We start from the raw sequence: 57671 nt of genomic DNA, 5'->3' as shown, positions 1-57671 counted from the left end.
GGGCGCAGGCCGTTTCCGCGGGCCCCCGCTCGGGTCCGCGCGCCCCGCCGACCACTCGACGATCGAGCATCCGTCCGAATTGCCCTAAATGTTTCTCACCAAATCGTGATCATTCTCTAAAGGCCGAAGGGTTTGGTGCCGAAGAGGTTTGTGACCCTAACTGCACGGTTCGCCCCGGCTTCATCCCCGAGCCGGCTTCGTCCCGCACCTTTCCAGGAGGCCTGGTGTCCGTTCTTCTTGAGCAGCCCGCAAGCCTGGTCGCCTACCGCCCGAACAAGCCGACGGCCATGGTCGTCGTTGCCGACCCCCGAGTCCGCTCCACCGTCACCCGGCACCTGTGGGCGCTCGGAGTACGTGACGTCATCGAGGCGTCGTCCATCGCGGAGGCCCGTCCCCGCGTCGGCAACCCGCGCGACATCTGCGTTGCCGACGTCCACCTGCCCGACGGTTCCGGGCTGACCCTGCTGTCCGAGACCCGAGCCGCCGGCTGGCCCAACGGCCTGGCCCTGTCCGCGGCGGACGACATCGGCGCCGTGCGCAACGCCCTCGCGGGCGGTGTGAAGGGCTACGTCGTCACCGGTACCCGTACCAACGTCGGGCACCCCGGCCGCCCCGGCGCCGCCCCCATCGGCGCCGCGGCCGCCCGGATGCACCGCCGCCCCCCGGGTGCCCCGAGCCACCCGGGCGGCTACCGCGAGCTCTCCGGCCGCGAGGTCGAGGTGCTCCGGCTGGTTGCGGAGGGCCAGTCGAACAAGGCGATCGGCGTCTCCATGGGCCTGTCCGCTCTGACCGTCAAGTCCCACCTCGCCCGGATCGCACGCAAGCTCGGCACGGGTGACCGCGCCGGCATGGTGGCCGTCGCGCTGCGTACCGGAATCATCCACTGACTGGTTTACGACCCTCGCTCGCCCGTCGACGGAACGTTCCGTCGACGGGCGACGTGCATACACAGATACCCTTGACAGGTGACCGACGCCCATAAGACCGCAGCAGAGACAGCACTGCGAACCACCGGGGGCGCTCCCCCGGACGACGTCGACAAGGCGCCGATTCCCTTGCTGGAGCCCCGAGAGGGCATTCCGCCTGTCGTTGCCACCGATGAAGCACTGGCCGAAGTGGTCGCCGCGTTCGCGGCCGGCACCGGCCCCGTGGCCGTGGACGCCGAGCGCGCGTCCGGCTACCGCTACGGGCAGCGCGCCTACCTCGTGCAGCTCCGCCGGGAGGGCGCGGGCAGCGCGCTCATCGACCCCGTCGGCTGTCCGGATCTCTCCGCCCTCGGGGAGGTGCTTTCGGACACCGAGTGGATCCTGCACGCCGCCACCCAGGATCTGCCGTGCCTGCGCGAAATAGGCATGATTCCCTCCCGGATCTTCGACACCGAGCTCGCCGGGCGGCTCGCGGGCTTCCCGCGCGTGGGGCTCGGCGCGATGGTCGAGAGCGTGCTCGGGTACGCCCTGGAGAAGGGCCACTCGGCGGTCGACTGGTCGACCCGGCCGCTCCCCGAGCCCTGGCTGCGCTACGCCGCCCTCGACGTGGAGCTCCTGGTGGATCTGCGCGACGCGTTGGAGAAGGAGCTCGACCGGCAGGGCAAGCTGGAGTGGGCCCGCGAGGAGTTCGACGCGATCGCCTCCGCGCCGCCCGCGCCGCCCCGCAAGGACCCCTGGCGCCGCACCTCCGGCATGCACAAGGTGCGCAGGCGCCGGCAGATGGCCGCCGTACGCGAGCTGTGGACCGCCCGGGACAAGGTGGCTCAGCGCCGTGACGTCTCGCCGGGCAAGGTGCTGAGCGACTCCGCGATCATCGAGGCCTCGCTCGCGCTGCCCGCGCACGTGAACGCGCTGACCGCGCTGCCCGGCTTCGGGCACCGGATGGGCCGGCGTCAGCTGGAGCAGTGGCAGGCCGCCGTCGACCGGGCGAAGGCTTTGGCGGAGGCGGAACTGCCGCAGCCCGGCCAGCCGTTGCAGGGTCCGCCGCCGCCGCGTTCCTGGGCGGACAAGGACCCGGCCGCGGCCGCCCGGCTCTCGGCGGCCCGCGCGGCCGTCTCGGAGCTCGCCGAGCGGCTGAACATGCCGCAGGAGAACCTGATCACCCCGGACACCGTGCGCCGGGTCTGCTGGGAGCCGCCGGGCGACCGCTCCGAGGCCGCCGTCGCCGAGGCGCTCGCGTCCTACGGTGCCAGGCGCTGGCAGATCGAGCAGGTCACGCCGCTGCTCTCGGCGGCGCTCACGGACACCCCGGCCAAGTCCTGACCCACTGAGCGAGTCGGGCCCGCGGCACCTCCATGCCACCGCGGGCCCAAAATTCCCCAAGACCGGACCGTATCCAACAGGCTCGAACAGCTTTAGGCTGTGCGCCGCATCAGATTCTTTCAGTGCACCGCACCACGGGAAGGAATGACATGCGCACGCCATTACGTGCGGCGGCTCTCGCGGTCACCACCGTGCTCGCCCTGGGCGCCGCCGGCCTCACCGCCACCGCGCCCGCCGCACAGGCCCGCCCCAAGGCGCCGACCGCCGCCCACACCGTCGGCCACGACGACCACGCCTTCACCATCGACGGCAAGCCGCTCTCCATCTGGTCCGGCGAGTTCCACTACTGGCGGCTGCCCAGCCCCGACGCGTGGCGCGACGTCCTGCAGAAGATGAAGGCGGGCGGCTTCAACGCCGCCTCCATCTACTTCGACTGGGACTTCCACTCCCCAAAGCCCGGCGTGTACGACTTCACGGGCGTCCGGGACGTCGACAAGCTGCTCGACATCGCGCGGGAGGTGGGGATCTACGTCATCGCCCGCCCCGGCCCGTACATCAACGCCGAGACCGACGGCGGCGGCTTCCCCGGCTGGCTCGTCACCCAGAAGGGCAAGGCCCGCACCACGGCGCCCGACTATCTGGCGGCCGCCGACGAATGGCTCTCCAGGATCGACCCGATCCTGGCCCGCCACCAGCTGACCAACGGCACCGGCACGGTGATCGCCTACCAGGTCGAGAACGAGTACTACAAGGACACCACCGACGGCCACGCCTACATCAAGCACCTCGTCGACAAGGCGCACGCGGACGGCATCACGGTGCCGCTGACGGGCAACCACAACGGCGTGTTCGCCAAGGAACTCGACATCGACGGGCACGACTCCTACCCGCAGGGCTTCAACTGCTCAAGCCCCGACACCTGGCGCTCCCTGCCCGATCTGTCCGGTGCGAAGAAGAGTGACGAACCACTGTTTCTGGCCGAATTCCAGGGCGGCTCCTTCGACCCGTGGGGCGGCCCCGGCTTCGACAAGTGCCGACAGCTCACGGGCGGCGACTTCGAGAAGGCCGCGTACGAGAACAACATCGCCTCGGGCGCCACGATGCAGAACTTCTACATGGCCTACGGCGGCACCTCCTGGGGCTGGCTGCCCTCGCCCGGCGCGGTCTACAGCTCCTACGACTACGGCGCGCCGATCCGCGAGGACCGCCAGCTCAGCGAGAAGTACCTGGTCGACAAGCGGCTCGGATACCTGGTGCAGTCCGTGGCGCCGCTGACGAGGACGGAGAGCGCGACGGCGGGCGCGCCCGACAACGCCGCCGTGCTGCGCCGCGACCGGCGCAACCCCGACGACGGCACCACGATCACCGTCGTACGGCACAAGGACGTCAACAACAAGGCGAAGGACACCACGCACCTCGCGCTCGGCGGGTTCGCGTCGGTGCCGCAGGAGCCCGGCACGGCGCTGACGGTCGAGGGCCGCGACTCGAAGCTGCTGGTGTCCGGCTATGCGATGGACCACCAGAAGTTGAGGTACTCGACGTCCGAGCTCATGACGCACGGGACGTTCGGCGCGCGGGACGTGGCGCTGCTCTACGGGCGGCACGGGCAGGACGGCGAGAGCGTGCTGCGGTACGCCGCGCGGCCCGGCGTGAAGGTGCTCAGCGGGCAGGTGAAGCAGACGTGGGACGCGGCGAGCGGCGACCTGCGCCTGAACTACACGCACGACGGCCTCACGCAGGTCCTCATCACTCCGCCCGACGGCTCAACTCCCCTGCTTCTCCTGCTTGCTGACGATGCGACAGCTGATACGTACTGGCGGCTCGACACCCCGCAGGGGCCGGTCCTGGCGAGCGGTCCGGAGCTGCTGAGGACCGCCTCGTACGACAAGGGCGTACTGAAGCTCACCGGGGACACCGACAAGGCGGCCTCGCTGCACGTGCTGACCGGCACGCCCGCGACGTCGGTCACGTGGAACGGGCGGCCCGCGCCGGGCGCGCTCGACACGACGGGGAGCGCACTGGACGGCCCGAAGCCCGTCTCCCTTCCCACGCTGGGGAGTTGGAAGTTCCAGCGCGAGACTCCTGAGGCCGCGCCCGGGTTCGACGACGCGGCATGGCGGGCCGCCGACCAGCCGGCGCTCTCGGCGGACGACTACGGCTTCCACGCAGGGTCCATCTGGTACCGGGGCCACTTCACGGCCGCCGGGTCGGAGTCGGCGATCCAGGTCAACGCCAGCACCGGCAAGGGCGGTTCGTACTTGGTGTGGCTGAACGGCACCTATCTGGGCAGCTCCGCCGACGGGGCCCATCGGTTCGCGGTGCCGGGCGGGGTCCTGAAGGCGGGCAAGGACAACGTCCTCGCGGTGCTCGCCGCCGACATGGCGCACGAGCAGGACTGGTCGGCCGACGACAGCCACAAACAGCCGCGCGGCCTGACCTCGGTACGGCTCGTGGGCTCGGCGAAGCAGATCGGATGGCGGCTGCAGGGCGCGCTCGGCGGGGAGAACCTCGTCGACCCGGTGCGCGGGCCGCTCAACACCGGTGGCCTGTATGGCGAACGCCACGGCATGCACCTGCCCGGCTACCCGGACGGCGGCTGGCCTTCCGCCTCTCTGCCCGACACCCGGGCGGGCGCTGCCGGGGTCTCCTGGTACCGCACCGGCTTCGACCTCGACCTGCCGCAGGGCCAGGACGTACCGATCGGCCTGACGATCTCGGACGACAAGGCGAAGCACTACCGGGCGCTCGTGTACGTGAACGGCTGGATGGCCGGCCTGTACGTGAACAACCTCGGGCCGCAGAAGTCGTTCCCGGTGCAGCCCGGCATGCTGCGCACCCACGGCCACAACACGGTCGCCATCGCGGTCATCGGCGAGGACGCGGCCGGGGACGGGCTCGGGAAGGTGACCCTGGACGCGTACGGGAACCACACGACGCCGCTGCGGTACGGCGACATCGCCTCGCCTGGCTGGTCGGCGACGACCAATCGCGATCCTCAGGCGAGCGCGGATGTACGGATCGCGGCGCCGGACGCGATCGCGCGGGGCGCGGCGGGCGAGCTGACGGCGTCCTTCGCGCCGCGCCGGACGGCGGCGCGGGATGCCTCCCTGTCGGTGCGGCTTCCGGACGGGTGGACGGCCTCCACGCCGCTCACCCAGCAGCTGGGGGACGTACCCGCCGGGCGCACGGTGACGCACACCTGGAAGGTGACGGCGGCGAACGGTTCCGGGCCCTGGTCGTCGGTGCTCTCGGCGGCGGCCCGCTACCGGGGCGGCACGGCGTCCGCCGCCGTGGGCGTGGCTTCCCCTCCCCCGGTGCCCGGGGCCGGGGCGCACGCCGTCTCCGACCTCGACTTCACCGCGACGAACGGGTGGGGTCCGGTGGAGCGCAACACCTCCAACGGCGAGGACGCGGCCGGTGACGGACATGCGATGTCCATCGCGGGCGTGCCGTACGCGAAGGGCCTCGGGGTGCATGCCGATGGCGACGTGACGGTCTTCCTCGGCGGGGCGTGCTCGCGGTTCACCGCGTCGGTGGGGGTGGACGACGAGACGGGTGACGCCGGGTCGGTCACCTTCTCCGTCCTGGCGGACGGGCGTCCCGTGGCTACGACTCCGGTGCTGCGGGGGCGGCAGGCGGCGATGCCGCTGGCTGCGGATGTGTCCGGGGCGCAGGTGGTCGACCTCGTCGTGACCGACGGGGGTGACGGGAACGGGCTGGACCATGGGGACTGGGCGACCCCCATGCTGACCTGCGGCTAGCCCGGCCGCCACGCCCTGGGGCTCCGCCCCAGACCCCGTTAGGGCCCCCACCCCGCCCCTCCCCTGAACCCTTCGGCGGCTGGCACCGAGGGGTGGTGGGTCGGGTGCGGATCATGCGTGGCCGGGCGCGCAGTTCCCCGCGCCCCTCACAGCACCGGGTACAGGCATACCCGGCCCGTCCGGCGATTGAGGACGAGCGCCCTTCAGGCGCGAACGGGGGTCCGGGGGCAGCGCCCCCGGGGGCGGTCGGCAGATGCATCCCACCCCCGGAGGGTCTAGGGGAGGGGCGGGGTGGGGACCAATCCGGGGTGTGACGTTCGCCGCTCCCGCCCCCGGGACTGGGCAGTCGGGTTACTCGTAAGTAGCATGGGCGGGGTGAGCGCGCGCTCAGTCGCGTGCGCAGCAGTGCAGTGCCACCCCGCACCCTGGAGGAGAGCCATCGTGCCTCGTACCGTCAGGGACGTCGTCTTCGTCGACGGCGTCCGCACCCCGTTCGGCAAGGCGGGCCCGAAGGGCATCTACCACGAGACCCGGGCCGACGATCTGGTCGTCAAGGCGATCCGGGAGCTGCTGCGCCGCAACCCGGCCCTCGACCCCGCGAAGATCGACGAGGTCGCCATCGCGGCCACCACGCAGATCGGTGACCAGGGTCTGACCCTGGGCCGTACCGCCGGCATCCTCGCGGGCCTCCCGCAGTCCGTGCCCGGCTACTCCATCGACCGCATGTGCGCGGGCGCCCTGACCGCCGTGACCTCGGTCGCCGGCTCGATCGCGTTCGGCGCGTACGACGCCGTGATCGCCGGTGGCGTCGAGCACATGGGCCGCCACCCCATGGGTGAGGGCGTCGACCCGAACCCGCGGTTCGTCAGCGAGAAGCTGGTCGACGAGTCCGCCCTCTTCATGGGCATGACCGCCGAGAACCTGCACGACCGCTACCCCCAGATCACCAAGCTGCGCGCCGACGAGTACGCGGTGCGCTCGCAGGAGAAGGCCGCCAAGGCGTACGCCGACGGCAAGATCCAGCAGGATCTCGTGCCGATCTCCGTGCGCAACACCAACGCCGAGGTCGGTGAGACCGGTTGGGGTCTCGTCACCGCCGACGAGCCGATGCGTCCGGGCACCACCCTGGAGAGCCTCGCGGGCCTCAAGACGCCGTTCCGTGTGCACGGCAACGTCACCGCGGGCAACGCGGCCGGCCTCAACGACGGCGCCACCGCGTCGATCATCGCGTCCGAGGAGTTCGCGCGGGAGAACAACCTCCCCGTGAAGATGCGCCTCGTCTCCTACGCCTTCGCCGGCGTCGAGCCCGAGGTCATGGGCTACGGCCCGATCCCGGCCACCGAGAAGGCGCTCGCCAAGGCGGGCCTCTCCATCGAGGACATCAACCTCTTCGAGATCAACGAGGCGTTCGCCGTCCAGGTCCTCGCGTTCCTGGACCACTACGGCATCGCCGACGACGACGCGCGCGTCAACCAGTACGGCGGCGCCATCGCCTACGGTCACCCGCTCGCCTCCTCCGGCGTACGCCTGATGACGCAGCTGGCCCGGCAGTTCGAGGAGCAGCCGGAGGTCCGCTACGGCCTCACCACCATGTGCGTCGGCTTCGGCATGGGCGCCACGGTCATCTGGGAGAACCCGCACCACAAGGACGCCGGAGGCAGCAAGTGAGCACCACCACCGCTGAGCTTCTCAAGGGCGCGGCCGAGCTGTTCCCGGACGAGGTCGTGACGTCCGCGCACGTACGCCACCTCGAACTGCCTTATGGCGCCGGGCGCTTCGCGCTCATCACGCTCGACAACGGCTTCGACCACACCAAGCCGACCACCTTCGGACCGGGCTCGCTGGCGAACCTCAACGCCGCGATCGACCAGGTCGAGAAGGAGGCAGCCGAGGGCACCATCGTCGGCGCCGGTGTCACCGGCAAGCCGTTCATCTTCGCGGTCGGCGCCGACCTCAAGGGCGTCGAGATCCTGAAGCGCCACGAGGACGCGCTCGCCATCGGCAAGAGCGGCCACGAGGTCTTCAAGCGCCTCTCCGCGCTGGCCGTGCCGACCTTCGCGTACTACAACGGTGCCGCGATGGGCGGCGGTGTCGAGGTCGGTCTGCACTGCACCTACCGCACCGTCTCCAAGGCGCTGCCCGCGTTCTCGCTGCCCGAGGTCTTCCTCGGCCTCGTCCCGGGCTGGGGCGGCTGCACGCTGCTCCCCAACCTGATCGGCGCCGACAAGGCCGTCTCGGTCATCATCGAGAACTCGCTGAACCAGAACCGCCAGCTCAAGGGCAAGCAGGTCTTCGAACTCGGCATCGCCGACGCGATCTTCGAGGGTGCCGACTTCCTGGAGCAGTCCCTCATCTGGACCGCGAACGTCCTCAAGGGCGACGTCACCGTCGAGCGCCCCGAGGTCGACCGCGGCGAGGCCTGGGACCAGGCCGTCGCCAAGGGCCGCTTCATCGCCGACTCGAAGGTGCACGGCGCCGCCCCGGCCGCCTACCGCGCCCTCGACATCATCGCGGCGTCCAAGGACGGCGACCTCCAGGCCGGCTTCGACGCCGAGGACACCGCGCTCGCCGACCTGATCATGGGTGGCGAACTGCGGTCCGGCATCTACGCGTTCAACCTGGTCCAGAAGCGCGCCAAGCGCCCGGCCGGCGCCCCGGACAAGAACCTGGCGCGCCCGGTGACGAAGGTGGGTGTCGTCGGCGCCGGTCTCATGGCCTCGCAGCTGGCGCTCCTCTTCCTCCGTCGCCTCGAAGTGCCGGTCGTCCTGACCGACATCGACCAGGAGCGCGTCGACAAGGGTGTGGGCTACGTCCACGCCGAGATCGACAAGCTGCTCTCGAAGTCCCGGATCAACCAGGACAAGGCCAACCGTCTTAAGGGCCTGGTCTCCGGTGTCCTCGACAAGGCCGAGGGCTTCTCGGACGCCGACTTCATCATCGAGGCCGTCTTCGAGGAGATCGGCGTCAAGCAGCAGGTGTTCGCGGAGGTCGAGGCGGTCGCCCCGGCGCACGCGATCCTCGCCACCAACACCTCCTCGCTGTCGGTCACCGAGATGGCGTCGAAGCTGAAGCACCCCGAGCGGGTCGTCGGCTTCCACTTCTTCAACCCGGTCGCGATCCTGCCGCTCCTGGAGATCGTCCGCGGCGAGCGGACCGACGACGTCTCGCTGGCCACGGCCTTCGGCGTCGCGCGCAAGCTGAAGAAGACCGCGGTCCTGGTCAAGGACGCCCCGGCGTTCGTCGTGAACCGCATCCTGACCCGCTTCATGGGCGAGATCCAGAACGTCATCGACGAGGGCACCCCGGTCGCCGTCGCCGAGAAGGCCGTCGAGCCGCTCGGTCTGCCGATGTCGCCGCTGGTCCTCCTGGAGCTGGTCGGCCCGGCCATCGGCCTGCACGTGTCCGAGACCCTCAACCGCGCCTTCCCGGACCGCTTCACGGTCTCGGAGAACCTGGCCGCGGTCGTGAAGGCCGGCAAGCGCGGCTTCTACGTGTACGACTCCGGGAAGCCGGAGCTGGACCCCGAGGTCGCCGCTCTCCTCAAGCAGGGCGACGTCGTCCTGACCGAGGAGCAGACCCGGGACCGCGTCCTGGACGCGGTGGCGCAGGAGATCGGGCTCATGCTGGAGGAGGGTGTCGTCGCCGAGGCGCAGGACATCGACCTCTGCCTGATCACCGGTGCCGGCTGGCCCTTCCACCTGGGCGGCATCACGCCGTACCTGGACCGCGAAGGCGTCTCGGAGCGCGTGAACGGAAAGAAGTTCCTGGCGCCGGGCGTCGCGAGCGTCCCCGCGTAGCACGGCCCCGAAGAACAGAGGCCCCGCACTTCGGTGCGGGGCCTCTGTCGTGCCCAAGTCCCGCCCTGGACAAGACTGTTGACGGTATGTCACCCATACGTGAGAGGCCCGGGACCGATGATCCGGCCCCGGGCCTCCTTGTGCGGCGCGGTGCGCTTCAGACCTGCTGCCAGGCCTCCAGGGCCAGGCCCGGCTCGTCCGTGCGCTGGCGGGTGATGCGCAGGGCGCCCTCGGGGGTGAACACGCCGAGGACGATCCTGCCATCGGCGTCCAGCGCCAACGCCGGGGCGCCCGCGCAGACTTCGCCGGTCGGCGTCCAGGTGACCCCGGCGTCCTCCTGCTCGGTGGGGTAGGCGGCTATCGCGGGGCGGCCGTCGCGGTCGCGCTGGGCGAGCACCGTGCAGTCGACGCCGTCGATCTCCTTGCGCAGCAGCGCGACCGGGCCCGAACCGCGGCCGCCGAGCGACTCGGTGGGGCCGTCGCCGCGCCAGGCGTGCAGCTCGCCGGACTTGGCGTCGCGCAGGAAGAAGGTGATCCGGCCGCCCTCACCGGTGACCAGGCCGGTGATGGTGCCGGTCTCCGGGTCGTCGGCCAGTTTGTCGATCTCCTTGAAGGGGGCGTCCGCGGCGGCCCGTTCGAAGCGCATGATGCCGGTGTTGGACGGGGCGTGGATGACCATCCGGCCGGCCTCGCCCGCCACGACCGATATCGAGCGGTCGGCGCCGTTGCCGTTGAGGTCGGCCCAGCCGGCCCACTTGCCGGACGGCTGCTGGCCGCGCGCGGAGACCCCGCCGAAGGCGTTGCGCACCACGATCTGGGCGTTGCCCGCCGAGTCCACGCCCACCGAGGGGTGACCCATCTTCAGGCCCTTCTCCCAGTCGTGGCGCGGGTAGGGGGAGCCGACCACGGCCCAGTTCTTGACGGGGCGGCCCGTCTGGTACTGGATGGCGTGGACGAGTTCGGTCCAGGTGCCGCCGTCCTCCATGGGGGTGTGCCGCAGCGCCGTCATGTGCACATAGCCGTCGGGGCCCTGTGCGATCGAGAGGTGCGACTGGAGCCCCTTGCCGGGGGCGACCAGCTCGGGGCCGCTCCAGGCGCCGCCCGGCCGCGACTCGGTCCAGCGGGCCACGCCGCCGGTGGCGGGCGCGTACGCGGAGAGCCTGCCGTCCTTGCCGAGCCGGAGCCAGCCGGTGACGGTGGGGCGGCCGTCCTCGGTCGCCACGACCGGGGTGGCGCGGGTCGGTGCGGTGACGATGCCGCCGGACTTGGCGGGCTCCCCGCCCGCTGTCTGTCGAGACCTCAGTGCCATGGTCCACGACCACCTTTCCCCACCGGATCCGCGCGACGCGTCCGGGTCCAGCAAACAAGCGACTTTCTGCCGACCATAACACTGGTAAGGGCCCCTGTTTCCCCCGGGATTTCCGCCCCGACGTGCGGCTTTTCGTCACCCGTCGCAAAGGTGGCGGGCGGGGTTCCGCTCATCGCCGTACACCCGGTCGGGTGAAATTCGGTCGGCGCGTACGGCTCGGTCGGCGCATACGGAGAAGAGGGCCCCGTACGCCCCGATCGGGCGGGGCGTACGGGGCCGCCGGAATCGGGCTCCGGTTACGGGGAGTTGTGTCCGACGCGGGGCACGATCCGGCTGTGCCTGCGGCCGTAGCCGAAGTAGATGACGACGCCGATCGCCATCCAGACGCCGAACCGGATCCAGGTCTCGGCGGGCAGGTTGAGCATCAGCCACAGCGAGGCGGCCACCGCGGCCGCGGGCACCCAGGGCACCAGCGGGGTGCGGAAGGAGCGGGGCAGGTCGGGGCGGGTGTGGCGCAGGATGACGACGCCGATCGCGACGACGACGAAGGCGAACAGGGTGCCGATGTTGACCAGTTCGGCCAGCTCGCTGAGGCTGGTGAAGCCCGCGACGATCGCGATGATCACGCCGAGCAGGATGGTCGGCCGGTGCGGGGTGCGGAAGCGCGGGTGGACGTGCGAGAAGAACCGGGGCAGCAGCCCGTCCCGGCTCATCGCGAAGAACACCCGGGTCTGGCCGAGCAGCAGGATCATGCACACCGTGGTCAGACCCACGGCGGCGCCGAAGCTGATGACACCGGCGAACCAGGGGTGGCCGGTGGCCTTGAAGGCGTCGGCGAGCGGCGCGTCCACCGAGAGGTCGGTGTAGTGCTGCATGCCGGTGACGACGATGGAGACGGCCACGTAGAGGATCGTGCAGATGAGGAGGGAGCCGAGGATGCCGCGTGGCATGTCCCGCTGCGGGTTCCTGGTCTCCTCGGCGGCGGTCGCCACGACGTCGAAGCCGATGAAGGCGAAGAAGACGACCGAGGCGGCGGTGAAGATGCCCATCACGCCGAAGTTGGTGGGGGCGTAGCCGGTCATCAGCTCGATGAGCGGGGCCTTGAGGTTGCCGCCGGCGGTCTGCGGCTGCGCCTTGGGGATGAACGGCGAGTAGTTGGCGGACTTGATGAAGAACGCGCCCGCGATGATCACGATGAGGACGACGGTCACCTTGATGGCGACGACGACCGAGGTGACCCGGGCCGAGAGTTTCATGCCGAGCACGAGGATGCCGGTCAGGACCAGGACGAGGGCGGCCGCCAGGATGTCGAAGCCGAACCCGTGGGCGCCGTCGCGGCCGCTGAGCGCCTCGGGCAGGTGCCAGCCCGCGTTGTCGAGCAGGGAGCGGACGTAGCCGGACCAGCCGACCGCCACCACCGCCGTCCCGAGGGCGAATTCGAGCACCAGGTCCCAGCCGATGGTCCACGCGGGCAGCTCGCCGAGCGAGGCGTAGGAGAAGGTGTACGCGGATCCGGCCACCGGCACCGTCGAGGCGAACTCGGCGTAGCACAGGGCGGCGAGGGCGCAGACGATGCCCGCGACGACGAACGCGAGGGACACCGCGGGCCCGGCGTTCTCCTTGGCGACCTTGCCCGTGAGGACGAAGATGCCGGTGCCGATGATGACTCCGACCCCGAATACGGTGAGGTCGAGAGCGGACAGGGACTTCTTGAGTGCGTGTTCTGGCTCCTCTGTGTCCTGGATTGACTGCTCGATCGTTTTGGTCCGGAACAGACCGGTACTGGCCACCCGTGCACCTCCGCTAGCTCAACGTCCTCGCCATGATCGGGAGGAGTGGCGGTACGGGTACCGGGCTGAGCCCTTTATTCACGCGAACGGGCCGGACCGATCACCCGTACAGGGAGATCGGCCCGGCCCGTTGACCGGCGGTCACATGATCAGTCGCGGGCGGGCTCCACGGCGGCCCGGCTCTCCTCGAACCGGCCGTCCAGCTTCGAGACGAGCCCGGTGACCTGACGTGCGATGTCCGGCGCGGTCAGGCCGATCTCCGCCATGACCTCGCCGCGCGAGGCGTGGTCGAGGAAGCGCGGCGGGATGCCGAAGTCGCGCAGCGGGACGTCCACGCCCGCGTCGCGCAGGGCCTGGCTGATGGCCGAACCGACGCCGCCCACGCGGCTGTTGTCCTCGACGGTGACGACGACGCGGTGCTGCTCGGCGAGCGGCGCCATGGCCTCGTCGACCGGCTTGACCCAGCGCGGGTCGACCACGGTCGTCGAGATGCCCTGGGCGTCGAGCAGGTCGGCGATCTCCAGGCACATCGGCGCGAGCGCGCCGACGGAGACCAGGAGCACGTCCGGGCGGACCGTGTCCGAGGTGGGCCGGCGCAGCACGTCCATGCCGCCGATGCGGCCGACGGCCTTGACGGCGGGGCCGACCGCGCCCTTGGAGAAGCGCACCACGGTCGGGGCGTCCTCGACCTCGACGGCCTCGCGCAGCTGGGCCCGTACCTGGTCGGCGTCGCGCGGGGCCGCGATCTGGAGGCCGGGCACGACCTGGAGGATCGACATGTCCCACATGCCGTTGTGCGAGGCGCCGTCGGTGCCGGTGACACCGGCCCGGTCGAGCACGAAGGTCACACCGCACTTGTGCAGGGCGACGTCCATGAGGACCTGGTCGAAGGCGCGGTTGAGGAACGTGGCGTACACCGCGAAGACGGGGTGCACACCGCCGGTGGCCAGGCCCGCGGCGGAGACCGCGGCGTGCTGCTCGGCGATGCCGACGTCGTAGACGCGCTCCGGGAAGGCCTTGGCGAACTTGTCGAGGCCGACCGGCTGGAGCATGGCCGCGGTGATCGCGACGATGTCCTCGCGCTCCTTGCCGAGCTTGACCATCTCCTCGCCGAACACGGAGGTCCAGTCGAGGCCGGAGGTCGACACGGGAAGGCCGGTGTCCGGGTGGATCTTGCCGACGGCGTGGAAGCGGTCGGCCTCGTCGGCGAGCGCCGGCTGGTAGCCGCGGCCCTTCTCGGTGAGGCAGTGCACGATGACCGGGCCGCCGAAGCGCTTGGCGCGCTGCAGGGCCGACTCCAGGGCGTCGATGTCGTGCCCGTCGATGGGGCCGACGTACTTCAGGCCCAGGTCCTCGAACATGCCCTGCGGGGCGATGAAGTCCTTGAGGCCCTTCTTGGCGCCGTGCAGGGTCTCGTACAGCGGCTTGCCGACGACCGGGGTGCGCTCCAGGAGGTCCTTGCCCTTGGCCAGGAACCGCTCGTAGCCGTCGGTGGTGCGCAGGGTGGCCAGGTGGTTGGCGAGGCCGCCGATGGTCGGCGCGTACGAGCGCTCGTTGTCGTTCACCACGATCACCAGGGGACGGTCCTTGGCGGCGGCGATGTTGTTCAGCGCCTCCCAGGCCATGCCGCCGGTGAGGGCGCCGTCGCCGATGACGGCCACCACGTGGTCGTCCTTCTTGAGCACCTCGTTCGCCTTGGCGAGGCCGTCGGCCCAGCCGAGGACCGTGGAGGCGTGGCTGTTCTCGATGAAGTCGTGCTCCGACTCGGCGCGCGCCGGGTAGCCGGACAGGCCGCCCTTCATCTTCAGCTTGGAGAAGTCCTGCCGCCCCGTGAGCAGCTTGTGGACGTAACTCTGGTGTCCGGTGTCCCAGAGGACCTTGTCCTTGGGGGATTCGAAAACGCGGTGCAGTGCGATGGTCAGTTCCACCACACCGAGGTTCGGACCGAGGTGTCCGCCGGTCTTGGAGACCGCGTCCACCAGGAAGGTCCGGATCTCTGCCGCCAGCTGGTCGAGCTGCTCCGGGCTGAGCCGGTCAAGATCGCGCGGTCCCCTGATACGGGTAAGCAGCGGCACCCGTGCCTCCTTGCATCCGTGCTGGTCGAGCATGCCGATCCGTTGAGTCTAATGTTCCGACCGCGGCCGCGGTCGCGGGGCGGTGCGTTCCGCGTCACCCGTGTGGCTGACAGGCCCTGCCGCACATGGACGTGCCCGGCGCCTCTCAGGCACCGGGCACGTCGGTAAGCGGGCAGGTCAGGCGCGGCCCGCGGACTTCTGGGTCTTGCGGGTGACGGCGTCGATGATCACGGTGATCAACAGCACGCCACCGGTGATCATCTGCTGAATCGCGGCGGCGACGCCTTCGAGGGCGAGGCCGTACTGGATCGAGGTGATGACCAGCACACCGAGGAGCGCGTTCCAGGTGCGGCCGCGGCCGCCGAAGAGGCTGGTGCCGCCGATGACGGCCGCGGCGATGGCGTTCATCAGGAGGTCGCCGCTGCCGGCGCTCTGGTTGGCCGCGCTGATCTTGGACGCGATGAACAGACCGCCGACGGCCGCGAAGGTGCCCGAGATCGCGTAGACCGAGGTGCGGACCAGCACGATGTTGATGCCGGCCCGGCGCGAGGCCTCGACGCTGCCGCCGAGCGCGAAGATCATGCGGCCGTACGAGGTGCGGCGGAGCACGAAGTCGGTGAGGATCAGCGCCGCCAGGAAGATCACTACGGCGAGCGGCAGGCCCTTGTTCTGGTTGAACATGTAGGCCGCCGCGAAGGACACCACGGCCAGCAGCGCGGTGCGCAGCACGATCTCGTTCAGCGGACGCGAGGGGACGCCCGCGGCCTCACGCCGACGGCTGTCGAAGAACGCCGACAGGAAGTACACGGCGACGGCCACCGCCGCGGCGCCGTAGGCCACCGCGATGTCGCTGAAGAAGTAGTTCGAGAGGTTGTAGAAGACGCCCGAACCCTTGGTGTTGATCGTGCCGTTCTCGCCCAGGATCTTCAGCATGAAGCCGTTCCAGAACAGCAGACCGGCCAGCGTGACGGCGAAGGCGGGGACACCGATCCTCGCGAAGATGAAGCCGTGAATGGCGCCCGCGACCGCACCCGTGAGGATGGCCAGGACCAGCGCCAGCCACTCGGGGGTGCCGTGCAGGATGCTGAGCACCGCGAAGGACGCGCCCGCCACACCGCTGACCGAGCCGACCGACAGGTCGATCTCGCCGAGCAGCAGCACGAAGACGATGCCCACCGCGATCATGCCCGTGCCGACCATGGCGACGGAGATGTTCGAGAGGTTGCCCGCGGTGAGGAAGTTCGAGTTCAGGCTCTGGAAGACGATGCAGATGATGATCAAACCGACGATGACGGGCAGCGCGCCCAGCTCACCGGCACGCACCTTGCGCTTCAGCTCGCCGACGTAGCCGCCGAAGCCCTGCTCGCGCACGAGGAGGCGGGGGTCGACGGCGGTGACGGCGGCGTCCGCCGCGGGCGGTGCGTCCACGGGAGCCCCGTGCGGCTTGCCGAGGTCGGTCGGGGAGGTCTTGTCGGTGTTCACTTCTGAGCCTCCGCGTTGCGCGCCGCACGGCGGGTCACGGCGTTGTCCGTGGCCCCGGTGATGGCGGAGATGATCTCTTCCTGCGAGGTGGTCTTCACGTCGAAGACACCGTTGTTCCGGCCGAGCCGGAGCACCGCGACCTTGTCGGCGACGGCCTTCACATCGGCCATGTTGTGGCTGATGAGGACGACCGCGTGGCCGCGCTCGCGCAGCCGCTCGACCAGGTCGAGGACCTGCGCGGTCTGCTCGACGCCGAGGGCCGCGGTGGGCTCGTCGAGGATGACGAGCTTGGGGTCGCCGAGCATCGAGCGGGCGATGGCCACGGTCTGGCGCTGGCCGCCGGAGAGCGAGGCGATCGGGATGCGCACGCTCGGGATGCGGATCGACAGCGTGGTGAGCAGCTCGCGCGAGCGGCGCTCCATCTCGACCTCGTCGAGGACGCCGCGCTTCTTCAGCTCGCGCCCGAGGTAGAGGTTGCCGACGACGTCGATGTTGTCGCACAGCGCGAGGTCCTGGTAGACGGTCGCGATGCCGAGGTTCTGGGCGTCGTGCGGCTTGCCGATCTGGACGGCCTTGCCCTCCCACTCGATGACGCCGTCATCGATGGGGTGCACGCCGGCGATCGTCTTGACCAGCGTGGACTTTCCGGCGCCGTTGTCGCCCACCAGGGCGACCACTTCACCGGCGTGGACCTCAAGCTCTACGTCGGTGAGCGCCTGAACGGCACCGAACCGCTTGGAGACCCCGCGCAACGCCAACACGGGCGTAGCGGACACGTGAACCATCTCCTTCGCCGCCTGACCGGCGGGGATGCCGCGCCCGATGGGGTGGGGGCGCGGAGGTCGAGCAGAAGAGAACAGAGAAACAGCGAGAAGGGGAAACGTTCCGTCCGGCGCCCTGGCGGGGGCCGAAAAGGCGGGCGCGGGGGCGCCGGAGGAGCGTTCGGATCGCTCAAGTCCCTTGTCCTGAAAGGGACTTGGCGGGGGAACTACTTGAGGCCGAGCGTGTCGCAGGCGGCCTTGTAGCTACCGGTGCAGATGTCGGCGATCGTGTAGATCTTGTCCTTGATAACAGTGTCCTTGATGTTGTCCTTGGTCAGCGAGACGACCGGGACGATCGTGGACGGGACGCCCTTGGTGGTCGGCGAGTCGACCTTCTTGGCGCCGAGCGAGCCGAGGTCCTGGCCCTTGGCGAGCTTGACCGCCATCTCGGCGGCGATGGCGTCTTCCTGCGGGTAGGACTTGTAGACGCTCATGTACTGCTCACCGGTGATGATCCGCTGCACACCCGCGAGCTCGGCGTCCTGGCCGGTGACCGGCGGGAGCTTGGAGAGGCCGGCCGCCTTGAGGGCGGTGATGATGCCGCCCGCCATGCCGTCGTTGGCGGAGTAGACGCCGATGACCTTGTCCTTGCCCAGGGCGGAGAGCGCGCCCTCCATGTTGGCGTTGGCGTTCTCGGGCTTCCACTCCTTGGTGTCGTACTCCTTCCCGATGTTCACCTTGCCGTCGAGCTCGGCGTGGGCGCCCTTCTTGAAGAGGGCGGCGTTCGGGTCGGTGACGGCGCCGTTCATCATCACGATGTCGCCGGACTTGGCCTTGTCGCCCAGGGCCTGGAGGAGGGCCTTGCCCTGCACGTGGCCGACTTCCTCGTTGTCGAAGGACACGTAGGAGTCGATGGGCCCCTGGGCGAGGCGGTCGAAGGCGACGACGGGGATGCCGGCGTCCTTGGCCTTCTTGACCGAGCTCGCGATGGCGGCCGAGTCGACCGAGTCCACGATGAGCGCGTCCACCTTGTTGGTGATCATCGTGTCGGCCTGCTGGTTCTGGGTCGTCGCGTCCTGCTTGGCGTTCGCGTAGACGATCTGGCCCTTGCCGTTGGTCAGCTCCTTGACCTTGGCCTCGATCAGCGGCTTGTCGAACTTCTCGTAGCGCGCGGTCTGGTTCTCGGGGAGCAGCAGGCCGATCTTGAGGTCGTCGCCCTTCTTGGCGCTGCTGGTGCCGGACGACTTGGTGCCGCCGCCGGACTCCTTGGCACTGCCACAGGCGGCGAGCGAGACGGCCATCGCGGTGGCGGCAACGGCTACAGCGGCACGACGCATGTTCGTGTTCACTTCAGAAACCTCCCTGACGAGGCCGCGACGTTGCGGCCGAGGTGGCTGGAAGTCAACTCGGCGTTAAGCCCACCGTCAAGGAGTAAATCCTTAACGAGATGACAACGGTGCCATCCGTTATCTAAGTGAAGGCAGGCGCCGAGGCGGGGAGAGCACTGTCCAACAGGGTCGAATCCCCCATTTCACTCAGTACGAGAGCGAGCGCGCCGAGCACCTCCGCGCGGCCGCCGAGCGCCCCCGGAAGAACCGTCAACTGCCGTGCGGCGCTGGGGATCGCGTACCGCGACACGGAGTCCCTGATGGGCCCGAGAACGAGCTCTCCGGCCTCCGCGAGGTCGCCGCCGAGGACGACCCGGCTGGGGTTCAGGAGGTTGCAGAGGTTGGCGACGCCGCTGCCGATGTGGCGTCCGACGTCGGCGACGACCCGGCGGCAGCCCGGGTCGCCCTCACGGGCCAACTGGACTACTCGCTCCATGGTCAGGTCGGCTCCGTGGCTGGATTGCAGCAGTGGGAGCACATAGCGGGCCGCGGTGAAGGTCTCCAGGCAGCCGCGGTTGCCGCAGCGGCAGACCGGGCCCGACTCGTCCAGGGTGATGTGCCCGATCTCGCCCGCGGTGCCGCCGGGGCCCCGGTAGATCTGCCCCTCTATGACCAGACCGGCGCCGACACCGCTCGCGACCTTGATGTACGCCAGGTCCCTGACCCCGCGCCCGCTGCCCCAGACCAGCTCGCCGAGCGCGCCCAGGTTGGCGTCGTTGTCGACGTACACCGGCACGCCCAGGCGCCCGGCGAGCTCCTCGCTGGGGTTGATGCCGGTCCAGCCCGGCAGGATCGAGGTGGAGCCGAGCGTGCCGGACTCGACGTCGATGGGGCCGGGCACGCCGAGACCCACCCCGATGACCTTGTCCTGGCCGATGCCGGTGGCCGCGATCAGCCGCTTGACCAGCTCTTCCGCCCGGCCGAAGCCCTGCGCCGAGGAGGCGTCGACATCCAGCGGCTCGGACTCCTCGGCCAGTACCTGGTGGGCCAGGTTGCCGACCGCCACCCTCAGGTGCGTATGGCCGAAATCGACGCCGATGACGATGCCGGCCGAGCCGCTGAGCGAGACGCTGCGGGCCCGGCGGCCGCCCGCCGAGGTGGGGGTGACCTCGACGGTCCCGCCGTCCTTCAGCTCGCGGACGATGTTGGAGACCGTGGCCGCGGACAGGCCGGTCGTCCTGGCGATCTCGGCCTGGGTGAGCGAGCCCGCCATGCGCACGGCACGTACGACCCGCTCAAGGTTGGCCCGGTGCAATGACGTCTGTGACCCCGGAGTCTCCATCGACTCATCCACTCCCGCCGTAGGCGGACGGCACGACGGCCGCCCCCGCACGGAGCCGCAGCAATGAGGCCCCGTCTTTTCTCCAACATGTGAACTCTAAGCTCAGCCTTCTGGGTGGTCTCCCGTCAAGACCTGAGCGGATGCGGAGCGGATCGGGAAAACACGCGACCGCCCGCGGGCACGGGGCCCGCGGGCGGTCAGGTGCAGGGGAAAGGCCTGCGGTTCGCCTATTTCAGCGCTCCTGCCGTCAGGCCCGCCTGGACCTGCTTCTGGAAGACGATGTAGACGGCGAGCACGGGCAGCATCGCGATCGAGAGCCCCGCGAAGAGCGCCCCCCAGTCGCCCTGGTAGCCCTGCTGCACGGCGAGGTCCGCCAGTCCCTGGGTGAGCACCCAGTTCTTGGTGTCGCCCTGGTTGAGCACCAGGGGCAGCAGGTACTGGTTCCACTGGCCGAGCACGTTGAAGATGCCGATGCTGATGATGCCGGGCTTGGCCATCGGCAGCATGATCTGGAAGAACGTGCGGGTGTGCGAGGCCCCGTCGATCAGCGCGGCCTCGGCGACCGTGGTCGGCAGCGTCCGGAAGAACGCCGTCATGAAGAACACCGTGAACGGCAGCGAGTACGCGATGTAGATCAGGACGAGCCCGGGCAGCGTGTTCAGGATGCCCAGGTTCTTGGTGACGAAGAAGAGCGGTACGAGCACCATCACCACGGGGAAGGCCATGCCGCCGACGAACAGGAAGTAGATGAACCTGTTGCCGGGGAACTCGAACCGGGCGAGGACGTAGGCCGCCATGGAGCCGAGCAGCATCGTCCCGAAGGTCGAAAGGCCCACCACGAACGCGGTGTTGAGGAAGTACTGCCCGATGTTCGCCTTGCTCCAGGCCCGCGACCAGTTGTCGAACTGGAACTCGGTAGGCAGTGACCAGGGGTGGGTCAGGATGTCGCCGGAGGTCTTGAGCGAGCTCCACAGTGCCCACAGCAGGGGCACGCCCACCATGAGCGCCCAGACCAGGAGGAACACGTGGGAGAAGGCGTTGAGCACGCCTCCCTCGCTGCTGCGCCACTTCCAGCGGGCGGCGCTGGCCGCGGGTGCGGACGACTGCTCGCCGTCCACCTTCATGGTTTCGGTCGTCATCGCGCCATCCCTAGAATTCGATGCGCTCGCGGCGCGAAAGACGCATGCTGAGAACGGCGAACACCAGGGTCACGATGAGCATCGCCACACCCATCGCCGCGGCCATTCCGTACTGGCTGTTGTCCCGGAACGCCGTCTTGTAGAGGAGCAGCGGGACCACGTCGGTGGATTCGTCGGGACCGCCGACGTTCACTGACATCAGCTGTACGTAGATGAAGGCGTCCATGGCGATGATGCCCATGTAGACCCAGGCGGTGGCCACGGTGTCCCGCAGCAGCGGCAGGGTGATCCGGAAGAACGTCTTGACCCGGGAGGCGCCGTCCAGGAGGGCGGCTTCGTAGATCTCGCCCGGAATGGAGGCCATTCCGGCGGAGAACAGGACGACGTAGAAGCCGACGTTCGCCCAGACCATCACGACCATGATGCAGATCAGCGCGATATTGGAATCGCCGAGCCAGGACTGCTGGAGCGAGCTCAGTCCGATGTCCGCCAAAAGGGAGTTGAGCATCCCGTTCTTGGGGTCGGGGTTGTAGATCTGCTGCCACAGGATCGCGATGATCGTGATCGAGAGGACCTGCGGGAAGAAGAAGATCACCTTGTAGAGGCCGGAGCCCCGCACGCCGGCGACCCCCGCGGAACCTCCGCGGCGGCCGCCGACATTCAGCATGAAGGCGAAGAAGAGACCGAAAGCCAGCGTGACCACCGGCACGCACAGGAGCAGAAGGACGTTGTGCCACAACGCCTTCCAGAACAGGTCGTTGTGGATCAGCTTCTGGTAGTTGTCCAGACCGATGAACTTCTTGTCGGGGGTCAGTCCGCTCCAGCTCGTCATCGAAATCTGGAAGTCCTGGATGAACGGCGAGATCACGAGGACCCCGTACAGCGCCAGGGGAATTGCCAGGAATCCGATGATGAACCGGTACTTGCCGTGTCGCATGTCGCCGGTCGCTCTCGTCTCAGCCAGTAGTGGTAAGCGGCCTCGTCAGAGGTGCTTGAACTTCGGGACGGAGGAGTCCTTCTTGGTGTCGTCCGACGCCTTCTGGGCCTTGTCGATCCATTCGGCCGCCTTGATCTTGCCGCTGAGCAGGTCGAGCGTCAGGTTGCCGATGGTCTCGTTGTTGAGCTTCTTGTACCAGTCCTGAAGACGGGAGTTGAGCACGTTCGGCCCGGCGGCCTTGAGCGCGGCGTTCGCCGAGGTGAGACCCGGGGTCAGGGTCAGCCCGTCGGCGGCGCCCTGGACGCAGGTCAGCGACTTGATGGCGTTGGTGAAGTTGGTGGTCTGCTTCTTGCTGAGCATGATGCGCAGCAGTTCCATGCCACCGGTCGGGTTCTTGCCGTCCTTGGCGACGATGAAGGGCTCGCCGGCCGCCGCGTACAGGGTGCCGAAGGGCAGCTTGTCGCTCGGGCCCGAGCCGATGAGGGAGCCGACCGCGAGGTCGAAGTCCTTCGGCATGGTGGGCGCCGCCTCGTTCTCGACCCAGGAGCCGTCGGCCACCATCGCGGCGCGGCCCTGCGTCCAGGCGGTCTGCATCTGGATGTGCGTCATGCCCTCGGAGCCCTGCAGGAAGTAGCCCTGCCCGGCCAGCTCCTCGTAGTACGTGATGACTTCCTTGACCGCGTCGGTCTTGAAGGCGCCGTCGTCGAGGTTGTCGATCGCGTTGAGGGCTTCCTTGCCGCCGATCTTGCCGATCTGGTGCAGCAGATCGAAGTGCACGTAGTACGGGTACTTGCCCGGGTACGTGAACGGTGCGATGCCCGCGGCCTTGATCTTCTTGCAGAGCGCCAGCATGTCCGAGAAGGTCTGCGGGTACGTCCAGCCCTTCTCCTTGAACAGCTTGTTGGAGTAGAAGGTGCCGTAGACGGTGAACGCGTAGTTGAACGCGTACACCTCCTTGGTGCCGAACTGGCCCTGCTCGACGGTGCCGGCGATCAGGACGTCGCGGACCTTCTTCGAGGGGTCGTCGATGGTCGGCGCGTCCAGGAGCGGGGTGAGGTCCTGGAGCTTGCCGGTCTTGGCGAGGGCGGCGGTGTCGAGACTGTCGGCACCGGAGTTGTCCATGAAGTCCGGCGGGGTGCTGCTCGCGAAACGCGGCTGGAGCTTGGGGCCGATCGCCTGCGTGCCGGTGTGCTTGATGGTGATGCCGTACTTGGCGTTGTAGTCGGCCTCGGCGGACTTGATGTAGTCGTCACCGAAGCCGCCCTTGAAGACGAACGCCTCAAGGGCGGTGCCCTTGTTGACGCCGAGCGGATTGTCCGCCGACTTGGTGCCCTGGGAGCTCGGCTTCTTGGTGCTGTCACCGCCGTCGGAACTGGCACACGCGCTCAGCAGTGACGTCGCCGGCACTGCCAGCACGCCGATTGCCATGGCCCGCTTGAGTGCGTCACGGCGGTTGATCTCGGATCCCATGCTCAAGTCCTCGCCTTCTCCAGGACTCATGCGGTGCAGCGGAATCCGCCGACGCCCGCGAACAGTTGAAGCGTGAGTGATGCCGTACATCCATCGCGGAGGCTGCCCGGCCCCCGGCCGACCGGCCCGTACGCGGTTCCCCCGCCCGCGTTCAGCGGGTTGCCCGGACGCCGACAGGTATAGTCCACTTCCCGTCAACTGAGCAAGATCGAAAGCATGGTTGGCCGACAGTCTTTCCCGAGTTGAGACCTCGCGGATATATCCCTTGGTACGTACCAATGTGGATGAGGCTGCTCCTTTTCACGCGCATTACACACCTTGACGTCCGCAATGCCCTTACCGATTCAGGCCATCCATTCCTTCCCAACACTCTTGACACCAACCTGCACTTGCCGCGCTACTGGATCCTGCGTTTCCACTCTGACAACGTTGTCCACCTCGCACATGCCGAGTACGACCGGCTTGCGCCGAAGGAAAGGGTCCGCATGCTGTCCAGATCCCGGTATCGACGAGGACCGGCGGCCGCCCTGGTGGCGGCCTCGTTCCTGCTCGTAGTGACGGCGCAGTCCGCCGTCGGGGCGCCGTCCGCGACGGCCCAACCACCGCAGAACGGCGGCCGGTTCAGCACCTCGTTCGAATCGGGGCAGCCCCAGCCGGACTGGACGAATACCGTCGATACGGACCGCGCGGGGAACAAGCGGGCCTCGGGCGTCGACGGCGGCTTCACCAGCGGCATACCGGGCAATGTGACGGACAAGGTCACCGACGTCCGGGCCAGCGCCGAGAACACCGACGGCGGCGAGGTGAAGGAGAATCTCGTCGACGGGCAGCCCAGCACGAAATGGCTCGCCTTCCAGCCGACGGCTTGGCTCGAATTCGATCTGTCCGAACCGGTGAAGACGGTCACCTACGCGTTGACGTCGGCCAACGACGCCCCCGAGCGCGACCCCAGGAACTGGACCCTGAAGGGCTCGGCGGACGGCAAGGACTGGAAGACCCTGGACGGCCGTACGGGCGAGAGTTTCAAGGACCGCTTCCAGACCAAGACGTACGACTTCGCGAACACCACGGCGTACGCCCACTACCGCCTGGAGATCACCGCCAACGGCGGCGCCCCCCTCACCCAGCTCGCCGACGTCCAGTTCTCCGACGGCGACACCAGCACCCCGATCCCGCCGGACATGCGCACCGCGGCGGACCGGGGCCCCGGCGGCTCCCCCACCGCCAAGGCGAACGCGGGCTTCACCGGGAAGCGGGCGCTGCGGTACGCGGGCACCCACAAGGCGGACGGCCGGGCCTACTCGTACAACAAGGTCTTCGACGTCAACCTCCCCATCGGGCGGGACACCGAGCTCGACTACAAGATCTTCCCGTCGATGACGGAGACCGACCTCAACTACCCGGCCACGAACGTGTCCGTGGACCTCGCCTTCACCGACGGCACCTATCTGAGTGATCTGAAGGCACTCGACTCGCACGGCGGGCTGCTCGGCCCGCAGGGTCAGGGCGCCGCCAAGACGCTCTACGTCAACCAGTGGAACCAGGTGTCCTCGGTGATCGGCACGGTCGCCGCCGGCAGGACGGCGGACCGGATCCTGGTGGCGTACGACTCCCCCAAGGGGCCCGCCAAGTTCCAGGGCTGGATCGACGACCTCTCGATCGCGCCGAAGCAGCCCGACAAGCCGCTCGCGCACCTGGCGGACTACGCGCTCACCACCCGCGGCACTAATTCCAGCGGCTCGTTCTCGCGCGGCAACAACTTCCCCGCGACCGCGGTCCCGAACGGCTTCAACTTCTGGACCCCGGTGACCAACGCCGGTTCGCAGGACTGGCTGTACGACTACGCGCGGCGCAACAACGCCGACAACCTGCCCACCCTGCAGGCGTTCAGCGCCAGCCATGAGCCGAGCCCGTGGATGGGAGACCGGCAGACCTTCCAGGTGATGCCGTCGGCGGCGGCCGGCACCCCCGACGCCTCCCGGACCGCCCGCGCGCTGCCCTTCAGGCACGAGAACGAGACGGCGAGGCCGTACTACTACGGCGTCACCTTCGAGAACGGCCTCAGGACGGAGATCACGCCGACCGACCACGCCGCGATGATGCGGTTCACCTATCCCGGTGACGACGCGAGCCTCATCCTCGACAACGTCACCAACCAGGGCGGGCTCACCCTCGACCCGGCGACGCGTTCCTTCACCGGCTACTCGGACGTGAAGAGCGGCCTGTCCACGGGCGCCGGACGGCTCTTCGTGTACGGCGTCTTCGATGCGCCCGTGACCGCGAGCGGCAAGCTGCCGGGCGGCGGGGGCGCCGACGTCACCGGCTACGCGCGCTTCACACCCGGCAAGAACCACACGGTGACCCTGCGCCTGGCGACCTCACTCATCAGTGTGGACCAGGCGAAGGCGAACCTCGCCGCCGAGATCCCCGCGTCGGCCGGCTTCGACCGGATCAAGGACCGGGCGCGGCATGCCTGGGACGGCATCCTGGGCCGCATCGAGGTCGAGGGCGCCTCGCACGACCAGCTGACCACCCTGTACTCCTCGCTCTACCGCCTTTACCTGTACCCCAACTCCGGCTTCGAGAAGGTCGGTTCGAAGAACCAGTACGCCAGCCCCTTCTCGCCCAAGGCCGGCGAGGACACCCCCACGCACACCGGGTCGAAGGTCGTCGACGGCACGGTCTACGTCAACAACGGCTTCTGGGACACCTACCGCACCACCTGGCCCGCCTACTCCCTCCTCACCCCGAAGAAGGCCGGCGAGTTGGTCGACGGGTTCGTGCAGCAGTACAAGGACGGCGGCTGGATCTCGCGCTGGTCCTCGCCCGGCTACGCGGATCTGATGACCGGCACCAGCTCGGACGTGGCCTTCGCGGACGCCTATGTGAAGGGCGTGAAGTTCGACGCCGAGGCGGCGTACGAGGCCGCCCTGAAGAACGCCACGGTCGCCCCGCCCTCCTCGGGCGTGGGCCGCAAGGGCATGGACACCTCCCCCTTCCTCGGCTACGCCCCGACCTCCACGCCCGAGGGCCTGTCCTGGTCGATGGAGGGCTACGTGAACGACTACGGCCTCGCGAAGATGGGCCAGGCGTTGTACGAGAAGACGAAGAAGCCCCGCTACAAGGAGGAGTCGGCGTACTTCATGGGCCGCGCCCAGAACTATGTGAAGCTCTTCGACGCCAAGGCGGGCTTCTTCCAGGGCAAGGACGCGAACGGCCGGTGGCGCGTGGACAGCGCCACGTTCGACCCGCGCGTGTGGGGCTACGACTACACCGAGACCAACGGCTGGGGCTACGCCTTCACCGCCCCGCAGGACTCGCGCGGCCTCGCCAACCTGTACGGCGGCCGGGCCGGCCTCGACAAGAAGCTGGACGCCTACTTCTCGACGCCCGAAACCGCATCACCCGAGTTCGCCGGTTCGTACGGCAGCGTCATCCACGAGATGACCGAGGCGCGTGACGTACGGATGGGCCAGTACGGCCACTCCAACCAGGTCGCCCACCACGTGACGTACATGTACGACGCGGCGGGCCGGCCCGACAAGGCGCAGGAGAAGATCCGCGAGGTGCTGCGGCGGCTGTACAACGGCAGCGAGATCGGGCAGGGCTATCACGGCGACGAGGACAACGGCGAGCAGTCGGCCTGGTACGTGTTCTCGGCGCTCGGCTTCTACCCGCTGGTGATGGGCAGCGGCGAGTACGCGATCGGCTCGCCCCTGTTCACCAAGGCGACCGTGCACCTGGAGAACGGCCGTGATCTGGTGGTGAAGGCGCCGAAGAACAGCGAGCGGAACATCTACGTGCAGTCCCTGAAGGTGAACGGGAAGGCGTGGAACTCGACGGCGCTCCCGCACGACCTGCTCGCGCGCGGCGGCACACTCGACTTCACCATGGGCGCGAAGCCCTCGTCGTGGGGCACGGGCAAGAACGCGGCGCCGGTCTCCATCACCAAGGGCGACGAGGTGCCCGCCCCCGCGAGCGACGCGCTCACCGGTTCCGGCCCGCTGTTCGACAACTCCTCGGCGACTTCGGCCGAGTTCGGTCCGACGGACCTTCCCGTGAGCAAGGCCACGAAGGCCACCCAGTACACGCTGACCTCGGCGGAAGCCGGAAAGGCGCCGTCCGCTTGGGTCCTGGAAGGATCACAAGACGGAACAAAGTGGACCGAGTTGGACAGGCGGACCGGCGAGTCCTTCGCATGGGATCGCCAGACTCGCGCCTTCTCCATCCATTCACCCGGTTCCTACGCTCATTACCGACTCGTCCCCACAACACGGGCCACACTGGCCGAAATGGAGCTACTCACCCCCTCCGCAAACTAGTTGACATGCGAAGATCCCGTGGAAGGATCCAGAAGATCTCGCGTTGCGCCTCGATCAGGCGCAGCGCGTCTCTTCCTCGACATGGAGAAATACGTGGCCATACTTTCCGGCCGTAAGGGCGGTCGCGCCCTGTCCCGCATCGCCGTCGCGGCGATCGCAGCAGCCCTCGTCGGCACGACCGCGGGTGCGGCTTCCGCCGACAGCGCGCCGTCCGCCGACGTGGTGAAGGTTGCGCAGAAGTTCGCCCAGGCTCAGGCCAAGGTCAACGTCAAGGCCAAGGAGTCCGGCTCGGCCTCCCAGCGCGCCTTCGCTGCGGGCAATGAGACTCCGGCTGCCGAAACGTTCCCGCTGCTCGCGGCGGAGGGCTCGGGTCAGGCCTACATGTACCCGCCGAACGGTTCGGGCGGTTTCGGTGACCGCGCGGACATGGGCAAGGGCTGGCAGGTGTGGAGCCAGGCCACCCAGGTGGACAACAACAAGGACGGCGTCTCCGACGCCTTCTACCTGCTGGGCACCAACTCCCACCTGTACTACACGCCCATCGAGGAGAACCCGGCCGTCAAGGACCTGGGCGCGGGCTGGGACACCTACAACCTCGTCTTCTCTCCGGGCAACCTCGCCGGGGCTCCGGCGGACGACCTGATCGCCCGTGACAAGTCCGGCGTGCTGTGGCTCTACACGGCCAAGGGCGACGGCTCGTTCACCCCGCCGGTCAAGCTCGGCGGCGGCTGGGACGTCATGACCAAGATCGCCGGTCGTGGCGACCTGAACGGTGACGGCAAGGCCGACATCATCGCCGTCGACAACGCGGGCACCGGCTGGCTCTACCCGGGCACCGGCAACTGGGCGGCCCCGTTCGGCAACCGCGTCAAGCTCGGCGCGGGCTGGAACACGTACAACAAGCTCGTCGGCCTCGGCGACCTGGACTTCGACGGCAAGGCCGACCTCGTCGGCCGCGACGCCTCCGGCGGTCTGTGGTTCTACGCGGGCACCGGCACGACCAACGGCGCGCCCTTCAAGGACCGTGTCAAGGTCGGCACCGGCTGGAACGGCATGCGCCTGATGTTCTGATCCGGCACACCGGAACACAAGTGAGGCCCGCACCCCCAACCGGGGTGCGGGCCTTGCTCGTTGTGGTGCTTAGTTGCGGATCAGGTTCCGCAGCACGTACTGCATGATGCCGCCGTTGCGGTAGTAGTCCGCCTCACCGGGGGTGTCGATGCGGACGACCGCGTCGAACTCGACACCGGTGTCGGTGGTGACCTTGACCGTGCGCGGGGTGCTGCCGTCGTTCAGGACGGTCACGCCGGTGAAGGAGAAGGTCTCCTCGCCGGTCAGGCCGAGCGAGGCGGCGGTCGCGCCCTCCGGGAACTGGAGCGGCAGGACGCCCATGCCGATGAGGTTCGAGCGGTGGATGCGCTCGTACGACTCGGCGATGACGGCCTTGACGCCGAGCAGCGCGGTGCCCTTGGCGGCCCAGTCGCGGGACGAGCCCGAGCCGTACTCCTTGCCCGCCAGGATGACCAGCGGGATGCCGGCGGCCTGGTAGTTCTGCGAGGCGTCGTAGATGAAGGAGACCGGGGCGCCCTCGACGGTGAAGTCGCGGGTGAAGCCGCCCTCGGTGCCCGGCGCGATCTGGTTGCGCAGGCGGATGTTGGCGAAGGTGCCGCGGATCATGACCTCGTGGTTGCCACGGCGCGAGCCGTAGGAGTTGAAGTCGCGGCGCTCGACGCCGTGCTCCGTGAGGTACTTGCCGGCCGGGGTGTCGGCCTTGATCGCACCGGCCGGGGAGATGTGGTCGGTGGTGACCGAGTCGCCCAGCTTCGCGAGGACGCGGGCGCCGGCGATGTCGGAGACCGGGGTGGTCTCCATCGTCATGCCCTCGAAGTAGGGAGGCTTGCGCACGTAGGTCGACTCGGCGTCCCACTCGAAGGTGTTGCCGGTCGGGATCGGCAGCGACTGCCACTGCGCGTCACCCGCGAAGACGTCCTGGTAGGACTTGTTGAACATGTCCTCGCCGATGGCGTTGGCCACGACGTCGTTGACCTCGGCCTCGGTGGGCCAGATGTCCTTGAGGAAGACCGGGTTGCCGTCGGTGTCGGTGCCGATCGCCTCGGTGGTGATGTCGACCTTCATCGAACCGGCGATGGCGTACGCGACGACCAGCGGCGGGGACGCCAGGTAGTTCATCTTGACGTCGGGGTTGATCCGGCCCTCGAAGTTGCGGTTGCCGGAGAGCACCGAGGTGACCGCGAGGTCGTGCTCGTTGATCGCCTTCGAGATCTCCTCGTCCAGCGGACCGGAGTTGCCGATGCAGGTGGTGCAGCCGTACCCGACGAGGTTGAAGCCCATCTTGTCCAGGTACGGGGTGAGGCCGGCCTTGTCGAAGTAGTCGGTGACGACCTTCGAGCCCGGGGCGAGGGTGGTCTTGACCCACGGCTTGCGGGTCAGGCCCTTGTCGACGGCCTTCTTCGCGACGAGGGCCGCGGCGACCATGACGTACGGGTTCGAGGTGTTGGTGCACGAGGTGATCGCGGCGACGGTGACGGCGCCGTGGTCGATCTCGAACGAGGAGCCGTCGGCCAGGGTGACCAGCGTCGGGCGGCTCGGCACGCCGTTGGCGGAGGCCGGGGCGTCGGAGGCCGGGAAGGACTCCTTGCCCGCCTCGTCGTCGTCCTCGACGTAGTTGCGCACGTCCAGGGCGAACTGCTCGGCGGCGTTCGCGAGGACGATGCGGTCCTGCGGACGCTTCGGGCCGGCGATGGAGGGGACGACCGTCGAGAGGTCGAGCTCCAGCTTCTCGGAGAAGTCCGGCTCGGCGGCCGGGTCCAGCCAGAGGCCCTGCTCCTTGGCGTACGCCTCGACGAGGGCGACCTGCTGGGCGTCGCGGCCGGTCAGGCGCAGGTACTTCAGCGTCTCGTCGTCGATCGGGAAGATCGCGGCGGTGGAGCCGAACTCCGGCGACATGTTGCCGATGGTGGCGCGGTTGGCGAGGCTCGTGGCCGCGACGCCCTCGCCGTAGAACTCGACGAACTTGCCGACGACGCCGTGCTTGCGCAGCATCTCGGTGATCGTGAGGACCAGGTCGGTGGCGGTGGTGCCCGGGTTCAGCTCGCCGGTCAGCTTGAAGCCGACGACGCGCGGGATGAGCATGGAGACCGGCTGGCCCAGCATCGCGGCCTCGGCCTCGATGCCGCCGACGCCCCAGCCGAGCACGCCGAGGCCGTTGACCATGGTGGTGTGCGAGTCGGTGCCGACCAGGGTGTCCGGGTAGGCCTGGCCGTTGCGGACCATCACCGTGCGGGCGAGGTGCTCGATGTTGACCTGGTGGACGATGCCGGTGCCCGGGGGGACGACCTTGAAGTCGTCGAAGGCGGTCTGGCCCCAGCGCAGGAACTGGTAGCGCTCCTTGTTGCGGCCGTACTCCAGCTCCACGTTCTGCGCGAACGCGTCCTTGGTGCCGAACTTGTCGGCGATGACGGAGTGGTCGATGACCAGCTCGGCCGGGGAGAGCGGGTTGACCTTCGCCGGGTCGCCGCCGAGCTCCTTGACGGCCTCACGCATGGTGGCGAGGTCCACGACACAGGGCACACCGGTGAAGTCCTGCATGATCACGCGGGCCGGCGTGAACTGGATCTCCTCGCTGGGCTGGGCCTGGGAGTCCCAGTTGCCGAGCGACCGGATGTGGTCGGCGGTGATGTTCGCGCCGTCCTCGGTGCGGAGCAGGTTCTCCAGGAGAACCTTCAGGCTGTAAGGGAGGCGCGCGGAGCCCTCGACCTTGTCCAGCTTGAAGATCTCGTACGACTCGTCGCCCACGCGCAGCGTGCTGCGGGCGTCGAAGCTGTTCGCCGACACGACAGTCTCCTTCATATATGTGCGCGTTCCACCACAATCCTGCCGCCACGACGTGTTGTCGATCCGCTAAGGTAAGGCTAAGTTAGGTAACCCTTACCGAGCGTCGGCTGCGGTGCGCCTCGGTAGATATCTCGATGTCGAGATAACTCTAGTACATGGCCGCCGGTAGGTCATGCGCGGGCGACGCCATTCAGGGCACAGGTGTCGGCACCGGATCACACCACCCCCTCGACCTCGGCCCGGGCGGTCACACGACTCCGGGTTCCACACTCACGGCGTACGACGCATCCGGCGGCCGCATACACGCACATTCCCGGATTGACCCCTTCCGCTTGCCGCCCCCACGCGGAGCCCGCACTATCGGAATTGACGGTTCCTCACCCCGTCGGCTCACCCCAGCGCGAGCGTAATCTCATATCTGAGATAACCTGCCCCTATGGCAGACGACTACCTCGTACGCATCGGCAAGCTCATCCGCGACGCCCGGCAACACCGGGGCTGGACGCAGACGCAGTTGGCCGAGGCTCTGGGCACCAGCCAGAGCGCCGTGAACCGCATCGAGCGCGGGAACCAGAACATCAGCCTTGAGATGATCGCGCGCATCGGCGAAGCGCTCGACAGTGAAATCGTCTCGCTCGGGTACGCGGGCCCCATGCATCTCCGCGTCGTCGGCGGCCGCCGCCTCTCGGGCTCGATCGACGTCAAGACGAGCAAGAACGCCTGTGTCGCGCTGCTCTGCGGCTCGCTGCTCAACAAGGGGCGCACCGTGCTGCGCCGGGTGGCCCGGATCGAAGAGGTCTACCGGCTCCTCGAAGTCCTCAACTCCATTGGTGTGCGCACCCGTTGGATCAACGACGGGACCGACCTGGAGATCGTGCCGCCGGCCCGGCTCGACCTCGACGCGATGGACGCGGACGCCGCACGCCGGACCCGCTCCATCATCATGTTCCTCGGCCCGCTGCTGCACCGCATGGACCACTTCCGCCTTCCGTACGCCGGCGGCTGCGACCTGGGCACCCGCACCATCGAGCCCCACATGATCGCGCTGCGCCGGTTCGGCCTGGACATCACGGCCACCGAGGGGATCTACCACGCCCAGGTGGTGCGCACCGCGCCCGACCGCCCGATCGTGCTGACCGAACGCGGCGACACCGTCACCGAGAACGCGCTGCTCGCCGCCGCCCGCAACGACGGCGTCACCGTCATCCGCAACGCCTCCTCCAACTACATGGTCCAGGACCTGTGCTTCTTCCTGGAGGCGCTGGGCGTACGGGTCGACGGCATCGGCACCAGCACCCTGACCGTCCACGGCATGGCCGACATCGACGTCGACGTCGACTATTCGCCCTCCGAGGACCCGGTCGAGGCGATGAGCCTGCTGGCCGCGGCCGTCGTCACCGAGTCGGAGCTGACGATCCGTCGGGTCCCGGTGGAGTTCCTGGAGATCGAGCTCGCCGTGCTCGAAGAGATGGGCCTCGACCACGACCGCACCGCCGAGTACGCCGCCGACAACGGGCGCACCCGGCTGATCGACCTCACCGTGCGCCCCTCCAAGCTGGAGGCGCCGATCGACAAGATCCACCCGATGCCGTTCCCCGGCCTCAACATCGACAACGTGCCGTTCTTCGCGGCGATCGCGGCGGTGGCCCAGGGCAAGACCCTCATCCACGACTGGGTCTACGACAACCGCGCGATCTACCTCACCGACCTCAACCGCCTCGGCGGCCGCCTCCAACTCCTCGACCCGCACCGGGTCCTGGTGGAGGGCCCGACCCGCTGGCGCGCCGCCGAAATGATGTGCCCCCCGGCGCTGCGCCCGGCCGTGGTCGTCCTGCTCGCCATGATGGCCGCCGAGGGAACGTCCGTGCTGCGCAACGTGTACGTCATCAACCGCGGCTACGAGGACCTGGCCGAGCGGCTCAACTCGGTGGGCGCGCAGATCGAGATCTTCCGCGACATCTAGCGAGGCAGACAGGGGGCGGTCCTTTTCAAAGGGCCGCCCCCTGCCCCTTTCCACCCCGAGCCCACGACCCCCGTACGGGGCCCAGGCGCCTAGCCATGCGGTTCGGGGCCCCGCAGTTCCGCCCCAACCGGCACCACCCGTACGGGACTTGAGGCCCGGTGCACCGCCGCCGCCACCGCCAGGTCCTCCCAGGCCATGCCCACGCTCTTGAAGAACCGCGGCCGGTCCCCGGGAGCCTTGGCCTCGCCCCGCACCAGGTCGGCCAGGGTTCCCGCGACGTGGTCCTCGCCGATCACGCCCTCGGCGAGCGGGATCAGCAGATCGCCCGCCTCGCTCAGGGCGGCCGCCCGCGCCTCCACCCACACCGAGGACCGCCGCACCAGTTCCGAGTCGGTCTCGCGCACGGCCGGCTGGTGCGAGCCGACCGCGACGACGGTGGCGTGCGCGGGGATCCGCCGCCCGTCGAAGAGCGGCTCGCGCGCGGTGGTGCAACAGATGACGAGGTCGGCGGACGACACCTGCGACGGCTCTCCGGTGCGAGCCTCCAGACCCAGCTCGCGGGCGTACGTCACCAGGCGTTCGGCCGCCTCGCCCGTCCGCGACACGACCGTCACATGGGTCAGCTCCCTTGTGTTCAGGGTCGATTCGAGGTGGGCGTACGCCTGGGGGCCCGCGCCGAACAGGACCAGGCGGGCCGCGTCCGGTTCGGCGAGCGCGTCGATCGCGAGCGCCGAGACGGCGGCGGTGCGCACCGTGGTCAGCGCGGCGGCGTCGAGCAGGGCGAGGGGCAGCAGCGTCGGGCCGTCGAGGAGGAGGAAGCTGCCGGTGATGCGGGGCAGCCCGCGGGCCGGGTTGGCGGGCGCGACCCCCGCGATCTTCACGCCCGCGTACGCGGCGGAGGCGGACGGCATGATGAGCAACTCCCCTGCCGGGACAGGGATGTTGGAGCGGGCGGGGCACTGCTCCGGGTCGAGGCCCTCGCTCAGGACCGCGGCCAGCGCCTCGGCCGCCGCTGCCGGGGTGAGCAGCGCCGCGAGGTCGTCCGCGCCGAGGTGGATCACAGGAGGAAGCCTTCCGGGAACGGGTCACGGGGGTCCAGGAAGTACTGGGCGGTTCCGGTGATCCAGGCCCGGCCGGTGACCGTGGGCACGACGGCGGGGAGCGGGCCGACCGTGGTCTCGCCGACGAGCCGGCCGGTGAACTCCGTACCGATGAACGACTCGTTGGTGAAGTCGCGGTGCAGCGGCAGCTCGCCGCGGGCGTGCAGCTGGGCCATCCGCGCGGACGTCCCGGTGCCGCACGGCGAGCGGTCGAACCAGCCCGGGTGGATCGCCATGGCGTGCCGCGAGCGCGTCGCGTCGGAGCCCGGGGCCGCGAGATAGACGTGCTTCACCCCGGCGATCTCCGGGTTCTCGGGGTGCACGGGCGGCTCGGTCGCGTTGATGGCGGCCATGATGTCGAGCCCGGCGGCGAGCAGTTCGCCCTTGTTCTCGCGCGCGAAGGGCAGGCCGAGCGCTTCGAGTTCGACGAATGCGTAGAAGTTGCCGCCGTACGCGAGGTCGTAGGTGACCGTGCCGATGCCCGGGACCTGCACCTTCCGGTCGAGCGCCAGGCAGAACGCGGGGACGTTGGTCAGGGTGACGGAGCGCGCCTCGCCGTCCTCGACCCGCACGTCCACGCTGACCAGTCCGGCCGGAGTGTCGAGCCGTACGGTGGTGACGGGTTCGGTGACCGGGACCATGCCGGTCTCCACGAGCACGGTGGCCACGCCGATGGTGCCGTGTCCGCACATCGGCAGGAGCCCGGAGACCTCGATGTAGAGGACGCCGTAGTCCGCGTCGGGCCGGGTCGGCGGCTGGAGGATCGCGCCGCTCATCGAGGCGTGGCCCCGCGGCTCGTACATCAGGAGCGTACGGATGTGGTCGAGGTGTTCCATGAAGTACAGGCGCCGCTCGGCCATGGTGGCGCCCGGGATGACGCCGAGCCCCCCGGTGATGACGCGGGTCGGCATGCCTTCGGTGTGCGAGTCGACGGCGTGGTAGACGTGTCGGGTCCGCATGGGTTCGCCTCCCTGGCGGGTTACTTGTGGCCTTCGGCGAGCGCTTTCTCGGTGGCGGCGCGCACCACGGTGTCCTGTTCGGCGGTGAGCGGCTGCCGGGGCGGCCGGACGGGTCCGCCGGGGCGGCCCGCCAGGTCCATGGAGAGCTTGATGGCCTGGACGAACTCGATCTTGGAGTCCCAGCGCAGCAGCGGGTGCAGCGCCCGGTAGAGGGGGCGGGCGGCGGCGAGATCGCCCGCGACCGCCGCGTGGTAGAGGGCGGCGCAGGAGGCGGGCAGGGCGTTGGGGTAGCCGGCGATCCAGCCGACCGCGCCGGCCAGAGCCAGTTCGAGCAGGACGTCGTCGGCACCCACCAACAGATCGAGTTCCGGGGCGAGTTCGGCGATCTCGTAGGCCCTGCGTACATCGCCGCTGAACTCCTTGACGGCGACGATGCTGCCGTCGGCGTACAGCTGGGCGAGCAGCGCGGGCGTCAGGTCGACCTTGGTGTCGTACGGGTTGTTGTAGGCGACGACGGGCAGGCCCGCCTTGGCGACCTCGGCGTAGTGGGCCCGCACCGAGCGCTCGTCGGCGCGGTAGGCGTTGGGCGGGAGCAGCAGCACGGAGCCCGCGCCGGCATCGGCGGCCTGCTCCGCCCAGCGGCGGGACTCGGCGCTGCCGTACGCGGCGACACCCGCCATGACACGGTCGCCGTCACCCGCCGCCTCGACGGCGGTGTGCACGACGCGGGTCCGCTCCTCGTCGGTCAGGGTCTGGTATTCGCCGAGCGAGCCGTTCGGCACGACGCCGTCGCTGCCGCTGTCGATCAGCCAACGCACGTGCTGGGCATAGGAGTCGAAGTCGACGGAAAGGTCGGAGCGCAGGGGAAGCGCGGTCGCGACGAGGATTCCGTGCCAGGGCCGGATGCGCTGGGGTGTTGCAGACGTCATGGTCGAACTCCCTAGTGTGGTGTGTGACATTTTACTGACCGATGACGGGTACCCACAAGGTCCGGACCGGGTCCGGATCCACCCGGATCTCAATCGACCCGCCCGGGCATGCACGCGGGACTGCGGGCTGCTTGTGATCCGTGACATAGTAATGTGAAATTGCACTGTGCCCGGTGTACTCGTCGTTCGCGCACCCCGGCGCCACCTCACCCCTTACCCGCCTCTCACCCGGGAGACCCGATGGCCGAGCGCCCCGCCCGCCTCAACACCGGCAGCCACGACCTTCCCGTCGGCCCTGAACTCGCCGCGTTCATGAGCGCCGGATGGGCCCCGACCCCGCTGCCCCGGGACGCCCGGGTGCCCGGATTCGAGGTCACCCCGGGCCGCCGGGCCCGGCTCTCCGCCCGCTTCCCGGGCGAGCGACTGATCGTGCCCGCCGGGGAGTTGAAGGTCCGCACCAACGACTGCGACCACCGCTTCCGCCCGCACAGCGCCTACGCCTGGCTGACCGGACTCACCGGCGAGGACCAGCCCGGCCACGTCCTGGTCCTGGAGCCGTCCGGGTCCCGGCACGAGGCGGTGCTCCACCTGCGGCCCCGCTCGCCGCGCGCCGACGGCGACGACGAGTTCTACCGCGACCGCAGGTACGGCGAGTTCTGGGTGGGCCGGCGCCCCGACCTCGCGGAGACCGAGCGCCTGACGGGCATCCGCTGCGCGCACGTGGACGAGCTGGACGCGGCCGCACCCGGCCGCAACGCCGCCACCGACCCCGAACTGGCCGCCGCCCTATCGGAGTTGAGGCTGGTGAAGGACGCCTGGGAGGTGGCCCAGCTCCAGCTGGCCGTCGACCACACCACGGCGGGCTTCGAGGACGTCGTACGCTCCCTGCCGGGCGCCCTGGCCCACCCGCGCGGCGAGCGGCTACTCGAAGGCGCCTTCGGGGCGCGGGCCCGCGCCGAGGGCAACGGCACCGGATACGAGACGATCGCCGCGTCCGGGGCGCACGCCTGCGTACTGCACTGGATCCGCAACGACGGGCGGCTCGACGCCCAGGACCTGCTGCTGCTTGACGCGGGCGTGGAGACCGACACCCTGTACACCGCCGACATCACCCGCACCCTCCCCCTCTCCGGCCGCTTCTCCCCCGTCCAGCGCCAGGTGTACGAACTCGTCCTGGCCGCGCAGGACGCGGGCATCGCGGCGCTGCGGCCGGGTGCCGCCTTCCGTGACTTCCACCGGGCCGCGATGGAGGTGATCGCGGAAGGCCTCGCGGAGTGGGGTGTCCTGAAGAGCCCGTCGGGCGAACTCCACCGCCGCTACACGCTGTGCGGCAGCGGGCACATGCTCGGCCTGGACGTCCACGACTGCGCGAAGGCCCGCAGCGAGACCTACCTGGACGGTGTCCTGGAGCCCGGCCAGGTCCTCACGGTGGAGCCCGGCCTCTACCTCCAGCCGGACGACGAGACCCTGCCGCCCGAACTGCGCGGCATAGGCGTCCGCATCGAGGACGACCTGGTGATCACGGAGACCGGCGCCCACCTGATGTCGAGCGCGCTGCCGAGGTCGGTGGCAGGGGTGGAGGAGTGGATGGGGGCGTTGCTGGAGGGGTGAGCCGGTTGCGGGAGCGGGGCGGGAAGCGGCATCCGCATGGCCCACGCGCGGGAGCGCGATGGCCCATGCGCGGGAGCAATCACTCCAAGACCGCGAACCCGTCCAGCTCGACCAGGGCCTGGGCGTCCCAGAGCCGCACCACCCCGATCACCGCCATCGCCGGATAGTCCCGCCCCGCCAACTCCCGCCAGATCGCGCCCAGTTCGCGGGCCCTGACCCGATAGTCCTCGACATCCGTCGCGTACACGGTGACCCGCGCGAGGTCGCCCGGCGAACCCCCCGCCGCGGCCAGCGCCGCGAGCAGGTTGGTCAGGGCCGTGCGGAACTGCCCGGGCAGGGTGTCGCCCACCACCTTGCCGTCCGCGTCGAGCGCGGTCTGCCCGGCGAGGAAGACCACGCGCGACCCCGTGGCGACGACGGCATGACTGAACCCCGTCGCGGGGGACAGCGCGGCGGGGTTCACTCGATCGAGGCTCACCGGTACAGCTCCTTCGCGATGATCGTGCGCTGCACTTCGCTCGCCCCCTCGTAGATGCGGGGCGCGCGAACCTCACGGTAGAGGTGTTCGAGCAGGTGCCCGCGTTGCAGCGCGCGGGCGCCGTGGAGCTGGACCGCCGCGTCGACGACGTACTGCGCGGTCTCGGTGGCGAACAGCTTCGCCATGGCCGAGCCGCGCGCGATGCCGGCCTCGCCCCGGTCGTGGGCGGCGGCCGCCGCGTACACCAGGAGCCGGGCGGCCTCGGTGCGCGTCGCCATGTCGGCGACCCGGTGGGCGACGGCCTGGAGGTCCTTGAGCGGGCCACCGAACGCGGTGCGCCGGGCCGTGTGCGCGAGCGTCGCGTCGAGCGCGGCCTGCGCCATGCCGACGGCGAACGCCCCGACGCTCGGCCGGAACAGGTTGAGCGTGTTCATCGCGACGCGGAAGCCCTGGTCCGGCTCGCCCAGGATGTCGTCGGCGCTCACGGGCACGCCGTCGAAGTCGAGGCTTCCGATGGCGTGCGGGGAGAGCATGTCGAGCGCGGCGCCGGTGAGGCCGGGCCGGTCGGCGGGGACCAGGAAGGCCGTCACGCCACGTGCGCCCGCGTCCGGTGTCGTACGGGCGAAGACGGTGTAGAAGTCGGCCTCGGGGGCGTTGGAGATCCAGCACTTCCCACCCGTCAGACGCCAACTCCCTTTGTCCTCAACGGCGTTGAGGCTGAGCGCGGCCGCGTCCGAGCCCGCGGCCGGCTCACTCAGCGCGAACGCCGCGACCGCGCGGCCCGCCGTCACCTCGGGCAGCCAGCGCCCGCGCTGGGCTGCCGTCCCGTACGCGGCGACCGGGTGCGCGCCGAGGCCCTGGAGGGCGAGCGCGGTCTCGGCCTCGGTGCACGCGTACGCCAGCGATTCGCGCATCAGGCACAGATCGAGCGCGCCGGATTCGAAGAGCCGGGCGAGCAGCCCGTGCTCGCCCAGCGCCTCGACGAGTGGCCGGTTGACCCGGCCTGGCTCACCCTTGTCCGCAAGGGGGCGCAGCCGCGCCCCGGCGAGCACCCGCAGTTCCCCGCACCATTCCAGCTGATCCGGCTCCAGCGCGAATCCGGGCATGGCCGCCCCTTTCCCACTCGGGTTCCGACTGTCCCACTCGGCTCCGACAACGACAGGGACCGCCCTATCGCGAACTGTTGACTGTCGTCATCCAAACGATACGCTCCAGAGGCGACAAGGGGGCGATCCCGTATGGAGCTGAAGAACTCAGCGCACGCCGACACCTTTCCCCGCGACCACCTGCCGCCCATCGACCAGTGGCCGGACCTGGTCCTCGGACCGCCGGGGCCGCACTACCCCGAGCGGCTCAACTGCGGCGCCGAGCTCCTGGACGCCACCATCGAGCGCTTCGGCCCGGACCGCCCCGTCTTCCGCACCGGCGAGGGCGAGGTGTGGACGTATCGCGAGCTGCGCGACCGGGTCGACCGGATCGCCCGCGTCCTGACGGGCGAACTCGGCGTGGTGCCCGGCAACCGGGTGCTGCTTCGCGGGCCGACCACGCCGTGGCTGGCCGCGTGCTGGCTGGCGGTGATGAAGGCGGGCGCGGTCGCCGTCACCGTGCTGGCCCAGCAGCGCGCCCACGAGCTGGGCGTCATGTGCTCCATCGCGCGGATCAGCCACGCGCTGTGCGACGCCCGCGTCCTGGCCGATCTGGAGCAGGCTAAGGCGCCGGGGCTGCGCATCACGGCGTACGGGGGTGACGGGCCCGGCGATCTCCTGAACCTGGTCAAGCGGGCGCCGGCCGAGCGGTTCACCGCCGTGGACACCTCGGCGGACGATGTCGCCCTGATCGCGTTCACCTCGGGCACGACCGGACGCCCGAAGGGCTGTATGCACTTCCACCGCGATGTGCTCGCCATCGCCGACACGTTCGCCCGGCACGTGCTGAAGCCGACCCCCGACGACATCTTCGCGGGCAGCCCCCCGCTCGGCTTCACCTTCGGGCTCGGCGGGCTCGTCGTCTTCCCGCTGCGGGCCGGCGCCTCGGCTCTCCTGCTCGAACAGGCAGGCCCCCGGCAGCTGTTGCCCGCCCTGGCCGAGCACCACGTGTCGGTCCTGTTCACCGCACCGACCGCGTACCGCACGATGCTCGACGAAGTCGACGCGCACGACCTGGGCGCCCTGCGCCGCTGCGTATCGGCAGGCGAGAACCTTCCGGCGGCGACCTGGCGCGCCTGGCAGGAGCGCACCGGACTGCGCATCATCAACGGCATCGGCGCCACCGAACTCCTGCACATCTTCATCTCCGCGGCGGACGAGGACATCCGGCCCGGCACCACAGGCCGGCCCGTGCCCGGCTGGCAGGCTCGCATCGTCGACGAGCGGGGAAAGCCCGTGCCGGACGGCGAGCCCGGGCTGCTCGCCGTGCGCGGCCCGGTCGGCTGCCGCTACCTCGCGGACGAGCGGCAGCGGGAGTACGTACGGGACGGCTGGAACGTCACGGGCGACACCTATGTGCGCGAGAGCGACGGCTGCTTCCGGTACGTGGCCCGCGCCGACGACATGATCATTTCGGCCGGGTTCAACATCGCGGGCCCCGAGGTCGAGGACGCGCTGCTGCGCCACCCCGATGTCACGGAGGCCGCGGTGGTGGGACGGCCCGACGAACGGCGCGGCCATGTCGTCGTCGCGTACTGCGTGCTGCGGCCGGGGGTGGCGCGCGACGAGGACACGGTGGCGCGGTTGCGCGACTTCGTGAAGGCGGAACTCGTCCCCTACAAGTGCCCGCGCGAGATCGTCTTCCTTGACGCGCTCCCCCGCACCCCCACCGGCAAGCTCCAGCGCTTCCGGCTGCGGGAACTAGAGTGATCACGTGGCCGAGCTGCACACTCCCCGATCCTTGATCGTGACTCTGTACGGCGCCTACGGGCGCGAAACCTCCGGCTCCCTCGCGGTGGCCGAACTGATCCGGCTGCTCGCGGCGGTCGGCGTCGACGCGCCCTCCGTGCGCTCGTCGGTGTCCCGGCTCAAACGGCGTGGGCTGCTCGTCGCGCAGCCCACGGCGTCCGGCGCGGCCGGCTACGCCCTGTCGGCCGACGCACGCCAGCTGCTGGACGACGGCGACCGGCGCATCTACGCCCACCCCTCGCCGCAGGCATCGGACGGCTGGGTACTCGCGGTGTTCTCCGTCCCCGAGTCGGAGCGCAGCAAGCGGCACGTGCTGCGCTCGCGCCTGGCAGGCCTCGGCTTCGGCACCGCCGCGCCGGGCGTGTGGCTCGCGCCCGCCCGGCTGTACGACGAGACCCGACACACCCTCGAACGCCTCCAACTCGCCCCGTACGTCGACCTGTTCAGGGGCGAGCACCTCGGCTTCGCGCCCACCGCGGAGGCTGTCGCCCGCTGGTGGGACCTGCCCGCCATCGCCAAGCAGCACGAGGACTTCCTCGACCGGCACGAACCGGTGCTGCGCACCTGGGAGTCCCGGGCGCACGCACGACCCGAGGGCCTCACCGACTCCGCGACCGACACCGAGGCCGCCTACCGGGACTACCTCCTCGCTCTCGACTCCTGGCGCCGGCTGCCGTACGCCGACCCGGGGCTGCCCGCCGAACTCCTGCCCCGCGGCTGGCCGGGCGGGCGCTCCGCCGAGGTGTTCGGCCGGCTTCACGAGCTGCTGCGGGAGCCGGGCGCCGCGTTCGTGCGGGGTGCGCTGCCGGGTCGCGGCCGCCTCGTACGATGACCACGTGACGGAGCAGATGAGGCGCCCCCGCCGGGGGCAGGGGGAGCTGGAGGCGCGGGTGCTCGCGGCGCTGCGTGAGGCGCCGGGTCCGGTGACCGCGGGCTGGGTGCAGGAGTGGCTCGGCGAGCCGCTCGCCTATACGACCGTCGTGACGATCCTGACCCGCTTGCACGTCAAGCAGGCGGTGGCTCGCGAGCGCGCGGGCCGCTCCTTCGTGTGGACTCCGGCCGACGAGGCGGGACTCGCGGCCCGCCGGATGCGCAAGGTGCTCGATGCCGAGCGGGACCGGGGTGCGGTGCTCGCCAGCTTCGTCACGGACCTCTCGCCGGACGACGAGCGCCTCCTTCGCGAACTGCTCGGCGGAGCCGGGGACTGATCCGGTGGGTGTGTTCGTCGTCCTCCCGCTCGTGCTGCCGCTGACCGCCTGGCCGATCGCCAGGCTCGCCGGCCCGAGGCTGCATCCGCGCACGGCGACGCGGGTCCTGTCCCTGGTGGGCGGTGTGCTCGCGGTGTGCAGCACGCTGTGTCTCCTCCTCCTCATGGTGGCCGGGACGGCGCAGCTGCCCGGCAATCCGCTGCCGGACGCCTGGGCCGATCCCGAGGTCCGGGCCGTGGTGCCGTACGACGAGGCGGTCGGTGAGGCCGCGCTCCTCGCTCTTGCCGCCGTCGCCCTGTCCTGCGGTCAACTCCTGTGGCGCCATGGGCGGGTGCGGGCGGGGGCCGCCCGGGCGCTGACCGGACTTCCGCCGTCCCGGCGTGCGGTGCTCGCGGACGAGCGGCCTTATGCGTACGCCCTGCCCGGCGGGCCTCGCGGGCGCGGGCGCGTCGTGGTGTCCAGCGGGATGCTGGATCTCCTCGACGCCCGTGAACGCGAGGCCCTGATCGCCCACGAGGAAGCTCATCTGATGGGCCGTCACCATCGGTTCCTCCTGGTGGCCGGTCTTGCCGCGCGTGCCAATCCGTTCCTGCGTCCGCTGCGTTCCGCCGTGGCGTTCACGGCGGAACGCTGGGCGGACGAGGACGCGGCCCGCGCGGTGGGCGACCGCAGGGTGGTGGCGCGCGCGATCGGCAAGGCGGCACTGGCGTCGGGCTCGGGCCACGACGTGCGCCGGGTGCCTCCGCTGCCCGCTTTCGCGTCGGCGGGGCCGGGGCCGGGCCCGGTACCGCGAAGGGTGGCGGCGCTGCTGCGGCCGGTGCCGCCCGCCCGCGCCTGGCCGCCCGCGGGCACGGCGGCGGGGCTCGCCCTGTGGACCGCCACGGCGGGCGCGGCGGCCTCGGCCCTGTCCTCGGCGAACGCGACGCTGGTCCTGATCACCGTCTTGCGGGGCGCGACCACGGCCTTGTAGCGGGCCACCCGAGGCGAGCGCTACCACCGCCCTTGCGGCAGCGCGCCACCGCGGGGCGGGCGCGACCACCACCGTGTGGCTGTTGGGCTACCCGAGGGCGCGACCACGCCCCGTGACGCGGCCCCCCGGCCGGCTCCCCGCTCGCGGCGGCTACAGGTCGAACTCCACGGGCGACAGGCCGAGCGCATAGCAGGCCTCGCGGACGACGGCCTGTTCGGTCTTGTCGAAGTCGCCGTCCGCGCCGCCGATGACGATGCCTATCTGGATGACGGCGCGCGCCTCGGCCGGCTTCTTCTTCGCCTTGGCGACCTCCTGCAACAGGCCCACCTTGCCGAAGTCGAAGTCGGCGGCCAGCTTGTCGAGCCCCTCCTCGAAGCGGCGCTGCAGATCGGCGGCCGGGAAGTTCTGCAACACCTCGTTGGAGGCGATGAGTTGGGCCACCCGGCGCCGCTCGGACGCGTCGATGGAGCCGTCGGCGGCGGCGACCAGGGCACACATCGCCATGCTGGCGTCGCGGAAGGCGCCGCTCTTCAGGTCGTTCTTCTTGGCCACGAGCTGCGTCTGCATCGTCGTGGCGGATTCCTTGAGGCGGTCCCAGAGGGCCATGGTGCTTCTCCATGCATGTCGTCAAACTTCTACAGCAATGTAGAAACTGACGGGCCTCGCGAATGGTTCCCGGGGTTCCTGAGTGATTTCGGCGCGGGCGTGCGGCGGCCGGGCCGGGCGTTTCGGCAGGGGCCCGGCCCGTACCTGCGGGGGCGTCAGTTCAGGCTGAGCCGCGGCCTCGGCGCGTCCGTCCGTCCGGTCGGCGGCTTCCGGCTGCCCGCGCGGTAGGGCAGCGGCCAGGTGGCGCCCGGGCCCGCATAGCCCTGCTCGGCCGCGGCGTGCAGGGTCCAGTGGGGGTCGTACAGGTGCGGGCGGGCCAGCGCGCACAGGTCGGCGCGGCCCGCCAGAAGCAGGGAGTTGACGTCGTCCCAGGAGGAGATGGCGCCCACCGCGACGACGGGGATGCCCAGCGCGTTGCGGATCCGGTCGGCGTACGGGGTCTGGTAGGAGCGGCCGTATTCGGGGCGCTCGTCGGGGACGACCTGGCCGGTGGAGACGTCGATGGCGTCGGCGCCGTGCGCGGCGAAGGCCCGCGCGATCTCGACGGCGTCCTCGGCCGTGGTGCCGCCCTCGGCCCAGTCGGTGGCGGAGATACGGACCGTCATGGGCTTGTCGGCGGGCCAGATCGCGCGGACCGCGTCGAAGACTTCGAGGGGGAAGCGGAGGCGGCCCGCGAGGGAACCGCCGTAGGCGTCCGTCCGTTGGTTGGTGAGAGGGGAGAGAAATCCGGAGAGCAGGTAGCCGTGCGCGCAGTGCAGTTCGAGGAGGTCGAATCCGCAGGTGGCGGCCCGCCAGGCCGCGGCCGAGAACTGTTCGCGGATCTCGGTGAGCCCCGCGCGGTCCAGCGTGTGCGGGACCTGGTTGACGCCCGGCCGGTACGGGAGCGGGGAGGCGGCGACGACGGGCCAGTTGCCGGTGTCGAGCGGCTGGTCCATGCCGTCCCACATCAGCTTGGTCGAGCCCTTGCGCCCGGAGTGGCCGAGCTGGATGCCGACGGCGGTGCCCGGCGCCTGCTGGTGGACGAAGTCGGCGATCCGCCGCCAGGCCTCGGCCTGTTCGGGGGTGTAGAGGCCGGCGCAGCCGGGGGTGATGCGGCCTTCGGGGCTGACGCACACCATCTCGGTCATGACAAGCCCCGCGCCGCCGAGGGCGCGGGCGCCGAGGTGCACGAGGTGGAAGTCGCCGGGGACGCCGTCCACGGCGGAGTACATGTCCATGGGCGAGACGACCACACGGTTCTTCAGTTCGAGGCCGCGCAGCCGCAAGGGGGTGAACATGGGCGGGGTGCCCGGCGGGCAGCCGAATTCCCGCTCGACGGTGTCGGTGAAACCGGGGTCGCGCAGCCGCAGGTTGTCGTGGGTGACCCGGCGGCTGCGGGTGAGGAGGTTGAAGGCGAACTGCCGGGCGGGCTGGTCGAGATAGCGCTCCAGCTCCTCGAACCAGCGCAGACTGGCGGCGGCCGCACGCTGCGTCGACTCGACGACGGGCCGGCGCTCACTCTCGTACGCGCTCAGGGCCGTGGGCAGATCGGGCTGCTCCTCGATGCACGCGGCAAGGGCCAGTGCGTCCTCGACGGCGAGCTTGGTGCCGGAGCCGATGGAGAAGTGGGCGGTGTGCGCCGCGTCGCCGAGCAGCACCGTATTGCCGTACGACCAGCGCTCGTTGACGACGGTGCGGAAGGCGGTCCAGGAGGAGTTGTTGCCGCGCAGCGGCCGTCCGCCGAGGGCGTCGGTGAAGATCTTGGCGCAGTAGTCGGCGGAGGCGCCTTCGTCGAGCGCGTCGAACCCTGCGGCCGCCCACACCTCCTCCCGCATTTCGACGATGACCGTGGAGGAGTCGGCGGAGTAGGGGTAGCCGTGCAGCTGCATCACGCCGTGTTCGGTCTCGGCGATCTCGAACCGGAAGGCGTCGAAGGCGAAGTCGGCGGCGAGCCAGATGTAGCGGCAGCGGTGTGTGGTGATCCGCGGCGCGAAGTGGTCGGCGTGCGCCTCGCGGGTGAGGCTGTGCACCCCGTCGGCCGCGACCACGAGGTCGTAGGCGGTGGCGAGTTCGGCGGCGGGCGGAGCCTCGGCCCGGAAGCGCAGATCGACGCCGAGCGCACGACAGCGCTCGTGCAGGATCTCCAGGAGCCTGCGCCGCCCGAGCGCTGCGAAGCCGTGCCCGCCGGAGGTCAGCGTGCGCCCCCGGTGCACGATGTCGATGTCGTCCCACCGGACGAACTCGGCGCGCAGTGCCTGGTGGACGGCCGGGTCCGCGTGCTCGATCCCGCCGAGGGTCTCGTCCGAGAGCACGACCCCGAAGCCGAAGGTGTCGTCGGGGGCGTTGCGCTCCCAGAGCGTGATCTCGCGGTCGGGGCCGAGTCGCTTGAGCAGGGCCGCGGCGTAGAGCCCGCCGGGGCCGCCGCCGATTACGGCGATCCGCAGCGGTGCGCCCTGGGTGTGCGGGGCCGTCATCGCTAGCGTCCCTGCCATTTCGGGGGCCGCTTCTCGGTGAAGGCCGCGTGGAATTCTGCGTAGTCCTCGCCGTTCATCAGCAGGGCCTGGGTCGCCGCGTCCATTTCCACGGAGGCCGCGAGCGGCATGTCGAGTTCCGCGGTGAGCAGCGCCTTGGTCTGGGCGTAGGCGAGGGCGGGTCCGTCCGCGAGGCGGCGGGCGAGCTCGGCGGCGCGTTCGTCCGCGCGGCCCTCGTCCGTCAACTCGCTGAGCAGGCCGATCCGTTCGGCCTCCGGGGCACGTACGGGATCGCCCAGCATGAGCAGTCGGGTGGCGTGGCCCAGGCCGACGACGCGGGGCAGCAGGTAGGCCGCGCCCATGTCGCCACCCGACAGGCCCACCTTGGTGAAGAGGAAGGCGAACCGCGCCGAGGGGTCGGCGATGCGGAAGTCCGCGGCGAGCGCGAGCACCGCGCCCGCACCGGCCGCGACGCCGTGCAGCGCGGCGATCACCGGGAAGGGGCATTCGCGGATCGCCCGGACGACCTGGCCGGTCATGCGGTTGAAGTCGAGGAGCTCGGCGGTGTTCATCGACAGGGTGGCGCCGATGATGTCGTCGACGTCGCCGCCCGAGCAGAACCCGCGCCCTTCCCCGGCCAGGACCAGGGCCCGTACGGAGCGCTCCCTGGACAGCTCGGCGAGCAGGTCGCGCAGGTCCGCGTAGGCGCCGAAGGTCAGCGCGTTGAGTTTCTCCGGCCGGGCCAGGGTGACGGTCGCTACCCCGTCGACCACCGTGAGCCGCAGATGGCGCCAGTCCTCGGTGGGTGATGCGGAGCTGGGAAAGGGGCTCATCCGGGCGGCCTCCTTCGGCGGGACGGCAGGTGCCGCCACCTCTTCTGCTGCCTGCCCGACGAAGGTATCACTCATACGTGACCACCGTCACGAGTACGCGATAGGGCGCGGACGGGCGCACCAGAGGCCGAGGTCCCGTGCGTCGATGCCCCACGGCCCGGCCGTCCCCGGCCGGGGTCCTCTACTGGGCCGCGGTCCGACTTCGTAAGGTTGAAAGCACGACGACCCCTCGCTGCCCGGCAGTCCCACACAACCCGGCGACCCCACGCAACCCGAACGGAACCTTCCGCCTTGCCCGAGCCCTCCGGCCCCGACGGCGACGCCACGCCTTCCGCGTGGCGCATCGCACTCCCCCACAGCACGGCCGCCGTGCCGATCGCCCGCGCCTTGGTGCGTACGGCGCTCGCGGACATCGACGCGCCCGCCGACAGCGACACGGCAGAGCTGCTCACCGCGGAGCTCGTCGCCAACGCCGTCGAGCACACCGTGGGCGAGGCGCCGATCGAGCTGGTCGTGGAGCTGCTCGCGTCCGGCTGTCAGGTCGAGGTGCACGACGGCTCGCCGCTGCCGCCGGGCGACCTCTCGGCACCAGGGGCGGACGACCACCCGGATCCCTGGCAGGAGCACGGCCGCGGTCTGCTGCTCATCCGTACGCTGAGTTCGGCCTGCGGCCACCGCCCCACCGCGCACGGCAAGGCGGTCTGGTTCACACTGCCGAGCCGGCGGAGCTCTTGATCCCCGACCGGTCCCCCAGCGTGGCGACCATGACCGCCTTGATGGTGTGCATCCGGTTCTCGGCCTCGTCGAAGACGACCGAGTGGGGCGACTCGAAGACCTCGTCGGTGACTTCGAGTTCGGTCAGCCCGTACTGCTCGTGGATGTCCCGGCCGACCTGGGTGCCGAGGTCGTGGAAGGCGGGCAGGCAGTGCAGGAACTTGACGCGCGGGTTGCCGGTGGCGCGCAGCACGTCCATGGTCACGGCGTACGGCCCGAGGGCCTTGATGCGCTCGGCCCAGATCTCCTTGGGCTCGCCCATCGAGACCCACACGTCGGTGGCTACGAAGTCCGCGCCGGCGACGCCCTCCTCGACGGCCTCGGTGAGGGTGATCCTTGCTCCGCTTTCCGCTGCCGCCTCGCGGGCCTGCGCGACGATCTGCTCGGCCGGCCAGTACGCCTTGGGCGCCACGATGCGGACGTCCATGCCGAGCAGGGCGCCGGTGACCAGGTAGGAATTGCCCATGTTGAAGCGGGCGTCACCCAGATAGGCGAAAACGACCTCGCCCAGCGGCTTGTCGGTGTGCTCAGTGACGGTGAGGACGTCGGCGAGCATCTGGGTGGGGTGCCAGTCGTCGGTCAGGCCGTTGTAGACGGGAACCCCGGCGTTCGCGGCGAGGGTCTCGACGGTCTCCTGCGCATCGCCCCGGAACTCGATCGCGTCGAACATCCGGCCCAGGACGCGGGCGGTGTCGCGCGTGGACTCCTTCTTGCCGATGTGCGAACCCGCCGGGTCGATGTACGTCGTCGACGCGCCCTGGTCGGCGGCGGCCACCTCGAAGGAGCAGCGGGTGCGGGTCGAGGACTTCTCGAAGATCAGCGCGACATTGCGGCCGCGCAGCCGCTGGACCTCGGTGCCCGCTTTCTTGGCGGCCTTGAGTTCGGCGGCGAGCGTGACCAGCCCGAGGAACTCCTCGGCCGTGAAGTCCAGCTCCTTGAGGAAGTGGCGGCCTGCGAGATCTATCGCCATGGTGGCTGCTCCTGGGGGGCGGGTAGGGGACGACTGGGCTACGAATGAGCCGTAACACTGGAAGCATATACGACGGAGCGCATTACTATACGGCATCACGTTCGACGGGACAGCTCATGCAGCGCGGCCCTCCCCTCCCCCGCCCCAGCTCACTGCCCCGGATCTCGATCACCTCGATGCCCTCCTTGCGCAGATGCGTGTTGGTCGTGACGTTGCGCTCGTACGCGACGACCACCCCCGGCTCGACGGCGAGCACGTTGCAGCCGTCGTCCCACTGCTCGCGCTCCGCGGAGTGCACGTCCTGGGTGGCGGTGAGTACTCGGATCCGGTCGAGGCCGAGCGCCGCCGCGATCGCGCGGTGCATGTGCTCCGGCGGATGGTCGGTGACCTTGAGCTCCTGCTCGCCCGCCCCCGGCTCGATCGTGTACGAGCGGAGCATGCCCAGGCCCGCGTACTGGGTGAAGGTTTCTCCGTCGACCATCGTCATCACCGTGTCGAGGTGCATGAACGCCCGCCGCTTCGGCATGTCGAGCGCCACGATGGTCTGCGCCGAGCCCGCCGCGAACAGGCCGCGGGCCAGCATCTCCACGGCCTGCGGGGTGGTCCGCTCGCTCATCCCGATCAGCACGGCGCCGTTCCCGATCACCAGGACGTCACCGCCCTCGATGGTCGAGGGATAGTCACTCTGGCCCTGGGACCAGATGTTGAACGGGCCCGCCTCGGGGCCCTTGAACAGCGGGTGATGGCGGTAGATCGCCTCGAAGTGGACGGTCTCGCGCTGCCGGGCCGGCCAGCGCATCGCGTTGATCGAGACGCCGTCGTAGATCCAGGCGGAGGTGTCTCGGGTGAAGAGGTGGTTCGGCAGCGGGCCGAGCAGGAAGTCGTCCAGATCCATCGCGTGAAAGCGCACCGACGTCGGCTCCGGGTGCCCCTCCAGGAACTCCCGCTTGGTCATCCCGCCGACCAGCGCCTCCGTGAGGTCGGCGGCGGGCAGTTCGTCGAAGGCCGCCCGCAGGTGCCCGGTCGCGAGCGGCCCGTACTCCTTCTCGTCGAAGACCCGGTCGAGGACGAGCGCGCGGGCCGCCGGGATCTCCAGCGACTCGCGCAGCAGGTCGCCGAAGAGGTGCACCTGGACGCCCCGGTCGCGCAACACGTCCGCGAAACCGTCGTGCTCCTGTCTGGCCCGGCGCACCCACAGCACGTCGTCGAAGAGCAGCGCGTCCTTGTTGCTGGGCGTGAGCCGCTTCAGCTCAAGATCTGGCCGGTGGAGTATGACGCGGCGCAGCCGCCCGGTCTCGGAATCGACATGGAATCCCATGCCCCCATCCTGTCCCGCGGCGGCCCCGCTCACCCGGTGAACGCAGCCGCCGCACGGACCGGCGGACCGCCGAAGCGGCCCGCCGGCCCGTCAGAGCCTCGGGTCGACGGGCTCGGACTCCAGGGCGAGGACGGCGAACACCGCCTCGTGGACCCGCCACAGCGGCTCGCCGTCCGCGAGCCGGCCGAGCGCCTCCAGGCCGAGCGCGTACTCCCGCAGCGCGAGCGACCGCTTGTGCCCCAAGAAGCGCTGCCGCAGCCGGTCGAGCTGGTCCGGGCGCGTGTACTCGGGACCGTAGATGATCCGCAGGTACTCGCGGCCGCGCACCTTGATGCCGGGCTGCACGAGCCGCCCCTTGCCGTCCCGGGCGAGTGCCTGGAGCGGCTTGACGACCATGCCCTCGCCGCCCGCGCCGGTCAGCTCCAGCCACCAGTCGACCCCGGCTCGCACCGACGCCTCGTCACCGGTGTCGACGATCAGACGCCGGGTCACCTGGAGCAGCCCCGTCGGGTCGTGCTCGACCAGCCGGTCCAGCCAGGCCAGCTGCTCGTCGTGCGGCACCGCGGCGAGGCTGCGCCCCCGCGCGGCCAGGATCTGGAACGGCGCGATCCGGACCCCGTCAAGGCCATCCGTCGCCCAGCAGTAGCGCCGGTACGCCTCGGTGAACGCGGCCGCGTCGGACGCCCGCTCCCGCTGCCGCTCCAGCAACCCCGCCACCTCGACGCCCCGCGCCGACGCCGCCTCCAGCGCCTGGACGGCAGCCGGAAGCGCGGCCCCGGACGCGGCGCCCACCGCGGCGTACTGCGAACGCAGCAGGCCGGACGCCTTCAGCGACCAGGGCATCAGCTCGGCGTCCAACAGCAGCCAGTCCGTGCCGAGTTCATCCCACAGCCCGGCCGCGGTCACCGCCGACCGCAGCCGTTCGAGGATCTCCTCGGTGACCGCCGCGTCGTCGAAGAAGGGCCGTCCGGTACGGGTGTGCAGCGCCCCGGTCGGCCCCTGGACGCCGAACCGCTCGCGCGCCACCTCCGCGTCACGGCAGACCAGCGCCACCGCCCGCGAGCCCATGTGCTTCTCCTCGCACACGACCTTCGCGACGCCGTCCTTCCGGTACTGCGCGAACGCCTCGACCGGGTGCTCCAGGTAGCCGTCCGCGCCTGAGGTCGCGGTCGGCGACATGGTCGGCGGCAGGTAGGTGAGCAGCCTCGGGTCGACGGCGAACCGGCTCATGACCTCAAGCGCGGCCGCCGCGTTCTCCTCCCGCACCGCGACCTTGCCCATCAGCCGGGTCTCCACGACCCGGCGTCCGTGCACGTCGGCGAGGTTCAGCGGCCGGCCCTCGTGACCACCGGGTGCCTCGGTGGCCAGCGGCTTGACCGGCTCGTACCAGACCTTCTCCGCCGGCACGTCGACGAGCTCACGCTCCGGCCAGCGCAGGGCGGTCATCTTCCCGCCGAACACCGCGCCGGTGTCCAGGCAGATGGTGTTGTTGATCCACGAGGTGTTCGGCACGGGAGTGTGTCCGTACACGACCGCCGCGCGTCCGCGGTAGTCCTCGGCCCACGGGTAGCGCACGGGCAGCCCGAACTCGTCGGTCTCCCCGGTCGTGTCCCCGTACAGCGCGTGCGAGCGGACCCGGCCCGACGTGCGCCCGTGGTACTTCTCGGGCAGACCCGCGTGACAGACGACGAGCTTGCCGCCGTCGAGCACATAGTGGCTGACGAGCCCGTCGATGAACTCCCTCACCTGCTCCCTGAAGCTGTCGTCCTCCTTCTCCAACTGCCCGATGGTCTCGGCCAGTCCATGCGTGTGCTGGACGTTCCTTCCCTTCAAGTAACGTCCGAGCTTGTTCTCGTGGTTCCCGGGCACGCACAGAGCGTTACCGTCGGCGACCATGCTCATCACACGGCGCAGCACCCCGGGGCTGTCGGGCCCCCGGTCGACGAGGTCCCCGACGAAGACCGCGGTGCGGCCCTGCGGGTGCACGCCGTCCACATAGCCCAACTTGCCGAGCAGAGTCTCTAGTTCGGACCGGCAGCCGTGGACGTCACCGATGATGTCGAAGGGGCCCGTGAGGTGGGTGAGGTCGTTGTAGCGCCGCTCGATGGCGATCTCGACGCTCTCCACCTCGTCCACACTGCGCAGGACGTGTACCTTGCGGAAGCCCTCGCGCTCCAACCCGCGCAGGGAGCGCCGCAGTTCACGCCGGTGCCGGCCGATCACGTGGCGGGGCATCCCGGCCCGGTCGGGGCGCTTGGCGTTGCGTTCGGCGCAGACGTCCTCCGGCAGGTCCAGGACGATCGCGATCGGCAGGACGTCGTGCTCGCGGGCCAGCCGGACGAGCTGTTTGCGGCTCTCGGGCTGCACGTTCGTGGCGTCGACGACGGTCAGCCGCCCCGCCGCGAGCCGCTTGGCGGCGATGTAGTGGAGCACGTCGAACGCGTCGCGGCTGGCGCCCTGGTCGTTCTCGTCATCGGCGACCAGGCCCCGGCAGAAGTCCGAGGAGATCACCTCGGTCGGCTTGAAGTGGCGCCGGGCGAATGTGGACTTGCCCGATCCGGTGGCGCCGACGAGGACGACGAGGGAGAGGTCGGTGACAGCGAGCACCCGCGCGCCGTCCGGGGCGTCCGGGGCGTGCGTGCCGTTCGTGCTGGTCGCGCGGGTCGCGCCGGTCTCGGTACTCATGCTGCCGTCGCCTCCTTCGGCATCGTCGGGGTGGGCTCGCCCTGCTGGGTCGTTGTGGTCGGCGTGGTCGGCGTGGTCGCCTGCGGCTTCGCGGTGGATGCTTCCAGCTGCGTCTCTGCCGGGGATTCGCCGCTCTGCGTCTTCGCGGCGGATGCGTTCCTCAGCGTCTCCGTCGTGGGCCCGTCCGCGCCGGTCAGCGTGAACACCGCCAGCTGGGTGGGCGGCCCCACCTCCGGGTCGTCCGGGCCGACCGGGCCGAACTCGACCGCGTAGCCGTGCCGTTCGGCCACCGCGCGCGACCATGCCCGGAACTCCGCACGGCTCCACTCGAACCGGTGGTCCCCGTGGCGCACATGCCCGGCCGGAAGGGTCTCCCAGCGGACGTTGTACTCGACGTTCGGGGTCGTCACGATCACGGTGCGCGGCCGCGCCGACCCGAACACCGCGTATTCGAGCGCGGGCAGCCTCGGCAGGTCGAGGTGCTCGATCACCTCGCTGAGCACCGCGGCGTCGTACCCCTTGAGCCGCTTGTCCGTGTACGCGAGCGAGCCCTGCATCAGCGTCAACCGGGCCGCCTGACGCTCCGTCATCCGCTCGACGCGGAGCCGCCGCGACGCGACGGTCAGCGCACGCATGGAGACGTCCACGCCGACGATCTCGGTGAACCGCGCGTCCTCAAGGAGCTTCTGCACCAACTGGCCCTGCCCACAGCCGAGGTCGAGCACCCGGCTCGCCCCCGCCGCGGTGAGCGCCGCGAGGATCGCGACCCGGCGCTGCTCGGCGAGCGTCTCCGGCCGCTCCGTGGTGTCGCTGGTCTCGTCGACGGCGTTGTCGACCTCCTCGACGTCCAGGCCCTCGGCCTCGGCGAGCCGCACCAGTTCGAGCCGCTCCATCGCCTCGCGGGCCAGACCCCGGCGCCGGGACAGGTACCGGCTGGTGATCAGGTTCTGCTCGGGGTGGTCGGCCAGCCAGCCGTCGCCGGCCCGCAGGAGCTTGTCGACCTCGTCCGGAGCGACCCAGTAGTGCTTGGCGTCATCGAGCACCGGCAGCAGCACGTACAGCTGCCGCAGCGCGTCGGCCAGCCGCAGCTCCCCCGACAGGACGAGACGCACATAGCGCGAGTCGCCCCACTCCGGGAACTCCTCGTCCAGGGCGACCGGTTCAGCGGTCACCGAGTCCCAGCCGAGCGGCCCGAACAGCTTGTGCACGAGTTCCGCACCGCCGCGCGCGGGCAGCGCGGGTATCTCGATCCGCAGCGGCAGCGGCGCCGCCGCCCGCTCCGGCAGCGCGGCGCACACACCGCGCAGGGCACTCTTGAAGACGGTGGACAGCGCGACCGACATCAGCGACGAGGCCGCGTACGGCCGGTCGTTGACGTACTGCGCGAGCGCCGCATCAGGAGCACCACCCCGGCCCTTGCCCCGCCCGCGCCTGACCAGCGCGACCGGATCCACCTCCAGGAGCAGCGCGGCCGTGCAGCGCTCGGCGGTCGCCTCGGGGTAGAGGACGTGCGCCGTGCCGTGGGAGGTCGAAAAGCGCTGCGCCTTCTCGGGATGCTTGTGCAGCAGGAATCCGAGGTCGGTCGCGGGGCCTTCAGGGGTGCCGGTGGTGGTGATTGTCAGGAACACACCGCGAGTATTGCCCGATCTGCACCACCCCCACCAGCGGTTTTCCTTACGCCTGCCGCCCTCGCACCTGGGCCGCCAACTGGGCGATCTCCCTCGGCCCGACCCGGCAGCACCCGCCGACGAGCCGCGCCCCCGACGCCACCCAGTCCCCCACCCGGGTCGCGTCGAACGTCGCGCCGCCCGCCCAGCCGCGCCGCTCCGCGTCCCACCGCTCGCCACTGTTCGGGTAGACCACCACCGGCTTGCCCGTGACCGACGCCGCGAGCGGCACCGCCCGATCGGCATCGGCGGGGGTGCAACAGTTCACCCCGACCGCGATCACTTGGTCATGACCCGCCACCAGACCGAACGCCGCGGCCAGATCCTGACCGGCCCGCGTACGCCCACCCGCGATGCTGTACGAGAGCCACACCGGCACCCCGCACCCCTCGACCGCCCGCAGCAACGCCTCCGCCTCGTCGGCGTCCGGCACCGTCTCCAGCGCGAGGACATCGGGCCCCGCCGCCACCAGCGCCTCGATGCGCGGCCGGTGGAACCGCTCCAGCTCGCGCACGCTCAGCCCGTATCGGCCCCGGTACTCACTGCCGTCGGCGAGGTAGGCGCCGTAGGGGCCGACGGAGGCGGCTACCCAGGTTTCGGGGGGCTGGGCGGGGCTTCGGGGGGCCTCCCCCTCCCCCCTCCCCCTCCCCACCCACCCCTCCGATGACCCGCTCAACTCCCCAGCCAACTCCCCAGCCCCTCGCGCCAGTTGCACACTCCCGGCCAGCAGCCGCTCGGCCTCGCGACGGCTCAGCCCTCGGCGGGCGAAGCCTTCGAAGGTGGCCTGGTAGCTGGCGGTGGTCAGGACCTGGGCGCCCACCCGTACGTACGCCGTGTGCGCGGCCTGGATCTGCTCCGGGCCGTCGGCGAGCAGCCGGGCCGACCAGAGCTCGTCGCTCAGATCGCAGCCCTGGGACTCCAGTTGGTTGGACAGGCCGCCGTCGAGGACGACCGGCCCTTGCGCGAGGGCCTCGGCGAGTGTCCGGGCGGGCCGCACGGTCAGGCTCCGGACAGCTGTGGCAGCACCTGCGACGAGATCAGTTCGAGGTGGTCGAGGTCGTCGAGGTCGAGTAGCTGGAGGTAGATACGGGACGAGCCGGTCGCCTCGTACTTGCCGATCTTCTCGACGACTTCGGCGGGCGAGCCCGCGAGTCCGTTGGCCTTGAGTTCCTCCACCTCCCGTCCGATCGCGGCGGCCCGGCGGGCTACCTGTGCGTCGTCCTTCCCCACACAGACGACCAGCGCGTTGGAGTACACGAGGTCGTCCGCCCTGCGTCCGGCGGCTTCGGCGGCCGCCTTCACCCTGGTGAACTGCCGCTCGCTGTCCTCGATGGAGGCGAACGGGATGTTGAATTCGTCGGCGTACTGGGCGGCGAGCCGCGGTGTGCGGGTCGCTCCGTGGCCGCCGATCAGGACGGGCACCTTGGCCTGCGCGGGCTTGGGCAGCGCGGGCGAGTCGCTGAGCTGGTAGTAGGTGCCGTGGTAGTCGAAGGTGCGGCCCACTTCGGTGGACCAGAGTCCGGTGACGATGGCCAGCTGTTCCTCCAGCCTGGCGAATTTCTCCTTCGGGAAGGGGATGCCGTACGCCTTGTGCTCGTCCTCGAACCAGCCTGCGCCCAGGCCCAGTTCGACCCGGCCGCCCGACATCTGGTCGACCTGGGCGACCTGGATGGCGAGGACGCCCGGCAGCCGGAAGGTGCCGGCGGTCATCAGGGTGCCGAGCCGGATCCGCTTGGTCTCGCGGGCGAGTCCGGCCAGGGTGATCCAGGCGTCGGTCGGGCCCGGGAGTCCGTCGGCGGACCCCATCCGGAGGTAGTGGTCGGAGCGGAAGAAGGCGTCGAAGCCGAGGTCTTCGGTGGCCTTGGCGACGGTCAGGAGAGTGTCGTAGGCGGCGCCCTGCTGGGGCTCGGTGAAGATGCGAAGATCCATACCTCCATCCTGCACCGTCGGGCCTGGGTCAACCCCGCCTCCACCACTCGTCCCACGAATGCCCGGTCGGGTGAAAATATGTCGATCTGGCGAGTCACACCCCCTCTGACCAGTGACGTTGGCGCCGAGCGTTCGTTGGCTCGGGCAGAGCCGGACCGCCCGGCCCGCGCGTCGGCGGCCCTGCCCGGTGCGTCGACCGATTCTCCGCCCTGTCCGCCCCGCGGGAGGGCCTGGGCCGAGGAGGCCGCCATGTCCCAGGACGCCGATCCCGAACAGACCGCGCCGCAGCAGTCTGCGCCGCAGTCCGCCGCCGGGCGGAAGGGTGCGCCCAAGGGACTGCTGCAGCAGATGGAAGAGCTGATGGCGGCGCTGAATGCCGATCTGACGCAGCGCGACACGGACCAGCAGTCCACCGCCGACCGCCCACCGCCCGCCGACGACCCGGGCGGCCCGGGCGAGCCGCAGCAGGCGTACGGGAACGAGGAGCCCGAGCAGCACGAACAGCAAGCGGACCGCTAGACGAGTAGTTCCGTTGTGGCTCAGTGGTCGTAGGCGATGAGTGACCTGGTGATGGGTGCGTCGATGGTGCGGTTGTGCCAGATGGCGCAGGTCATTGCCAGGATCCGCTGGGCCACGCGGACGCCGACGCCTTCGATGGTGCGCCCGCCGTGCTGTTCGAGGTCGAGCTGGCCTTTGAGGGTGTCGTTGAC

The 57671-nt window shown here is 70.2% G+C and carries 40 protein-coding genes and 1 pseudogene; 15 read left to right on the top strand and 26 right to left on the bottom strand.

Annotated features, from left to right (window positions below):
• The first annotated feature begins 224 nt into the window (after window positions 1-224).
• The 5 genes from ACWC2B_RS31070 (at window position 225) to ACWC2B_RS31050 (ending at window position 9807) form a co-directional block, all read left to right on the top strand.
• Window positions 225-887: a helix-turn-helix transcriptional regulator gene (locus tag ACWC2B_RS31070; protein ID WP_053729434.1), complete on the top strand. Its 663-nt coding sequence runs from the start codon at window positions 225-227 to the stop codon at window positions 885-887.
• A gap of 78 nt (window positions 888-965) precedes the next feature.
• Window positions 966-2249: an HRDC domain-containing protein gene (locus ACWC2B_RS31065; RefSeq protein WP_450722426.1), complete on the top strand. Its 1284-nt coding sequence runs from the start codon at window positions 966-968 to the stop codon at window positions 2247-2249.
• A 149-nt stretch (window positions 2250-2398) separates the two neighbouring features.
• The gene (locus ACWC2B_RS31060; protein WP_450722424.1) at window positions 2399-6010 is read left to right on the top strand and encodes a beta-galactosidase; all 3612 of its coding nucleotides are present in this window, start codon (window positions 2399-2401) and stop codon (window positions 6008-6010) included.
• A 441-nt stretch (window positions 6011-6451) separates the two neighbouring features.
• Window positions 6452-7678, top strand: a complete 1227-nt coding sequence (locus ACWC2B_RS31055) for a thiolase family protein (protein WP_189965629.1) — start codon at window positions 6452-6454, stop codon at window positions 7676-7678.
• Complete coding sequence (locus ACWC2B_RS31050; RefSeq protein WP_450722421.1) at window positions 7675-9807, top strand: 3-hydroxyacyl-CoA dehydrogenase NAD-binding domain-containing protein; 2133 nt, start codon at window positions 7675-7677, stop codon at window positions 9805-9807. Before ACWC2B_RS31055 ends, ACWC2B_RS31050 begins: the two co-directional genes overlap by 4 nt.
• Before the next feature lie 157 nt (window positions 9808-9964).
• Here the strand turns inward: ACWC2B_RS31050 and ACWC2B_RS31045 are convergent, their stop codons facing one another.
• The 10 genes from ACWC2B_RS31045 to ngcE form a co-directional block, all read right to left on the bottom strand.
• Window positions 9965-11116 (bottom strand): hypothetical protein, encoded by a 1152-nt coding sequence (locus ACWC2B_RS31045; RefSeq protein WP_450722419.1) that lies wholly within the window; start codon window positions 11114-11116, stop codon window positions 9965-9967.
• Window positions 11117-11412: 296 nt separating this feature from the next.
• Window positions 11413-12906 (bottom strand): amino acid permease, encoded by a 1494-nt coding sequence (locus ACWC2B_RS31040; RefSeq protein WP_450722417.1) that lies wholly within the window; start codon window positions 12904-12906, stop codon window positions 11413-11415.
• A 149-nt stretch (window positions 12907-13055) separates the two neighbouring features.
• Complete coding sequence (gene dxs / locus ACWC2B_RS31035) at window positions 13056-14981, bottom strand: 1-deoxy-D-xylulose-5-phosphate synthase (RefSeq protein ID WP_450722415.1); 1926 nt, start codon at window positions 14979-14981, stop codon at window positions 13056-13058.
• A gap of 177 nt (window positions 14982-15158) precedes the next feature.
• Window positions 15159-16463 (bottom strand): sugar ABC transporter permease, encoded by a 1305-nt coding sequence (locus ACWC2B_RS31030; protein WP_450722413.1) that lies wholly within the window; start codon window positions 16461-16463, stop codon window positions 15159-15161.
• Window positions 16460-17248 (bottom strand): ATP-binding cassette domain-containing protein, encoded by a 789-nt coding sequence (locus tag ACWC2B_RS31025; protein ID WP_450722411.1) that lies wholly within the window; start codon window positions 17246-17248, stop codon window positions 16460-16462. Before ACWC2B_RS31025 ends, ACWC2B_RS31030 begins: the two co-directional genes overlap by 4 nt.
• A 203-nt stretch (window positions 17249-17451) precedes the next feature.
• Window positions 17452-18561 (bottom strand): ABC transporter substrate-binding protein, encoded by a 1110-nt coding sequence (locus ACWC2B_RS31020; RefSeq protein WP_450722472.1) that lies wholly within the window; start codon window positions 18559-18561, stop codon window positions 17452-17454.
• A 133-nt stretch (window positions 18562-18694) separates the two neighbouring features.
• Window positions 18695-19894 carry an ROK family transcriptional regulator gene (locus tag ACWC2B_RS31015; protein WP_450722409.1) on the bottom strand — a complete coding sequence of 400 codons (1200 nt, stop codon included), beginning with the start codon at window positions 19892-19894 and terminating at the stop codon, window positions 18695-18697.
• A gap of 227 nt (window positions 19895-20121) precedes the next feature.
• The gene (locus tag ACWC2B_RS31010) at window positions 20122-21033 is read right to left on the bottom strand and encodes a carbohydrate ABC transporter permease (protein ID WP_450722407.1); all 912 of its coding nucleotides are present in this window, start codon (window positions 21031-21033) and stop codon (window positions 20122-20124) included.
• A gap of 10 nt (window positions 21034-21043) precedes the next feature.
• On the bottom strand, window positions 21044-21970 hold the full coding sequence (locus ACWC2B_RS31005; protein WP_450722405.1) for a carbohydrate ABC transporter permease: 927 nt from the start codon (window positions 21968-21970) through the stop codon (window positions 21044-21046).
• Between the two features lie 45 nt (window positions 21971-22015).
• Window positions 22016-23440, bottom strand: coding sequence for an N-acetylglucosamine/diacetylchitobiose ABC transporter substrate-binding protein (gene ngcE / locus ACWC2B_RS31000; protein ID WP_450722403.1), 1425 nt, complete (start codon window positions 23438-23440; stop codon window positions 22016-22018).
• Window positions 23441-23925: 485 nt separating this feature from the next.
• Between ngcE and ACWC2B_RS30995 the strand changes: the two genes are divergently transcribed.
• Entirely contained in the window at window positions 23926-27762 is a 3837-nt protein-coding gene (locus ACWC2B_RS30995; RefSeq protein ID WP_450722401.1) for a GH92 family glycosyl hydrolase, read from the top strand.
• Between the two features lie 93 nt (window positions 27763-27855).
• Window positions 27856-28833 carry an FG-GAP repeat domain-containing protein gene (locus ACWC2B_RS30990; protein ID WP_450722399.1) on the top strand — a complete coding sequence of 326 codons (978 nt, stop codon included), beginning with the start codon at window positions 27856-27858 and terminating at the stop codon, window positions 28831-28833.
• Window positions 28834-28902: 69 nt separating this feature from the next.
• Here ACWC2B_RS30990 and acnA read toward each other — a convergent pair whose 3' ends face one another.
• Window positions 28903-31632, bottom strand: coding sequence for an aconitate hydratase AcnA (gene acnA / locus ACWC2B_RS30985; RefSeq protein WP_450722397.1), 2730 nt, complete (start codon window positions 31630-31632; stop codon window positions 28903-28905).
• 421 nt (window positions 31633-32053) lie between these two features.
• Here acnA and ACWC2B_RS30980 point away from each other — a divergent pair, with 421 nt between their 5' ends.
• A complete protein-coding gene (locus ACWC2B_RS30980; protein WP_450722395.1) occupies window positions 32054-33580 on the top strand; it encodes a helix-turn-helix domain-containing protein in 1527 nt (508 codons plus the stop codon).
• An 89-nt stretch (window positions 33581-33669) separates the two neighbouring features.
• Here ACWC2B_RS30980 and ACWC2B_RS30975 read toward each other — a convergent pair whose 3' ends face one another.
• The 3 genes from ACWC2B_RS30975 to ACWC2B_RS30965 are packed head-to-tail and all read right to left on the bottom strand — an operon-like array spanning window position 33670 to window position 36568.
• Window positions 33670-34641, bottom strand: a complete 972-nt coding sequence (locus ACWC2B_RS30975) for an ornithine cyclodeaminase family protein (protein ID WP_450722393.1) — start codon at window positions 34639-34641, stop codon at window positions 33670-33672.
• Window positions 34638-35639 carry a proline racemase family protein gene (locus ACWC2B_RS30970; RefSeq protein WP_450722391.1) on the bottom strand — a complete coding sequence of 334 codons (1002 nt, stop codon included), beginning with the start codon at window positions 35637-35639 and terminating at the stop codon, window positions 34638-34640. The genes ACWC2B_RS30975 and ACWC2B_RS30970 overlap by 4 nt, the downstream gene beginning before the upstream one ends.
• Before the next feature lie 20 nt (window positions 35640-35659).
• Entirely contained in the window at window positions 35660-36568 is a 909-nt protein-coding gene (locus ACWC2B_RS30965; RefSeq protein WP_450722389.1) for a dihydrodipicolinate synthase family protein, read from the bottom strand.
• A 240-nt stretch (window positions 36569-36808) separates the two neighbouring features.
• On the opposite strand from ACWC2B_RS30965, the gene ACWC2B_RS30960 reads away from it, so the two are divergent.
• Window positions 36809-38179, top strand: coding sequence for an aminopeptidase P family protein (locus tag ACWC2B_RS30960; RefSeq protein ID WP_450722387.1), 1371 nt, complete (start codon window positions 36809-36811; stop codon window positions 38177-38179).
• A 79-nt stretch (window positions 38180-38258) separates the two neighbouring features.
• Here the strand turns inward: ACWC2B_RS30960 and ACWC2B_RS30955 are convergent, their stop codons facing one another.
• Together ACWC2B_RS30955 and ACWC2B_RS30950 are read right to left on the bottom strand one after the other, a co-directional pair.
• Window positions 38259-38657, bottom strand: a complete 399-nt coding sequence (locus tag ACWC2B_RS30955) for a RidA family protein (RefSeq protein WP_450722385.1) — start codon at window positions 38655-38657, stop codon at window positions 38259-38261.
• Complete coding sequence (locus ACWC2B_RS30950) at window positions 38654-39763, bottom strand: acyl-CoA dehydrogenase family protein (RefSeq protein WP_450722383.1); 1110 nt, start codon at window positions 39761-39763, stop codon at window positions 38654-38656. Before ACWC2B_RS30950 ends, ACWC2B_RS30955 begins: the two co-directional genes overlap by 4 nt.
• A gap of 132 nt (window positions 39764-39895) precedes the next feature.
• On the opposite strand from ACWC2B_RS30950, the gene ACWC2B_RS30945 reads away from it, so the two are divergent.
• From ACWC2B_RS30945 to ACWC2B_RS30930, 4 genes are read left to right on the top strand one after another with little or no spacing between them, the layout of a single operon-like run.
• Window positions 39896-41512 (top strand): AMP-binding protein, encoded by a 1617-nt coding sequence (locus ACWC2B_RS30945; RefSeq protein ID WP_450722381.1) that lies wholly within the window; start codon window positions 39896-39898, stop codon window positions 41510-41512.
• A 4-nt stretch (window positions 41513-41516) separates the two neighbouring features.
• Window positions 41517-42383 carry a PaaX family transcriptional regulator gene (locus tag ACWC2B_RS30940; protein ID WP_450722379.1) on the top strand — a complete coding sequence of 289 codons (867 nt, stop codon included), beginning with the start codon at window positions 41517-41519 and terminating at the stop codon, window positions 42381-42383.
• A 16-nt stretch (window positions 42384-42399) separates the two neighbouring features.
• Window positions 42400-42759 (top strand): BlaI/MecI/CopY family transcriptional regulator, encoded by a 360-nt coding sequence (locus ACWC2B_RS30935; RefSeq protein WP_450722470.1) that lies wholly within the window; start codon window positions 42400-42402, stop codon window positions 42757-42759.
• Between the two features lie 4 nt (window positions 42760-42763).
• The gene (locus ACWC2B_RS30930) at window positions 42764-43729 is read left to right on the top strand and encodes a M56 family metallopeptidase (protein WP_450722377.1); all 966 of its coding nucleotides are present in this window, start codon (window positions 42764-42766) and stop codon (window positions 43727-43729) included.
• A gap of 150 nt (window positions 43730-43879) precedes the next feature.
• Here the strand turns inward: ACWC2B_RS30930 and ACWC2B_RS30925 are convergent, their stop codons facing one another.
• The 3 genes from ACWC2B_RS30925 to ACWC2B_RS30915 form a co-directional block, all read right to left on the bottom strand.
• Window positions 43880-44335: a tellurite resistance TerB family protein gene (locus ACWC2B_RS30925; RefSeq protein WP_450722375.1), complete on the bottom strand. Its 456-nt coding sequence runs from the start codon at window positions 44333-44335 to the stop codon at window positions 43880-43882.
• 155 nt (window positions 44336-44490) lie between these two features.
• Window positions 44491-46806, bottom strand: coding sequence for a bifunctional salicylyl-CoA 5-hydroxylase/oxidoreductase (locus ACWC2B_RS30920; protein WP_450722373.1), 2316 nt, complete (start codon window positions 46804-46806; stop codon window positions 44491-44493).
• Entirely contained in the window at window positions 46791-47618 is an 828-nt protein-coding gene (locus ACWC2B_RS30915) for an enoyl-CoA hydratase family protein (protein ID WP_450722468.1), read from the bottom strand. The genes ACWC2B_RS30920 and ACWC2B_RS30915 overlap by 16 nt, the downstream gene beginning before the upstream one ends.
• Before the next feature lie 291 nt (window positions 47619-47909).
• Here ACWC2B_RS30915 and ACWC2B_RS30910 point away from each other — a divergent pair, with 291 nt between their 5' ends.
• A complete protein-coding gene (locus tag ACWC2B_RS30910; RefSeq protein ID WP_450722371.1) occupies window positions 47910-48353 on the top strand; it encodes an ATP-binding protein in 444 nt (147 codons plus the stop codon).
• On the opposite strand, the gene argF is transcribed toward ACWC2B_RS30910, so the two are convergent.
• From argF to ACWC2B_RS30880, 6 genes are all read right to left on the bottom strand, one after another.
• Window positions 48325-49362 (bottom strand): ornithine carbamoyltransferase, encoded by a 1038-nt coding sequence (gene argF, locus ACWC2B_RS30905; RefSeq protein WP_450722369.1) that lies wholly within the window; start codon window positions 49360-49362, stop codon window positions 48325-48327. The genes ACWC2B_RS30910 and argF overlap by 29 nt on opposite strands.
• 85 nt (window positions 49363-49447) lie before the next feature.
• Complete coding sequence (locus tag ACWC2B_RS30900; protein WP_450722367.1) at window positions 49448-50680, bottom strand: arginine deiminase; 1233 nt, start codon at window positions 50678-50680, stop codon at window positions 49448-49450.
• Window positions 50681-50770: 90 nt separating this feature from the next.
• Entirely contained in the window at window positions 50771-53365 is a 2595-nt protein-coding gene (locus ACWC2B_RS30895) for a polynucleotide kinase-phosphatase (protein WP_450722365.1), read from the bottom strand.
• Window positions 53362-54993 (bottom strand): 3' terminal RNA ribose 2'-O-methyltransferase Hen1, encoded by a 1632-nt coding sequence (locus ACWC2B_RS30890; protein ID WP_450722363.1) that lies wholly within the window; start codon window positions 54991-54993, stop codon window positions 53362-53364. Before ACWC2B_RS30890 ends, ACWC2B_RS30895 begins: the two co-directional genes overlap by 4 nt.
• Window positions 54994-55039: 46 nt before the next feature.
• Window positions 55040-56029: a homocysteine S-methyltransferase gene (gene mmuM / locus ACWC2B_RS30885; RefSeq protein ID WP_450722361.1), complete on the bottom strand. Its 990-nt coding sequence runs from the start codon at window positions 56027-56029 to the stop codon at window positions 55040-55042.
• 2 nt (window positions 56030-56031) lie between these two features.
• Window positions 56032-56961, bottom strand: a complete 930-nt coding sequence (locus ACWC2B_RS30880) for an LLM class F420-dependent oxidoreductase (RefSeq protein WP_450722359.1) — start codon at window positions 56959-56961, stop codon at window positions 56032-56034.
• Between the two features lie 249 nt (window positions 56962-57210).
• Here ACWC2B_RS30880 and ACWC2B_RS30875 point away from each other — a divergent pair, with 249 nt between their 5' ends.
• Entirely contained in the window at window positions 57211-57480 is a 270-nt protein-coding gene (locus tag ACWC2B_RS30875; protein WP_450722357.1) for a hypothetical protein, read from the top strand.
• 20 nt (window positions 57481-57500) lie between these two features.
• Here ACWC2B_RS30875 and ACWC2B_RS30870 read toward each other — a convergent pair.
• Window positions 57501-57671 (bottom strand): annotated as a pseudogene (locus ACWC2B_RS30870) (IS982 family transposase); the annotation flags it as partial.

Source organism: Streptomyces sp. NPDC001415 (assembly GCF_053597395.1).
This window is presented reverse-complemented; position numbering and strand designations above follow the sequence as displayed.

Bases quoted from the DNA above. Each gene is read 5' to 3' on its own strand.
- ACWC2B_RS30900 (WP_450722367.1), bottom strand. From the start codon at position 50,680: ATGGGATTCCATGTCGATTCCGAGACCGGGCGGCTGCGCCGCGTCATA.
- acnA (WP_450722397.1), bottom strand. From the start codon at position 31,632: ATGAAGGAGACTGTCGTGTCGGCGAACAGCTTCGACGCCCGCAGCACG.
- ACWC2B_RS30935 (WP_450722470.1), top strand. From the start codon at position 42,400: ATGAGGCGCCCCCGCCGGGGGCAGGGGGAGCTGGAGGCGCGGGTGCTC.
- ACWC2B_RS30895 (WP_450722365.1), bottom strand. From the start codon at position 53,365: ATGAGTACCGAGACCGGCGCGACCCGCGCGACCAGCACGAACGGCACG.
- ACWC2B_RS30980 (WP_450722395.1), top strand. From the start codon at position 32,054: ATGGCAGACGACTACCTCGTACGCATCGGCAAGCTCATCCGCGACGCC.
- ACWC2B_RS31045 (WP_450722419.1), bottom strand. From the start codon at position 11,116: ATGGCACTGAGGTCTCGACAGACAGCGGGCGGGGAGCCCGCCAAGTCC.
- ACWC2B_RS31010 (WP_450722407.1), bottom strand. From the start codon at position 21,033: ATGACGACCGAAACCATGAAGGTGGACGGCGAGCAGTCGTCCGCACCC.
- ACWC2B_RS31015 (WP_450722409.1), bottom strand. From the start codon at position 19,894: ATGGAGACTCCGGGGTCACAGACGTCATTGCACCGGGCCAACCTTGAG.
- argF (WP_450722369.1), bottom strand. From the start codon at position 49,362: ATGGCGATAGATCTCGCAGGCCGCCACTTCCTCAAGGAGCTGGACTTC.
- ACWC2B_RS30965 (WP_450722389.1), bottom strand. From the start codon at position 36,568: ATGACGTCTGCAACACCCCAGCGCATCCGGCCCTGGCACGGAATCCTC.
- ACWC2B_RS30960 (WP_450722387.1), top strand. From the start codon at position 36,809: ATGGCCGAGCGCCCCGCCCGCCTCAACACCGGCAGCCACGACCTTCCC.
- ACWC2B_RS30925 (WP_450722375.1), bottom strand. From the start codon at position 44,335: ATGGCCCTCTGGGACCGCCTCAAGGAATCCGCCACGACGATGCAGACG.
- ACWC2B_RS30950 (WP_450722383.1), bottom strand. From the start codon at position 39,763: ATGCCCGGATTCGCGCTGGAGCCGGATCAGCTGGAATGGTGCGGGGAA.
- ACWC2B_RS30875 (WP_450722357.1), top strand. From the start codon at position 57,211: ATGTCCCAGGACGCCGATCCCGAACAGACCGCGCCGCAGCAGTCTGCG.
- ACWC2B_RS31020 (WP_450722472.1), bottom strand. From the start codon at position 18,561: ATGCGTCGTGCCGCTGTAGCCGTTGCCGCCACCGCGATGGCCGTCTCG.
- ACWC2B_RS31060 (WP_450722424.1), top strand. From the start codon at position 2,399: ATGCGCACGCCATTACGTGCGGCGGCTCTCGCGGTCACCACCGTGCTC.
- ACWC2B_RS30995 (WP_450722401.1), top strand. From the start codon at position 23,926: ATGCTGTCCAGATCCCGGTATCGACGAGGACCGGCGGCCGCCCTGGTG.
- ACWC2B_RS30945 (WP_450722381.1), top strand. From the start codon at position 39,896: ATGGAGCTGAAGAACTCAGCGCACGCCGACACCTTTCCCCGCGACCAC.
- ACWC2B_RS30970 (WP_450722391.1), bottom strand. From the start codon at position 35,639: ATGCGGACCCGACACGTCTACCACGCCGTCGACTCGCACACCGAAGGC.
- ACWC2B_RS30915 (WP_450722468.1), bottom strand. From the start codon at position 47,618: ATGAGCCCCTTTCCCAGCTCCGCATCACCCACCGAGGACTGGCGCCAT.
- ngcE (WP_450722403.1), bottom strand. From the start codon at position 23,440: ATGGGATCCGAGATCAACCGCCGTGACGCACTCAAGCGGGCCATGGCA.
- ACWC2B_RS31025 (WP_450722411.1), bottom strand. From the start codon at position 17,248: ATGGTTCACGTGTCCGCTACGCCCGTGTTGGCGTTGCGCGGGGTCTCC.
- ACWC2B_RS30920 (WP_450722373.1), bottom strand. From the start codon at position 46,806: ATGGCAGGGACGCTAGCGATGACGGCCCCGCACACCCAGGGCGCACCG.
- ACWC2B_RS30880 (WP_450722359.1), bottom strand. From the start codon at position 56,961: ATGGATCTTCGCATCTTCACCGAGCCCCAGCAGGGCGCCGCCTACGAC.
- ACWC2B_RS31005 (WP_450722405.1), bottom strand. From the start codon at position 21,970: ATGCGACACGGCAAGTACCGGTTCATCATCGGATTCCTGGCAATTCCC.